Below are 57,671 nucleotides of genomic sequence, written 5' to 3' on the forward strand. Positions count from 1 at the left end.
GAATGAAAAAATTATATACCATCGCCGTGACCACTTGTGCATTAGCTCTGGGAAGCTTGCAGGTTCAGGCCGCTGAAACCATCCGTTTTGGCACCGAACCCACTTATCCTCCTTTTGAGTTTCTGGACGAAAATAATGAGCTGACCGGCTTTGACATTGATCTTGCAAAGGCCATCTGTACAGAAATAAAAGCAGAGTGTACATTTCATCACCAGCCTTTTGACAGCCTGATTCCAAGTCTGAGATACCGTCGTTTTGACGCGGTTATAGCCGGTATGGATATTACCCCGGCGCGTCAGAAGCAGGTAGATTTCAGCACGCCTTACTTTGAAAACTCAGCTTCTTTTGTGGCAGCTAAAGCCAAGCAGTTCAAGTCACCGGATGACCTGAAAGGCAAAGCCGTCGGTGTGCAGAATGGTTCAACCTTCCAGACTTACATGGTCGACAAATTCGAAAAGCAGGGTGTGACCATTCGCCCCTATGAAACCATTCATAACGCTTTCCTGGACATGACCAACGGTCGCGTGGATGCCGTGTTCTCTGATACAGCCGTTGCCAACGACTGGCTGCTGGAACGGGGTAAAGGTGACTACGGCCATCTTGGCAAAACCATCACTGACGCAGAATATTTCGGTGTTGGCTATGGTATTGCTGTACGTCATAATGACCCTCTGAAAGGCAGGATTGACAACGCCCTGACCACGCTGAAGAAAAATGGCACCTGGCAGGCCATTCATGACAAGTACTTTCCAGAAGCCAAGTAAACCGAATAGCGACAAGACTCATGGATGCATCTCCCCTCATCGACGCGTTTACGCGCTACTCCGGGCTGTTTCTTGATGCAACACTGATGACTCTGGGGCTAGCTCTGTCAGCCCTGGGGGCAGGCCTGATTCTGGCCATGGTGTTTGCCCTGGGAGAACTGTCCCGTTTTCGCCCCATAGCCTGGCTAACGACCTCTGTCGTTACCATTGTGCGAGGTCTGCCAGAGCTACTGATTATTTTCTTTGTCTATTTTGGTTTTACACACGCGCTCTTTCTACTGACTGATCAGTTCATTGAACTGAGTCCGTTCACTGCAGGTACCATTGCCCTGTCGTTAATCTACTCGGCTTATGCCAGCCAGATTCTAAGGGGGGCATTGCTGTCCGTCGCAAGGGGACAAAAAGAAGCAGCCAGGGCTCTGGGGATTCCCCCTCGCCGGGCTTTCTTTCGCATTGTACTCCCCCAGGCATGGCGCCATGCCCTGCCCGGACTGGGTAATCAGTGGCTGGTGCTGCTGAAGGATACGGCACTGGTCTCTTTGATTGGTATTAACGATATCCTGCGACAGGCAAAGTTTATATCGATTCAGACTTATGAGTCCTTTACCTGGTACTGCATTGCCGCACTGATTTATCTGGTTATCACACTGCTCAGCCAGAATCTGTTAAATCGCATGAAACAACATTCCAGCCGCTATGTCCGGGAGGTAAAAGCATGAGTATGGACGCCGCGCTCTCTTATCTGCCTGAGCTATTGAAAGGACTGGGAACCACTCTGGAGCTGACCTTTGCCAGCCTGCTGCTCGGCTGCACTCTGGCACTGCTGTTTACTTTGGTGCTGACATTGCGAATAAAAGTGCTGAACTCACTGGTCAGGCTGCAAATACTGTTATTTACCGGTACGCCCCTGCTGGTTCAGATTTTTTTAATCTACTACGGCCCGGCCCAGTTCGACCTGTTTAAAGAGAGTCGCCTCTGGCCGCTACTCAGTGAACCCTGGTTTTGCGCCATACTGGCCCTGGCGCTGAACAGTGCCGCCTATTCTACCCAGTTATTTAAAGGCGCAATTGATAACGTTGCTCCGGGTGAGTGGGAAGCCTGCTATGCCCTGGGCATGACCAAGGGGCAGGCGCTGCACAAAGTGATTCTGCCCCATGCAGTTCGTCGGGCGCTGCCGGCTTATGGCAACGAGATGATTCTGATTATGAAAGGGTCTTCACTGGCCAGTACCATCACCCTGATGGATCTTATGGGGTATGCCTCGCGCCTGAATGCACGAACTTACGACACACTCACGGTATTTACGATGGCAGGTATTATCTATCTGGTGCTGACCGGCATTATGACGTTATGTGTACGTTTACTGGAAAGAAAAGCGTTGGCGTTCTCTCGATGAAAACAGCGCTTTAATAAAACTCTGATGCAGGAGAACGGGTTGGAATCATACAACTTCGTACTCTTGCAGCAATCTTGCCACCTCAGTTTCATCTTCCTCAGTCAGATGACGTTCTTTGGGTTTTATATGATAAAAGTGAACTTCAGGCACATCAATTAGCGGAGTAAAAACAGGATTACCTAATTGTGTTCCGCGTTGATTGATTGCCAGAAAGCTGTTTTCCTTTGAGCGGTCTCGCTTAATCGGGTAGGCATGGTGGGTTGAGTATTGCATTGCTATAGCCAGATCGACCTCTAGTGTAATCAATTGTCCTATTAATGAACCTCCCTCAGGACTGACAAAAATACATTCAGCGCCAGCTTCCAGCATAGCACTAGAGATCATTGTGTTCGAAGTTCGGGAAAAGGAGAAAAAGCGCCGGTATTTTTTGATCATGTCATCGGTAATATTGTCATGTCCCCAATTTGTGCGCAGCTCAATCAGTATCGCAGTGATGGAATTGGGAACACAGTTTTTTATGACTTGACGTGGAATGCTTGGAAGCATTGGAAAACCTGCCGTTCTCGTACATGGAAGAAGCCAGTTCATCTATCAGAAAGTTTAAGGTTCACTTCCCATTGCATCAAGCCTGAATCGACGTTTTAACGGCAAATACAGGAAACCTGTTAACAGGCTTCCCAACTCTGGCTCAGAGTACCGGTAACTGCACAGGCTCAGGTATTTCTGAATCTTCTGGCAGCTGTACAGGTTTTGCCGGCTCATTTTTCTGGCAGGCCCAACCCCACTCTTCCTGCTGTTTCATAAAGTTTTCTGCTTTTTCTTCACAGAAACCAATAGTGTAGCTGGCATTCCAGAGAAGCTCTTCACTGTCGATACTGCCTTTTTTGGTGTAGTGTACCTCACAGGGAACCGGAGACTCTCTTTGCAGATAAATCACGTCAATGATACGGGTGTCGCGACCGTGAAGGCAGGTGTAGGAGTAGCTGTCTCCGGCAGTGGCCAGTGCAGAGTAACAGCTTAAGCCAATAGCAAGAGCAGTAGCAGCGTGTTTCATTCAGTCAACCTTATAAAAATGCAGATTCAATGTACCATAGTACGATATGCAAATTCATTGACTTACATGCGTAACAGCTCTTACAACCTTTTAGAAGGTGAGTACTGGTTGTTAATTACGATTCAAAGTATTTACTGAAATTGAGGATTTTCGTGCATTTCCTTAGTCAGGCTGTAAAAACAACCAGCACTTGTAGATAGATAGTGATTGGCGACCAAAGCTTGTTCGATATAGAAATGTAATTTCCGATACTCTTTTTCTAAAGGGCCGTTGGCACTCTCCGCTACCTTTTTCGACAAAAAGTTGTAAAAATTATCGCCGCTGCCATGAGATTCATAACTCCTGATGACTTCGTTCAAAATCGGGTAACGCTGGAGTACGTGTGGCTTCGATTTTAAATACAGAATAATATTCCGGCTTAATATCTCTTGCTTTGCAGGGGTGTGACTACAATAGAATTCCTTTCTCTCTTCGGTAAGCTGTTCAAAGTTTTTGTTAATATCAACTTCTATACCCCTTCCTCTCTCTTCAAACTTACTCTCAAGGTCGGCCAGCTAACAGACAATAAAGTTTCAACCTGCCCGGCTGCGTCTTAAAAATACACTACAGTATTCTGTGACTGCCCCCGGCCTATCGAGGCTTTACGGCAATTTTGCTTCAGGGTGCTGTACCATTCTGGATTATTTGCAGGCGCAGGCAGCCGTCAATCCGAAAACGATAACAACAACTATAAGAGCCAGTGTACGAGTTTCATAGTCTGGCTCAGATTGCCCTGAGCTGTATCTGGTTCCGCTTGTCAATATGACATTTGTTGAATGAGCGTCCGTAGGATGAATCGTTGAGGGCATGAGCTGATCATCAGTTAACAAATGAATAAACTCACTATCCTGGTCAGCACAGCCGCTCCGTCGTACACGCAGATAAATCCTATCCCGCGCTTTCACCTTACCTTCAAGCCGGAGTTTGAAAGCCAGACCGCCATTCATGTAGTACGCATCGGCATGAAAATAGCTTCCCGGCTCGCCATTTTTGTAATCAACAAGCTGTCCGTCCAACTCGAAAGCGGTGACCGGGTCGCTCATTACTGACTTTTCCTGCTGATAAAACAGGAAACCGGTCGCAGTGCAGTAGGGACTTTCCGGCAGCTCTGAGCTGTCCAGCTCATACTTTAGCCAGATATCTTTTACCCCATCTTCCAACCGGACGGGGTTCGTGGTGTCGGGAGGTAAATCGAGAGCCTTGTTATTCAGGTAACGCAGATGCACCGAATGAACATTCTCCGGAAACTTCAGGTAAGGTAAAGCCTTGTCATTTTCCAGCGGTATCATAGGGGTTTCATCAAACGTGTTATCCGCTTTTTCCACCAACGTTGTGTGAGCAAGAACCGTTCCGTCGCACTGACGAAAACGGAGCTGGTAAAAACCCTCCTTTTCATTGCTCATATCATGAAGCGTCATAGAAATGGTCTGGTTCCCCCAGCGGGAAAGCAGTTTATTCTGATCCTCCATAATCACCAGCCCCCCTCCCTTTTGTGAACTGGCTATCAACTGATTCCTTAACTTGTACAACTCAACTTCAGGAGGAGAATAAGAACTGGCAGAACAGTGAGGAAGCATCCCTTCAAGGCGATATTCCAATGTGACCGGGTCGCCATCCTCACCATAATGCACCTTTAAAGGTCCCTTGATTGTTGCGACCCGGGCCTCAGAAAAAGCAAAGGGAACATAACCCAAAAACAAAACCCACAAGATACGTCTTAGTATAAAAAAACTGTACCTGACGTAGACAGGCATCACTCTCTTAGCTGCATTCATACGACTATGACTACCCAATCACCAGTTCATTATTTTAATGACGTTGACGTATTGTTCAGGCTGGAATAACGAAGAAAACCTAAGCGTGCCAACGGGTATTCAAGATAGCATGCAAATAGTGACCCGTAGCAGTTAACGGGCAAACTGACCTTTACTCCTCAGGCAATATATTACGCATTCACTTTTTTTTATAATTTCTACGTCGTGAGCCGTTTTTACGCGGATATGATTTCTTCCGATAAGAAGCTTCAGTGCGGGGAAGCTGGCTGAAATCAGCTCCCCCTTCACTCAGCGCCAACGTCAGCAAACTGCGCAGTTTATCGTCCAGGCTGCCCATAAATCCGGCATAAGAGCCTTTCCGTTCAACAATGTCATTGAGTGCTGATTCCCACTGCGCCGTCATATCCGGTTGACCAACAGCATCGGGCAATGCCCTGATCAGTGCCTTGCCGGTTGCCGTCGCATGAATCTCTTTGCCCTGCCTTGTAAGAAACTGGCGATTAAAAAGCAGCTCAATAATACCTGCCCGCGTCGCCTCGGTTCCCAAACCATCGGTTTCCTTGAGAATCTTGCGAATCTCCGGGTCTTTTACAAAGCGCGCGATTCCCGTCATGGCGGACAATAAGGTGGCATCCGTAAACGCTTTGGGTGGCTGGGTCATTTTGTCTTTAATCTCAGCGTCAATGCACTGTACTGAATCGCCTTTACTCAGGTCCGGCAAAAACTCATTGGTTGCCTCGCGTTCATCGCCCGAAGGGTCAGAAGCCTGCTCTTTTCCCTTTCTGGCAAAAAGCACCTTCCAGCCTTCCTGAACCGTCTGCCGGCTTTTCGCCACAAACAGCCCTCCTTCAATCAGGATTTCAAGCCTTCGGGAAGTAAAACGATGGTCATCGTAAAACTGGGCAACGTACTGACGGGCAATCAGGCTGTAAAGCTGCCGCTGTCGTGCATCCAGTTTGAACAGATCCGTTCTTCGCGAGGTGGGAATAATGGCGTGATGAGCGCCCACTTTTTTGTCATTCCAGGCTTTGCTTTTCCGTTCAGGCAGCGCCTGATCCACGGCTTTGCTGAGTGACTCATCATTGCTGCGAATCGCTGCCAGTACTTCCGGTGATTCCTGCCAGTGTTCAACCGGCAGATAGCGACAATCGGACCGGGGATAGGTCACCAGTTTTTTTTCATAAAGCTTCTGACAGACATCAAGGGTTTCCTTCGCGTTCATCTTCAACTGTTTAGCCGCATCAATCTGCAAAGACGACAAGGAATAAGGCAAAGGGGGTGACTCTTTACCCTGTTTATTCATGGCTTTACTGATTTCACCAGGCTTGCCTTTTACACGTCCGGCAACATTTTCAGCCAGTCGCCGGTCCAGAACCCGGCCGTCTTCGTCCATCCACCGCTGACAGGCTTCGCTGGGCTGCCACTTGGCACGAAACTGAACATTGTCTTCTGAATTCAGTAGAGCAAACACATCGTAAAAGGGTTTTGCGACAAAGTTTTCACGTTCCTCGTCCCGCTGAACCACCAGCCCAAGTACTGGTGTCTGTACCCGTCCGATGGACAACAAACCGTTATGACCCGATTTTCTGCCCAATACCGTATAGGCACGGGTCAGATTAATCCCGTACAGCCAGTCAGCACGGGATCGAGCCAGCGCCGACACCGACAGAGGCACAAAGTTGTTGTTATCCTGCAAACGCTGCAGGGCTTTCTTAACCGCCGAACCATTCAGATCATTCACCAGCAGACGCCGCACCTGTTTTTTGCGGGTTGCAGACAGCTTCAGGTAATCCAGCACCTCATCCACCAGCAGTTGCCCTTCACGGTCGGGGTCGCCTGCGTGGACGATGGTATCAGCGGTTTTCAGCAGTTTACGAATCACCGACAGCTGTTTACTGACGCCTTTACGGGGCTTGAGTTGCCACTGTTGAGGCACAATCGGCAAGTGTTCCAGTTTCCACTGCTTAAAGGCAGGGTCGTACTGGTCAGGTTCCGCCTGTTCAAGCAGATGCCCGACGCACCAGGTGACATAATCGCCCTGTGAAGTCTCAATATACCCTTCATGTTTTTTGTGAGGCTTTGGCAACACATCGGCAATCGCCCGCCCAAGGCTGGGCTTTTCAGCAATAATCAGTCGCATAAAGTCCGTATCGTTGGTTCGAGCGGCTATGATCTCATATTGCTCAGCCCTGTGTTAACCCATTCATAAACTGCCAGATTAACCAGTTTTATCTGCTGTTCTGCTGGAAAAGCAGGTTAATAAAGGGATGAGTCAGCCTCTCCCACAAGCTGGGATTAAGCTCAGGCAAAGTGTCCGGCGTATTTCCAAAATTACTGGTCGTTGGCTCTACAGGGTTTTCATCCGTAACTTCGCCTAAAGTACCTTCAACCGGGGCTTCCTCTACAGCGGCTTCGTCCTGAGTTTCTGGTAACGCCCTTTCACCGTACACTGCATAGACAAACTGAAATAGGTCGTCTGGCAACGAGAATACTGCCTTATAGGCTGATTGAGTAACCATGAACCTGTATTCTAAAGATCTACCATTAGATATGTTCACCACACGATGATTCCATGTAGTGTTGCTGGGTAACGATTCTTCCGAGACGGTACCCGGGGCACCTAACATATCTTTAACAATGGGTCTAACTAGTGCCTGTCAGAAAACCTATGAAAATTGAGTCACTGACATTCATCAAACAGTAGAACTGCTCCGCAAGCATTATCAGAGTCTCGCTTATAGGGCACTTCTTGATCAAAGTGCTTGCAAAATAGCCAAAACTGCCATTTTACGAACGTGCAGAACCCTCATGCACCCATGATCAAATTTCGGACGGCAAAAGACTGCTGTCAGTAGGGCTAAAAATCCCGTTCTTGTAAAATCCTGCCCAAGCGCTTCAGGTTGCCACCCACAACCGCAAGGGCAACATAGCGCTTGAAGGCATCAATGCCCTTGTCCGGACATTTATCGAGGCCATTGGCTTCCAGAGCATTAATGTCAGACTCTACGGCGGAATGCTTTCTTTTTGCCCGGGTAAACTCAAGGTGGTGCTCTCGTTTTTTGTCTTCTGCGGAAAGCCTGCCTTTCTTCGGCAGAATGGTTCGTTCCAGAAAGCCATCAAGTTCCTCAAGGTTGGCGGGGCTCCAGAACCCTTTGTCATAACTGACCTGGCTCAGCATGGGAAAGCGTTGTTTTGCTCCTTTTGCGATAGGCACTGCAACCTGATCGTCTGTCTGCTTTTGCATCACATGGTGATTCAGCGTGAAGCCAAACTGGTCTTGCAGTACGCATACCCGCAACCCCAACTCTACAGGAACTCCGGCTTTACCCTTGCTGATCCATTCTGTGTGGGGTTCAAAAATCGAGAACACCTTGTCGCTGTGAGGAATCTGCTGATGCTCGATCACCCGACGATAAATCAGATTAATCTGGTGACGACTGTGGGCAATGTAGTATTTGAGATTCTCCAGCGCAGACTCATCGGGGGCGCTTTTTTCTACCAGGGCAGCTGTGCTTTCTGCCTTGCGGATAATGTCGAGACTGTACTTAATGTATTCAAGGTGTGCCGTTTCAATATCGTGCTGACGTGACCGCTGTTTAAACTCGCAGGCAGCAACGGAATGTTTCAGATTCCGCACCTTGTGATAGCGCTTTCGATGCTGTTTTTTCAGGTATTCCCGCTGACGCCACGCTGGTAACTGGTACTGGCCAGCCAGGGTGGACGCAAACTCAATAGCCTTACGACAGGCATCGTTTAACAGGCTGATGTCTGTGGGAAAATGAACATCGGTCTTGACTACAAACGAATCGGCACGGCCATATAGCGGCTCATCTTTTTTTTAACCAGTTGATGGCCTGCTGCCACGACAATCTGGTTTACCTGGTCCAGTATTTCGGGCGTGAACAGGCTGATATTATCCTGCAATGTCTGGATATGATAAGAGTGCGTGCAGTAAGGACCGTGCCCAAGCATTTTCCGTAGCGTGCCGTGTTCATTGGCCAGCTCCTGAAGACGGTCATAATCACAGTTAGTGACCAGCCGCAGGGTGCCAAACACCAGTATGTTCCAGAGATCCATACCGGGACGACCATTATTACTGCTGGCAGGAATCATACTTTCAAGAACTTGAAAGACCTGCTCTCTCAGATCAGGTGTAACCCATATGTGCTGCAAGCCCCGCAAAAGCCGGGGAATATCATCTCTGGACTTGGGGTTGAATGTGATGGCGGAGATATCAACCTCGCCCAACTGCATTTGTGGATTAATGGTTTGACGCATAAACTCGAAAACAGCCTGTCTGGGAAAATCTTCGAGTATTATATTTGGCCTCAGGCTGTGTTTTTCAAGGGCTTGAGGGTTTTCGGACAGGCACTAACTACCTCTTTAAGTTGTTTAATAACATCTTCATACGAACAACATTGACAAAAATCGTCGTACTCAAAACTGTCAGTATCAGAAGAGTACGTGAGAATATGATGATGACATTGGCATGTATTAAGGGGATCAATGTCAAGATCAATGTCAAAATCAATTGACAGCGCATTTTGAGAATGCATTACCAAAAACAACAATAAGAAAGAAAGTTTTATTTTCAACACTGTCACCTCAATGTATCAATTATTAAGTTTCTTTTTCAGTTTCAATGGCTGTGGTCTTTCATACTGAGCTACTCTGTGTTAACAGATCAGCTACCCTGCCGAATTAAGAGGTTCAGCAAACCCGGCGTTTTCTGACTCTGACCATTCTAGACCGCTGGAAACAAAGTGGAGTATTAAAAATACCAGGCCTTGAAGGTCAGGAGCTGGCTTTCACTAATCTGGTAGAAATGGCCTGCCTGCTGCACGATGTGGGGAGGCAGCAAACGATACTGCCTACTGTATCGAAGATCTTTAAGATGCCTTGGATAAGGATCCGCAGCCCATCTTGCCAGCTATGATCTCATATTGCTCAGCACTGTGTTAACCCATTCATAAACTGCCAGATTAACCAGTTTTATCTGCTGTTCTGCTGGAAAAGCAGGTTAATAAAGGGATTAGTCAGCCTCTCCCACCAGCTGGGATTAAGCTCAGGTAAAGTGTCCGGCGTATTTCCAAAATTACTGGTCGTTGGCTCTACAGGGTTTTCATCCGGAGTTTCCTCTACAGTATTTTCGTCCGGGGTTTCCTCTACAGCGCCTTCGTTCTGAGGTTCTGGTAACTCCTCTACACCTGTTATTGTATAGAAAAACGGTGATAAGCCTAGCATCAAGAATCTTGCCCTATAGCGTTGTACAAGGACAGAGACAGGAAAACGCCCGCCCACTGTAGCATTCCTCGATGATTGAGTAACCGTAAAGCTGTATTCTATAGACCTGCCATTAGTTGTGTTCACCATACGACGATACCATTCAGTGCTTCGGGGTAACAATTCTCCCGGGAAGGTAACCGGGGTAGCTAACATATCTTCAACAATCTTACTAAATACCTCATCACTAAGTTGTTCAACAGCATCATCAAAACAGTAGCAACAAAGACAATCATCCTCGTACTCAACACTGTCAGTATCAGAATGGTAAATGAGAAGATGAGAATTCTGACATGGACTTTCAGGATCAACATCAAGATCAAGATAAAAATCAATTGACAGCGCATTTTGAGAATGCATTACCAAAAACAACAAGAGGAAAGAAAGCTTTATTTTCAACACTGCCACCTCAATGTATCAATTACTAAGTTTCTTTTTCAGCTTCAACGCTGTGGTCTTTCATGCTGAGCTACTCTGTGTTAACAGATCAGCTACCCTGCCGAATTAAGAGGTTCAGCAGACCCGGCGCTTTCTGACTCTGACCATTCTAGACCGCTGGAAACAAAGTGGAGTATTAAAAATACCAGGCCTTGAAGGTCAGGAGCTGGCTTTCACTAATCTGGTAGAAATGGCCTGCCTGCTGCACGATGTGGAGAGGCAGCAAACGATACTGCCTACTGTATCGAAGATCTTTAAGATGCCTTGGATAAGGATCCGCAGCCCATCGTGCCAGCTATGATCTCATATTGCTCAGCACTGTGTTAACCCATTCATAAACAGCCAGATTAACCAGTTTTATCTGCTGTTCTGCTGGAAAAGCAGGTTAATAAAGGGATTAGTCAGCCTTTCCCACCAGCTGGGATTAAGCTCAGGTAAAGTGTCCGGCGTATTTCCAAAATTACTGGTCGTTGGCTCTACAGGGTTTTCATCCGTAACTTCGTCTAAAGTACCTTCATCCGGAGTTTCTTCTTCAGCGTCTTCATCCGGAGCTTCCTCTACAGCGTCTTCGTCCTGAGTTTCTGATAACGCCTCTTCACCTACTATTGTATAGACATCCGTTAAGCTTGGTATTGATAATGTTGCCTGATAGGTTTGTACACGGACAGAGCCTGGAAAATCTCCGTCCTCTATAACACTCCCCAATGATTGAGTAACCGTGAATCTGTATTCTAAAGAACTACCATTAGCTATGTTCACCATACGATTAAATTCAGTGCTTCGGGGTAATGATTCTCCCGAGAAGGTAACCTGAGCATCTAACATGTCTTTAACAATGGTACTAAATACCTCCTTAAGTTTTTCAATTTTATAATCAAACGAATCATTACAATAATAACAAATATGCGAGTCATAAACACTGTCAGTATCAGAATCGTACTTGAGCATATGACAACATTCTATTGTATAGTAAGTTTCAGCATAAGGATTAGGATCAGGAACAAGATTAATATTAAAATCAATTGAAAGCGCATTTTGAGAATGCATTACCAAAAACAACAATAAGAAAGAAAGTTTTATTTTCAACACTGTCACCTCAATGTATCAATTACTAAGTTTCTTTTTCAGCTTCAACGCTGTGGTCTTTCATACTGAGCTACTCTGTGTTAACAAACCCTGTTAACAGATCAGCCACCCTGCCGAATTAACCAGCATGAACTACCTTCGTAAACTCACCTGCGAGCGCCCACGTTTAAGCTCTGCCGATGTGCAGCGCGACCTGGTGACCGAAACCGAAAGCAACCGGGGCCGGATCATCCAGTCCGCTGCCATTCGTCGATTACAGCAGAAAACCCAGGTTTATCCACTGGAGTCCAATGCGGCGGTGCGCAGTCGCCTGACTCACTCCCTTGAGGTTCAGCAGACAGGCCGCTTTCTGGCCCTGAACATTCTCGACCGCTGGCAGCAGAGTGGGGAGTTAACAACGCTTGGGCTTGAGGGGCAGGAACTGGCTTTCACCAACCTGGTCGAAATGGCCTGCCTGCTGCACGATGTAGGCAATCCTCCCTTTGGTCACTTCGGCGAGGCTGCCATCAGCCGCTGGATGAAGGACCATGCTGAACAGTGTCACGATCAGTCCATGCAGCGAACATCAGGCAAGGACACCCTGTTTCAGACCACCCTGCTACCCGACCTTTGTGTGTTTGAAGGCAATGCCCAGGGGCTGCGTATTATCCATCATTTGCAGAACCTTAATCTGACTTACTCCCAGATGGCGGCTCTGATCAAATATACCCGCCCTCCTTACGAGCCGGCTCCAGCCACGGGGGAACCCTGTTTTTACCGAAAGAAAAAACCCGGTTTCTATTACTCGGAAGCTACCCTGTTCCGGCAGATGCAGCAGCATCTGCATATTAACGAAGGCTGTCGTTTTCCACTCGTTTACATTATGGAGGCGGCAGACGACATTGCTTACTGCATTGCTGATCTGGAAGATGCCCTGGATAAAGGCATACTGTCTCTGAAAGAGTTACAGTTCTGGCTGAACCAGGTATGGAACGAATTCACGACAGATAACGCTTATTTGCCGGACATCATGCAATCTGCCGCCCGTCGTGCCGGTACCAACGAACATGAGTTTATTGTGCGCCTGCGAACCCGGCTGGTCAGGGACCTGGTTGACTATGCTGCTAACCGCTATATCAACAAACACGACGAAGTCTTTGCCGGAAGCCTGGATGAGCCTCTGATTGAAGGGGGCTCGAACCAGCATCTTGCCCTGCAAACACTCAAGACGGTGGCGGTACGTCATGTGTTCACCAGCATGGAAAAGGAAACGCCTGAGCTACGGGGCTACGCGGCATTGATTGGCCTGCTGGACAAATTCAAGCCTCTGTTAACGCTTTCCCCTGATGATTTCCAGCGTATTGTTAAACAGGATGACCACCAGCATTTTATAGAGCAGCGACTTTACCACCGTCTGTCGAGAAAACATAAAGCCGCTTATTACCGGGCAGTAGAAACGCTCGCAACCCAAAACTTGAGTGAAATCGACCATCAGGATCTGGAGTGGTATTACCGTACACGTTTGTTGATCGACTACGTGAGTGGTATGACTGATCACTTTGTTGTCGATGAGTTTCAAAGCCTTTCTGCTATCTAAAGCACTCCTGCCAAGAGGATGTAGCATGCCTTTCAATCAAATTGGAGTTTACGAGGGGAGTGAATTTGATCACAACGAGTCAGGGGATACGTTCGTAGTAAGGAGATCTTACGATGACGACAAACTGTTTTTAAAGCTTCAGCATGAAGATGATGATGGTTCTGAGTCGCTGGCAGGCTATATAGAAGCTATAAGCAACTATGACTATTTTTTGGTTGGTAATCCAGTGAGTTCAGAATGTCACTATACAGTCAAATTTACAGAGGTATATGAAGCATACCGTAACAGATCTCTTGGAGCTTTGCTGATGTTCATCATCGTTCGTGAAGTTCAGGCAAATGGTGGGACTTATCTGTATTTGGCTTACCCGTTTACGGAAGTTTTGGGGTTTTATATTCAGTTTGGGTTTTATCCAGCGCCGGAACATGTGGCCTATAGACATCAAACGGCTCTCAATTACAGAGGAGGCGAAGTTCTTGAGTCAACCATTCCATTTCAGGAAAAAATTGACATGCACAGGAAGTACTCGCTGTGGAGGGGAAACATAAGCGTTGCGCTGGAGCTCATTATGAAAAAGCTGAACGGTGTTTTTAGTTTTCACCCCCCATTCTGAATGGAAAAATCATGGCATCGCCTTACCCTGAAAGAGTTGTAATTCCTATTGACGTGATAATGAAAAAACTCAGGAAACCACAATGAACGCAACACCCAAATGGATCTACGGTACAGCCTGGAAAGAGCAGGCTACTAAAGATCTGGTACTCAAGGCACTGAAATCGGGCTTCAGGGCTATTGATACCGCTAACCAGCGCAAACACTACTTCGAGGCAGCCGTTGGCGACGCCCTGACGGCATCAGGTATTGACCGTAGCAATCTGTTTTTGCAAAGCAAATTCACTTTCCGCCCCAGCCAGGATGACCGGCTGCCCTATAAGCCTGATGCCAGTGTCCGGGAGCAGGTTGAACAATCCTTTGCCAGCTCACTGCAACATCTGGGTACTGATTATCTGGATGCCCTGCTTCTGCATGGCCCGCTATTCGGAGAAGGGCTCTGCAACGATGATCTGGAAGCCTGGTCAGCCATGGAGGCGATCTATCATTCAGGCAGAGTTAAGGCGATTGGTGTCAGTAACTTTTCCGCCAGCCAGCTGGAAGACCTTAACCATCACTCAGCCACCCGGCCTGCCTGGGTTCAGAACCGCTGCTTTGCCATCACTGGCTGGGATCGTGATGTCAGGCAGGTCTGTCAACGTCATGGCATTGGCTATCAGGGGTTTTCGCTTCTGACCGCCAATCCAGCCGTTAGCCAGCAGCCTGCCTTTCAGGCGATTGTCGCAAAAACGGGACTGACACCCGCACAGGTTATTTTCCAGTCTGCAAAGAGGATGAAGATATTGCCTTTGACCGGCACTTCCAGCCCCGGACACATGCTTGAGGATCTTGCCTGTAACAGGGTGACATTGACTGAAGATGACGTGACAATCGTCGAGAACATCCTACTTTCCGAATAATGCCTCTCCGCCTTTTCCTCGTTAATAAAGGGGTGCTTTTCGAGGAACAGGCATAGCCGAATTTAGAGGAATACAGCCAGCAGCGGTGACTGGCTGCCTTCCATTAAACAAACGCTTCGATTAAACTGCTGATCAAACAATTACCAGATTATATGCCTCGCTGGATTAACTCGTTCGATCAATCTTTCAATAACTCGTTCTATAAAACTTGTTCTATAAAACTTGTTCTATAAAAAAGGAACTCCCCTTCTGATGCTACTTCTTGAACTTCTGCAAGCTTCACCCGGTTATCTTTTATTCGCCTTAACTATACTCGGCCTGATTGTTGGCAGTTTTCTGAATGTGGTGATCCTGCGTCTGCCCATTATGATGGAGCGACAGTGGAAACTTGAATGCCTCGAAGCCCTGCATCCGGACAAAGTACCGGAAAACCCGATGAAATATAATCTGGTCACACCGGGTTCGAACTGCATGGCGTGTGGACACAAGATTCGTCCCTGGGAGAACATCCCGGTACTGAGCTACCTGCTCCTGAAAGGTCAATGCTCCCACTGCAAAACCTCTATTTCCATTCGCTACCCATTGATTGAAATCATCAGTGCCACTCTTGCAGTGGTGGCTGGTATCACCTTTGGCGCATCAACAGCCACCTTGTTCGCCTGTCTTCTGGCATGGGCATTACTGACACTGACGGTTATTGACCTGGATACTCAGCTGCTGCCTGACAGCATCACCCTGCCCCTGCTCTGGCTGGGCCTGCTGGTGAATACTCAACATCTGTTTGTCCCTCTGACCGATGCGGTGTTGGGTGCCGTGGCAGGCTACCTGTCGTTATGGCTGGTTTACCAGGGCTTCAAGCTGGCTACCGGCAAGGAAGGCATGGGCTATGGCGACTTCAAACTGCTGGCGGCACTGGGAGCCTGGCTGGGCTGGCAGATGCTACCCCTGATCATTCTGCTGTCATCTCTGGTGGGAACACTGGTTGGCGTCGGACTGATGATCTTCAAACAGCATAACCGTGAACAGCCGATTCCTTTTGGACCCTATCTTGCCGCAGCGGGGTTTATTGCGTTGTTATGGGGTAACACCCTAGTTGAGTCTTATCTGCAAATAATGGGAATGTAATGAGTCTGGTTATAGGTGTTACCGGTGGAATAGGCAGTGGCAAAACGGCGGTGACTGACTACTTTGCCACACTGGGCATTGCGATTGTTGATGCGGATCAGGCCGCGCGGGTCGTGGTAGAGCCGGGTCAGCCGGCACTGGAAAAAATCGCTCATCGCTATAAAGGCATTCTTCAGGAAGAAGATGGCAGCCTGAACCGTCGTAAACTGCGGGACATTATCTTTGCCAGTGACAGTGAACGAGTCTGGCTGGAACAACTGCTACACCCGTTGATTCGTGAACAGATTATGACCGAACTCAAAGCGTCTGTGTCGCCTTATTCGATTCTGGTTTCACCATTGATGATAGAAACGGATCAGCACCTTCTGGCAGACCGGGTTCTGGTGGTGGATGTGCCGGTTGAACTACAGATTGCCCGAACCATAAGCCGGGACAACATGACGGAAGAACAGACCCGCAGCATCCTGGCCAGGCAGGCGACAAGGGAAGAGCGCAGGGAAAAAGCCGATGATATTGTTGATAACAGCCAGTCGCTGGAACAGCTCTATCCACAACTGGATAAGCTGCACCAGCACTATCTGAAACTGGCTAAACAACGCTGAACTGGCTAGACCCCGGGACGCCAGCCATTGGTAATCGGATAACGGCGGTCCCGGCCAAAACCCCGTGGCGTTATACGCACACCGACCACTGCCTGACGTCGTTTAAATTCATTAATATCGATCAGGCGCAACACCCGGTAAACGGTATCCTGGTCAAAACCCTCATCAATGATGGTTTCAGCACTGCAATCTTCCTCAACGTACATTTCAATAATGCGATCCAGCTCACTGTAAGGCGGCAGGCTGTCTTCATCCACCTGATCCGGAGCCAGCTCCGCTGAAGGCGGACGGTCAATCACCCGCTGGGGAATAACATAACCCAGTGAGTTACGGTATTCAGACAATTCAAACACCAGAGTTTTGGGTACGTCTTTCAAAGCGTTGTAGCCGCCACACATATCGCCGTACAGTGTCGCATAACCCACAGCCATCTCACTCTTGTTGCCGGTGGTCAGCACCATGTAGCCTTTTTTGTTGGAAATCGCCATCAGCAGTACACCCCGACAACGGGATTGCAGGTTTTCCTCGGTGGTATCACGACCACTGTCGGCAAACTCACTGCTCAGGGTATTCATAAAGGCATCAAACATCGGCTCAATGGGCATGATTTTATAGTCGACACCCAGAATATCTGCTTCTTCCTTTGCGTCCTGAAGGCTCATTTCCGAGGTGTAACGGTACGGCATCATCACCGCCTGAACCCGATCCGCCCCAAGGGCATCAACCGCAATAGCCAGAGTCAGGGCGGAATCGATTCCTCCGGAAAGGCCAAGCACAACGCCTTTAAAACCGTTCTTGTTCACATAGTCACGGACACCGGTGACCAGAGCGCTGTATACCCGGCTGTGAAGATCGGGCAGAGGCGCAATATCTTCTTCAGCAATCTGTTCTTCTACAAACTGCTTTGCGTCGCAATCAAAACGAACCGCCGTCAGTGTTTCGGAAAAGTAATCGCCACAGGCCACTACCCGACCATCGCCGTTCATAGCAAAGGAACCACCGTCAAATACCAGCTCATCCTGACCGCCGAACAGGTTGACATACAACACCGGCAGACCGGTTTCCTGACAACGCTGGCGAATGGTTTCACGGCGAACACTCTGCTTGTCCTTATGGAATGGCGAAGCATTCAGGCTCAGGATCAGGTCTGCCCCGGCATCCCTGGCCTGCATGGCAGGCTCCTGGAACCAGAGGTCCTCACAAATGGTCAGTGCCAGCCGGGTTCCTTTACAGTCAAAAGTGGTCATCTGATGACCCGGAACAAAATAACGCTTCTCATCAAACACCTGATAATTGGGCAGGTGCTGCTTGGCATAACGGGCGATCACCTGACCGTCGCGCAGAACAACCGCCTGGTTCTCCAGACCGTGCGCGCCCATACCCGGCACACCAATAACAATATCAATGCCTTTAACGGCGTTCAGTCGATGTAAAGCCTGTTCTGTGCGCAGAATCAGGCTGGGACGAAGAAGCAGGTCTTCAGGGGGGTAACCGCACAGGGTCAGTTCCGGAAATACCACCAGATGCGCCTGGTGGGTATCCCGTGCCTGTTCAGCGGCGTTAATCACCATAGAGGTATTGCCGTCGATGTCACCAACCTTCAGGTTGATCTGTGCCATCACGATCTTGAGCATAGCTGCGGACATTGAAATGCCTAACGTCTGTAGTCTTTAATTCAGGGGCGCTATTTTCAACGAATATGAGGGGGCTGTAAAACTGAAATTAAGAGTCAGGAAACCAAATCCATTTTGAGTTGTCATAACGTTTATGAATATAACACCACCACATCAGGCTTTTATCAATCCAGGGACAACCGAATCTCAGCAAGGCCGTGGACGAGGCCGTGGACGAGGCCGTGGACGAGGCCGTGGACGAGTCCCTGGTGGATCACCAATAACAAAGGTTCCGGGAGCCGTTAAAAACATCAATCCCTCTTCACCAGATACGCCATGTGCAAGTGCAAGTGCAAGTGCAAGTGCAAGTGCAAGTGCAAGTGCAAGTGCAAGTGCAAGTGCAAGTGCAAGAAAAGTTGCTCCCACTGGAACAGATAAATCAAACCCTTCGGGAGCTAGCCCTCAGCAGAATATTCGGAAAATAATAGACCATGCTCTTGCCCTTAATAAACTCAGGCAATTTGAATCCACTTTGAATTTACTTGATCAATTACCCGACTACGACGATAAAAACATCGAATATAAAAACACCGACGTTAAAGACATCATTGTGGCGAAAGCCACTGCTTTTGAGGGTCTAAAACGATATCAAGAGGCAAAAGTCCAGCTGTTGGATCTCTTCAGGCGGGAGGGAGGGATTTACGAAAAGAACATCACACCTTGTAAAAGCTGTAAGACGAACATGGGAGTGGCTCGTCTCTTGCACCTAATGGGTACGTACGATGAGGAAAAAGACCTGCTGCTGGCCACCTTCCGTCAACAGCACGGGGATTACGAAAAGGGCATACCTTGTAACAACCATTTTGCGAACCTGGCAGTGGCTCGTTTCTTGCAATTTGAGCACAGATACGATGATGCAGAAGCCCTGCTGCTGGCCACCTTCAGTAAAGAGTTGGGGAATTACAGTAAAGGCATACCTTGTAAAAACCATGATACGAACCTGGCACTGGCTCGTCTCTTGGAGCTAAAGGGCAAGTTCGATGATGCAGAAGCCCTGCTGCTGGCCATCTTCAGTAAAGAGTTGGGGAATTACAGAAAAGGCATACCTTGTAAAAACCATGATACGAACCTGGCACTGGCTCGTCTCTGGGACCTAATGGGCAAGTACGATGACGCAGAAGCCCTGCTGCTGGCCACCTTCAGACAGGAGTCCGGGGATTTGGAAAAAGGCAAACCTTGTGACAACAATCAGACAAACCTTGCACTGATTTATTTCTGGGAGCTAAGGAAAAAGTACGGTGATGCAGAAGCCCTGCTGCTGGCCACCTTCAAGCAGGAGTCCGGGGATTTGAAAAAAGGCAAACCTTGTAAAAACCATGATACGAATCTGTTAATGATTCGTTTCCTGGAGCTAATGGACAGGTACGGTGATGCAAAAGCCCTGCTGCTGGCCACCTTCAGGCAGGAGTCCGGGGATTTGGAAAAAGGCAAACCTTGTGACAAACATGATACGAATCTGATACTGGCTTACTACTGGGAAAGAGAGGGTAAACTCGCTCGCTTCAGAAACCTGATAACAAAAGTCCTTGACACTAAATTTTTGACAAAGGATCAAAAAAACACTTACAAGCAGGTACTAGCTATCTCATACACCGGTACTGAAGAATTTAATGCTCATATCGACAATGTTACTTCGCCTGTCGACAAGGAGCATGCTCAGTCAATTCATAACCTGAGATTATTCATAAAGCAGGGACTGGATGAAAGCCAGAAGGAAGACGGTTCCCTATATCTGGAGGACGCTTTAACTCATGTGGATAAAGCCCTTAGTTTTGAAATCTCTAGTAATGAGCAAAAAGCTAAATTATTGTCACAAAAGGCTCATGTGATGAGGTTTAAGGAACCAGGCGAGAGTGAGCAGTGGAATGGGCTGTTCGAAGAGGCAGCCCGGTTGGATCCCTCAAGAAAATTTAAAAATAAAATGGATTCATGGCGGAAAGATGAGTTTGAGCTGCTGAAAAAGTTGGGAATAAAATAATCACTCATCAAAATTATAATTCATGGTCTCCACCGGCCCCTGCAGAAAATCACCCTGAATGAAATCAACACCACTGTGCATCACGATATTGAGCATAGCTGCGGACATTGAAATGCCTAACGTCTGTAATCTTTAATTCAGAGACGCTATTTTCAACGAATATGGGTGGGATGTAAAACTGAAATTAAGAGTCAGGAAACCAAATCCATTTTGAGTTGTCATAACGTTTATGAATATAAATCCACCAACTCAGGCTTTTAAGGCCAATTCAGGGACAACCAAACCTCCGCAACCCCGTGGACGAGGCCGTGGTGGATCACCAATAACAAAGGTTCCGGGAGCCGTTAAAAACATCAATCCCTCTACATGTCACTCATCAGATACGCCATTTGCAAGTGCAAGTGCAAGTGCAAGTGCAAGTGCAAGTGCAAGTGCAAGTGCAAGTGCAAGAAAAGTTGCTCCCACTGGAACAGATAAATCAAACCCTTCTGCTGACAGTGTTCACCGGGAAGTAAAACGCCGTTTGGATAATGGTTACAGACTCTTCAAACTAGGGAAATGGAATGAGGCAATTGAAGAGTTTAAAGCAATCAAGGGAGCTGACGATAAGCAGGAGATTCAAAAAATAGCAGGCCATACTCGTGCCCTTAACAAACTCGGGCAATTTAAAGCCTCTTTGAATGTACATGATCAATTACCCGACTCCGGCGATAAAACCATCATAGTGTCGAGAGCCACTGCTTTTCAGGGTCTAAAACGATACGAAGAGGCCGAAGCCCAGCTGCTGACTCTCTTCGAGCTGGAGAAAGGGATTTACGAAACGGACGACACCAGGCCTTGTAACAGCCACGATACGAACCTGACACTGGTTCGTCCCTGTAACAACCACGATACGAACCTGGCACTGGTTCGTCTCTGGGAGCTAATGGGTAAGTACGATAATGCAGAAGCCCTCCTGCGGCTCACCTTCAGTCAAGAGTCCGGGGATTACAGAAAAGGCAAACCTTGTGACAACCATTTTACGAACCTGGCACTGGCTCGTTTCTTGCAATTTATGCGCAGATACAAAGAGGCACTAGCCCTGCTGCTGGCCACCTTCAGTCAAGAGTCCGGGGATTACAGAAAAGGCAAACCTTGTGACAACCATGATACGAATATGGCACTGGTTCGTCTCTGGGAGCTAATGGGCAAGTACGATGAGGCAGAAGCCCTGCTGCTGGCCACCTTCAGTCAAGAGTCCGGGGATTACGACAAGGGCATACCTTGTAAAAAACATGATACGAACCTGGCACTGGCTCGTCTCTGGGGACTTCTGGGCAAGTACGATGAGGCAGAAGCCCTGCTGCTGGCCACCTTCAGTCAAGAGTCCGGGGATTACAGAAAAGGCAAACCTTGTAAAAAGCATCAGACGAACCTGGCACTGGCTCGTTTCTTGCAAACGGTGCGCAGGTACGATGAGGCAGAAGCCCTCCTGCTGGCCACCTTCAGTCAAGAGTCCGGGGATTACAAAAAAGGCAAACCTTGTAACAACCATGATACGAATCTGGCACTGGTTCGTTTCTTGGAGCTAATGGGCAGGTACGATGAGGCAGAAGCCCTGCTGCTGGCCACCTTCAGTCAGGAGTCCGGGGATTTGAAAAAAGGCAAACCTTGTAACAACCATGATACGAATCTGGCACTGGCTTACATCTGGGAAAGAAAGGGTAAACTAGTTCGCGCCAGAAACCTGATAACAAAAGCCCTTGACACTAAATTTTTGACAAAGGATCAAAAAGACAGTTACAAGCTGAAACTAGCCATTTCATACATCGGTACTGAAGAATTCAATGCTCATATCGACAATGTTACTTCGCCTGTCGACAAGGAGCATATTCAGTCAATCCATAACCTGAAACTTTTTATAGGCCAGGGACTGGACGAAAGCCAGAAGAAAGACAATTCCCTATATCTGGACAAAGCTTTAACCCATGTGAAAAAAGCCCTTAGTTATGAAATCTCTAATAATGAGCAAAAAGCTAAATTATTGTCACAAAAGGCTCATGTGATGAGGTTTCTGAAACCAGGCGAGAGGGAGCAGTGGAGGGGGCTGTTCAAAGAGGCAGCCCGGTTGGATCCGTCAAGAGATTTGAAAGATAAAATGGAACCATGGCGGAAAGATGAGGATGAGCTGCTGAAAAAGATGAAAATAAGAGAGTAATCATTCATCAAAATTATAAAAGCACAAAGTTGGAAAAGAGAATACCCAGAAGATAGAACGTAAAAATCTGAATTTCAGAAATTGGATCAAGCGTCTGGCCAGAAAGACAATATGCTTTTCCAAATTAGAAAAAATGCATGATATTGTCATTGGTCAGGAGCTGTAAAACTGAAATTAAGAGTCAGGAAACCAAATCCATTTTGAGTTGTCATAACGTTTATGAATATAACACCACCACCACCTCAGGCTTTTTATGCCAACTCAGGGACAACCAAATCTCCGCAAGGCCCTGGACGAGACCCTGGACGAGGCCGTGGACGAGGCCATGGACGAGGCCGTGGTGGATCACCAATAACAAAGGTTCCGGGAGCCGTTAAAAACATCAATCCCCCTACATGTCACTCACCAGATACGCCATGTGCAAGAAAAGTTGCTCCCACTGGAACAGATAAATCAAACCCTTCTGCTGATAGTGTTTACCGGAAAGCAAAAGAGGGTTTGGATCATGCTTTCAGTCTCTTCAAACAAGGGAAATGGAAAGAGGCAATTGAAGTATTTAAAGCGATCAAGGCAGCTAACGATAAGCAGGAGATTCAAAAAATAGCAGGCCATGCTCGTGCACTTAACAAACTCGGGCAATTTAAAGCCACTTTGAATTTACTTGATCAATTACCCGACTCCGGCGATAAAAGCATCATAGTGTCGAAAGCCACTGCTTTTGAGGCTCTAAAACGATATCAGGAGGCCGAAGCCCAGCTGCTGACTCTCTTCGAGCGGGAGGAAGGGGTTTACAAAAAGAAAATCATACCTTGTAACAGCCACGATACTAACCTGGCACTGGTTCGTCTCTGGGAGCTAATGGGTAAGTACGATAAGGCAGAAGCCCTCCTGCGGCTCACCTTCAGGCAAGAGTCCGGGGATTACGAAAAGGGCATACCCTGTAACAACCATTATACGAACCTGGCACTGGCTCGTTTCTTGCAAACAGTGCGCAGGTACGATGAGGCAGAAGCCCTGCTGCTGGCCACCTTCAGTCAAGAGTCCGGGGATTACAGAAAAGGCATACTTTGTAGAGAACATGATACGAACCTGGCACTGGCTCGTTTCTTGCAAGTAACGCACAGGTACGATGAGGCAGAAGCCCTGCTGCTGGCCATCTTCAGACAGAAGTCCGGGGATTTGAAAAAAGGCAAACCTTGTAACAACCATGATACGAATCTGGCACTGGTTCGTCTCTGGGAGCTAATGGGCAGGTACGATAAGGCAGAAGCCCTGCTGCTGGCCACCTTCAGTCAAGATTCCGGTGATTTGAAAAAAGGCATACCTTGTAACAACCATCAGACGAACCTTGCACTGGCTCGTCTCTGGGGGCTAATGGGCAGGTACGATAAGGCAGAAGCCCTGCTGTTGGCCACCTTCAGTCAGGAGTCCGGTGATTTGAAAAAAGGCATACCTTGTAATAACCATCAGACGAACCTGGCACTGGTTCGTCTCTGGGAGCTAATGGGCAGGTACGATGATGCAAAAGCCCTGCTGCTGGCCACCTTCAGGCAGGAGTCCGGGGATTTGAAAGAAGGCATACCTTGTGACAACCATGAGACGAATCTGACACTGGCTTACACCTGGGAAAGAGAGGGTAAACTCGTTCACGCCAGAAACCTGATAACAAAAGCCCTTGACACTAAATTTTTGACAAAGGATCAAAAAGACAGTTACAAGCTGACACTAGCCATTTCATACACCGGTACTGAAGAATTCAATGCTCATATCGACAATGTCACTTTGTCTGTCGACAAGGAGCATATTCAGTCAATCCATAACCTGAAACTTTTTATAGGCCAGGGACTGGACGAAAGCCAGAAGGAAGACAATTCCCCATATCTGGACAAAGCTTTAACCCATGTGAAAAAAGCCCTTAGTGGTGAAATCTCTAATAATGAGCAAAAAGCTAAATTTTTGTCACAAAAGGCTCATGTGATGAGGTTTCTGAAACCAGGCGAGAGGGAGCAGTGGAGGGGGCTGTTCAAAGAGGCATCCCGGTTGGATCCGTCAAGAGATTTGAAAGATAAAATGGAACCATGGCGGAAAGATGAGGATGAGCTGCTGAAAAAGATGAAAATAAGAGAGTAATCATTCATCAAAATTATAATTCATGGTCTCCACCGGCCCCTGCAGAAAATCACCCTGAATGAAGTCAACACCGCTGTGCCATAAAGGAGCCATCTCCACAGCACTTTCTACATTGGGAACAATGATCTGCCTGCCACTATCAGACAACTGCTTAACCATCGCCTTCAGCTCTTCCCCTTTGCTTTCATTAGTCAGTTCCTTGGTAAAGGAAGCATCCACCTTAACAAAATCGAGATTCAGGGCGGCAATGGTTTCCACAGGATTAAGACTGCAACCAAATTCACTGACCGATGTACCACAGCCCATAGCCCTGACCGCCTTGAAGAAATCCGGCATCTGTTTACTGAATCGAACCACATTCTGTTCACTCAACTCCACAACCAGTGCCTGAGGTTTAATTCCAGCCGCTTTCAGCGCTACTCCCATCCAGGGCAGAAACTCCTTGTCGCCTATCACATTGCCACCAAGATGGACGAACATTCTGGTTTTCGTCTTGTCGATATCATTACTCATCAGGTCTTTGCCTGCCTGAATAACCTGCCACCGGTCGACCTTTCCCCACAGGCTGTTTTTATCGAGTTTGGAACGAAAATTAACAGCATCATGCTCCCGACCACGGGCATCCATCATGCGCAACATAACCTCATAATGCCCATACTCAGAACCTTTCAGGCTGATCACCGGCTGATAAAACAACTTCAGGTCGTCATGCTGCATAGCCTGACTCACCATACCCGCCAGATGTTTTTCCACCGAACTGACTACATCAATCTTGCGCTTCTGGTAAAAACACAGCTTGCCACCGCCCAGCCGACGCGCTTCAGCACAGGCATGGCGAGCCCTGACCAGCAGGGTTTTAGCGTCGCTGTTGGCGTCAGTCAGCTGAATCGAACCCAGGCTGAGTTTGACGGGCAGTTTATTCTTGCCAACCGTTACCGGGGTTTCAGCCACTTCTTCCAATAGCTGGTCAGCAATGGTCTGAACAGTATCCTTATCCGCTGCCTTGACCAGCACCATAAACTGACCTCCGCCCCAGCTCGATGCCTTATGCTCGATAAGACTCAGGCCAAGCCTTTTGGCAACCTCCATCAGCAATGGCCGACTAACCCTTTTCCCACCTTTGGCGTGCACGGCTTTCAAGGTGTCGAGGGAAACACAAACCAGGGCGAACTTTTCTTTGCCTGAAATGACTCGCTGAATGGCAACATCCAAATGCTCCTGGAATTGCTTTTTATCGTACAGCCTGGTGTCGCTGTCCGGTTTTGAGACCCTGGCCTCTTCAGTGTCCGCCATGGAGTTCTGCTGTACTTCCTGCAGACGAACCAGAAGGCTCAAAGTAAAGTGTCCTTCAAAAGAGGTCGGCGTTACCATAGCCCTTACCGGTACATCGCCTTCCTCAGACCTCAGTGAACACTGAATCGCTGCCAGTGCCTGCCCACTGTCTTCAATACTGGCCAGAAACTCATCAACATCGTTCTGATCTGACGAGGCCACCAGCTCTTTAAATGCAGTTCCCTTCAGAGGTTCATTCTCATCCCGCCCCAGCAATACATTAAATGCCGGGTTGGCATAGCGAATGGCGCCTTCGCCAACATAAACAATGGCATCAACCTGATCGTTCAGGAGGTTTCGGCGCTGTTTTTCTGATTCATTCAGCGCCACACTCATGCGGCGGTAATTTCGGCGGGTGTTAAGGTCGGCAATTTCACGTTTTGCGGTGATCAACAGTAACTCATCCCCCTGTTGGGGAATAACACAGCGAACACCCTGTTTGATCAGCGCCAGTATTTCATCATCTTCCAGACGGTCGCTGAGAACCACAACCGGAACATCATGTCCCTGCTGCTCAATTCGTTCAATTACGCTGTTGATCGTTATGCCCTCAGGCATATCCTGTTCGGAAATCAGCAACAGGTCCCACTTCTGTCGACCTGATAAGGCTTTATCCAGACTGTCCATGGAGACAATATGGTGGGCGCGGGTTGAGTGTCCTGCATCACGGAACACATTAAGAACCGCTTCAGCTTCTTCGGCAAGGGCATCGACAATCAAAAGCCGAATAGTTTCTTTGTTATGATTTGTCATTAATAAACCCGGAGTCAGGCTTTTGATTTAATCCATTTCATCAGGATTATTTATTAATCTAGCAATGACTTGCTTCTCCGATCCTTTGATTGTCAAAAAAACACCATAATACTTATTATTTGGATAACCGCTTCAAAAAATTACAGAATATTGGTTTGGCCTCCACCGGGTAAATTTTTTATCTAGAATCGAATTAGTAGTAATAAAATCAGCTCTGATTAGCAGTTCAGACAGAGAGTTTTAAATTCTAACTTATTGAGCCCTCTGCATTCATCATGAAGCACCTTGCTGCCAGTGGTCTGACATTAATAGAGCTAATGATAACCCTGCTCATAGGCAGCATCATTCTGTCCATTTCTATTTCTCAAATTGGTGTAATCGCCAACAGAATTCAGTTTGACTCTATCCAGCAAAGTCTGATTTCCGGTCTGCTGTTCGCCCGGGCTGAGGCAATAGAAAACGGCGGTCTGGTAGCGGCCTGCGCATCAACAACCATTACGAGCGCTTCTGTCAGCTGTTCTGCAACCCGTGATAACTGGTCTTCAGGGTGGATTATTTTTATTGACAGAAACAATAACGGCATTTTTGATCCGGCTTTTGACAGAAGCCCCGGCGCACCGGCACGCGCAGCAGCAGACGATGAAATGTTAATGATGAGGCACCTTGAATCCAATGCCCGTATTTCCTGGGAAAGAAATAATACGATTAGCTTTCTGGCCAATGGCGCAACGACCGCAGCCAATGTCGGGGCATTCAGCCTCTGCGATGCCAATGGCAATGCCGACCTTACCAGAGGTATCAATATAAACCTGTCCGGAAGAGTGCGCCCCACCGCCACGGTATCCTGCCCATGATAAATCGTTCATCCACTTCATTAAAAAACCGGTCACAAAATGGTATTACCCTGATTGAAGTCCTTATCGCCAATATCATCCTTGCTGCAGGGTTACTCGGCGCAGCCGCCCTGCAAAATCAAACCCTGCAGTTTAACAACCAGGCAAGACTTAACACGCTGGCGAATATGCTGGCCTACGATATGATGAGCCGAATCATTGCCAATAATGAATTTTCGACAACGGGAACAGGTTATTCTGCTCCGGCAGCCAGTATTCCGGCAACCTATCCGGACGCTTGCGAAACATCCTCCTGCAATCCAACCCAACTGGCCGACTATGACATTAACCAGTGGAAATTTCTGGTCAGGCAATACCTGCCAGATGGCGATGGAACCATTGCTTTTACCACCACAACCGGAAACCGGGAATACACCATTACCATTTCCTTTAACGACAGCCGGGGACGGGATACCGACCGGCAAGTTATTCTCAGAGGGACATTATGATGGCGAAGCCAGGTCAGCATGGACTTAGCCTGATTGAAGTAATGATATCAACGCTGATGAGCACGGTTATCATTACCGCCGTCACCAGTGTGTTTCTGTCCAATAATCAGAGTAACCTTCTGAACAGGCAACTCGGGCTAATGCAGGAGTCCGCAAGATTTGCCATCAATGAAATATCAAGGGATCTTTCACTGGCTGGCTACACAGGCTGCATCAATCAGGCAGCAATCGGGAACGCTCTGGAAGGCACCATGACAATCTTTGACTGGTTAACCAATGAGCATAAAGTTCAGGGACTGACAGCAGCTGACGCAACGACAACCATTGACGGTGCTTCTATAAGTGAAAGCCTGACTATTTTCAAGCTTAATCCTGAACTGACCTTTGAAGTGACCGACCATAACCTCAGTTCAAACTCTCTGACACTGGACACGGATGTCAGTGCCCTGCTGGCCACCGAACAACCGGTGGGCCTGATTCGGCAGGATTGCTCACAGGTTGCCCTTATCAGCTTATCGTCTGTTGGTACAACAACCGTCAGTTATGCAACAGGCAGTGGCACAGAACTCCAGAACTGCACAACACAATTAAAGGGGGACTTTCGCTGTTACGATGCGTCGACCCCAACAGGCAATACCTCCTTTAATCCGGGCTTCATCAGCCCTGTAGACTCTGTCGTTTATTATATTCGTCTGGAAAACGGCCTTCCGACCCTCGTACGCAAAGACATACAAGACCGGAACGGCATCCCGGTAGTCGACGGCATTGAAGATATGCGTATTTATTATGGCCTGGATACAAACGGCGATGGTGCAGCCAATCAGTACATCAATGCCGGAGACCGGGCTTACAGGCACCTGGACTGGCATGAGGTAACTTCGGCAAGGATTCACATACTGGCACGCAGTGAAAACCCTGTCGTTCCGGCAGACATAGCACCTGTTGATTATTTCTTTGACGGAGCAAACATTACTCCCCCCCCTGTAGCTTCAGGAGAACCTGACCGGTTCCTCCGGAGAGAATTTACCATGACCGTTGCACTGAGGAATTAGTGATGCACAGACGGACGGCAAGACAAAACGGAGCCGCTCTGCTTTACACCGTCGTTTTTATGGGACTTATGGCCTTTGCTGGTTTAATCACCATGCAATCTTCAATGCTGGCCCAAAAAATGTCTGCCAGTTACCGCAACAGCCAGATCGCAGAAGTTGCTGCAGAAGCGGCTTTACTGGAGGCTGAGCGCTGCATTCTGAACCAGGCCTTATGCAGCGACATTGCCCGGTTTAACAACAGCTGTACCAACGGACTCTGCTTTACCGGCACAAACGCCAATAACATCATTACCTGCCGGGCTGATAATGACCAGCCCTGGCAGGACAGCACCCTGTGGGGTGACACGACACGAACCATTGCATCAACCAGTGCGTCAGCAGGAACCAGCGCTCGCTACATCATCGAATTTATCTGCTACATGCCACGGGTACTTGCTGGCACTGAACCTAATCCTGCCAACCCCGTGGACTGGTCAAGAGTTTATCGCATAACGGCCCTGTCAACGCTGGATGATGCAAATACCCACGTTATGCTACAAAGTACTTTCAAAAGGTGAGGAACTGTGAATAGAAAAAAGGTCGCCGGTTTCACACTGATTGAAATTATGATAGTCGCCGCTATCATTGGCATTCTGTTAGCCGTAGCCACTCCTTCTTACCAGCAGTATGTTACTGAAACCCGCCGCTCTGATGCTCATGTGGCCCTTATATCAGCAGCTACTCAGCAGGAACGTTTTTACACGTATAACAGCGCCTATTCAATGGACACGGATGACCTCGGCGGCAGTACGTCTCCGGAAGGGTTCTACACAATCAGCGTGTCAACCCCGGAAGGGACACCTCCTCCAGCCTCTCCCCAGCAATTCACCCTGAGAGCAGAGCCCGCCTCAGGCAGCCCTTTGACAGAAGATTTCGACTGCCAGGCAATGACGGTGAACCACCTTGGCGTCAGGGAGAGTTTTGATGGCGATGGCAATACCTCATCCGACTGCTGGTAGCCTTGAGTTTTTGCGGATAAGATAACGAATAAAATAATACCAAAGTTTCAAGCCGCTAATCAGGCAGGGACGCTCCATGAACAGATTGTCTGGAATAGTACTATTCATTATCTGCTTTTGTTATTCAGGCCAGCATACTCTTTTAGCCTCCTCATCCCATTACACTTTTGGCCCTATTCAGGGCAGCTCCAGAGGCATTCCCCAACTCATGCTGGCTCTGTCGTTTGATCATGAGCTGTTCAAAAAAGTTTATGACGACTACACCGATATTGACGGCGACGGTATCATGGATGTGACGTACATGGACACTTTTGAGTACAGCGGTTACTTTGAACCTGACTGGTGCTATTCACACAGTCTCGGGCGCTTTCGTCCTGTTGCACAGGCAACCGGAACCAACGGCCATAGCTGCAACGGCACCACATGGAGCGGGAACTTCATGAACTGGGGCACCATGAGCCGCATTGACCTGTTGCGTAAACTGATATACGGCGGGATGCGTTCAACGGACACGGCAAGCCTGACCGTTCTGGAACGGGCTGAAATCCCTAATGACTGGCACGCTTTTAATAAAGTTTACGAGCCACAGGCAGGTGATCCTTCACTGAGTGACCTGACACCTTATACCGGTACAGCTATTGCCATGTGCAATGCTACAACCACATCTTTGGGTACACCTTTTGTCAGGATTCGCACGACTTCACTTACAAATCCCTACCAGACTGATCCCACCTGGATCGACACCGTGGATGAGTGGGCCGGCGGCGATAGTTTAACCTGCGGCAATAATGCCCTGGCACAACTGGAGGTGCGGATTGAGGCTTGTCACAGTACCTCCACGAGCAACGACTGCCTGAATTACGGGAGCAGCAGAAAACCGATAGGGCTTATACAAAGACGACAGGACGATGTACATTTTGGATTGATCACCGGTAGTTTCGACGCCAACATTAGCGGTGGTGTTGTCAGAAAAAATATTGGTTCAGCCGCAGATGAAATTGACCAGTCAACGGGTCAGTTCATTCTAAATAACGGGATAGTGGCCAATATTGACCGCCTCAGGATCGCAGAGTATCCCTATGGTCTTGGTTTTATGAGCTGTGGAGGAAGCGGTCCTTCGGGATGCACCCCGGTTTGGAGCGTTCAGGGTTTATCCTTCCGCTGTCGTACGGAGCCCTTGCCGTGCCGTGACTGGGGCAACCCTATTTCTGAGATTTACCTGGAAGCGCTTCGTTATTTTAGCGGACAGACAACGCCATCATCCGAATACTCAACCGGCACTGACCTCGGACTGTCCAAACCTGCCTGGCAAGATCCGCTTTCCGTCACTAACGCCTGCTCCAACTGCTCGATCTTACTATTATCGACAGGACAGAACTCCTACGACGACGATAACTATAACAACCTCTCTGATGTTATCAGTGGCGGATTAACGCAACTGCAAACCCTGACCGACCAGATAGGAACTCTGGAGCCTGATTTAAGTTTTCCGGGTAACTACGTCATTGGTGAAGTAGCAGGCGTCACTGGTGTAAGACAGTGTCTGCCCAGAACGCTCCCCCGTCTGAGCCTGGCTCGTGGCATCTGCCCGGAAGCACCACTGATGGAAGGCTCCTACTATTTGTCAGGGCTCAGCCACTTTGCTTTTAACAATGACCTTCGGTCTGGTCTTTCAGGAAGCCAAACCATCAACACCTATGTCGTCGAACTGGCTAAAAGCATACCAGCACTGAACTTTGCGGTACCCATTAGTGGCGGACAGACCCGTACCGTGAGCCTCACCCCAATCTGCCAGGCATCAAACGGTGCTACTACCACCTACGAAAGCGAGTTTTTTCCCTGTAGTTTTCTTAAGATGCAAGTCAGGAATTTCACTGTTGACACCAACGGCGCATTGACTTCCATCAGCTTCAGGATTCTCTGGCAGGATTTTCCCTGGGGAGGCGATGGGGACGCTGACGCCTCCGCAGTTTATACCGTTAACGTATCCAATAATAATTTTCAGGTCGAAATCAGTGACCCTGTCTCAAGGGCGGCCTATTCACTGCGTATTGGCTACTCCCTGACAGGTGTCAACGGTTACAACGGTCTGGTGACTGACGCAGATTACAATTCAGATTACAAAGGTTTTTTATCAGGCTATGATGATGCCGACGCCGAATCAGCGATGATTATTTGGCAGGGTGGGTTGCTTGAAGGCTTTCTTAATTTTCCTTGTTCTGGGACAGGGTGTCAGAGCTGGGCCACGCCTTTAACCGTAACAAAAAACTTCACCCCTTCTGCCAACTTTTCAGAATCACTGCCTTCACCATTAATTCTGGCAGCCAAATACAGCAGTTTTAACGATCTGGACAATGACGGGACGCCCAACTTTGATGGCGATGGTGACGGCGTGCCAGATGATGACAGTCGTGAATGGGACAATGTTAACAATGTCTCGGGGGTACAGGTGCCTGACGGCATTCCAGATAACTATTTCTTTTCAGATAACCCGAACCGGTTGAACGAACAGTTAAATGAGCTGCTGGAAAATCTGGCTGGCACCGTCTCCTCATCATCAGCCCCTGTTGTCACAACTGATCCGGAAGGTAGCAGGTCGGTAGTACAAGCCCTGTTCAGTGCGAATGAAACCGTTAATAACCTGACTGTTTCCTGGGTTGGATGGCTTTACAGTTTATTCATTGACGAAAGAGGTCATCTGCGAGAAGACGCAAACAGCAACCGTACCCTTGATGACTACAGCGTCGACCCGGTGGTCACCCTGAACTTCAATGCCGCCTCAGGAAATACTACTGTGCAACGCTGGAACAGCACAGACAACGGCATTACCCTGACCCCCAATGGCAACACCGTATCAATAGACGACCTTGACACACTATGGGATGCCAGAAACGAACTCTCTGACCTGAGCAACCTTCTTACCCAGCGGAGTTATACCTCTGCCACAAGTAACGGGCGACACATCCTTACCTGGCTGGACGACAACAACAATTCAACCGTTGATACCGGGGAACTACACGCTTTTACCAGCAGTCTGTTTTCCGGAGCGAGAGAAGGCTACCTGGGGAACCCGACAGCAGGGGTCACGAGCCTAATCAACTACATCCGGGGGCAAGAACAGACAGGTCTTCGTTCCCGCTCCGTTGACTTTGATAATGATGGAACCACTGAAGTCTGGCGATTAGGTGACATCGTTAATTCAAGTCCGGTCAAAGTGGGGACTCCCAGGGGGAGCTATACCGGGGGAGACACTTTTAATCCTCTGGACGAGACATTTGAGCGTTTCAGGCAGCATTACGCAAACAGGCGTGAAGTGATCTATGTAGGGGCCAATGACGGGATGCTCCACGCCTTCAACGGAGGCTTCTGGAATGAAACCTCCAGCCGGTTTGAACTTACCTTCAGCGGCAGCGGTACCACATCGCACCCCCTTGGCGGGGAGCTTTGGGCTTATATTCCAATGAACCTTCTGCCTCACTTGCAATGGTTAACCGAAAACAACTACCCCCATGTGCCTTATATGGACGGGAAACTGCAGGTTTTCGATGCTAATGTTTTTCCAAATGACACAGACCACCCTAATGGGTGGGGAACCATTCTCGTTGCTGCCATGGGCATGGGGGGTGGTCCCATTGATGTGACGGTCAGTGGTTCCAGCCGTACAATGCGTTCATCCTATGTGGTTATGGATATTACCAATCCAGAAAAACCGCCTGTGCTTATGGCAGAAATTTCTGCTCCGAATCTCGGCTTTACCCTCACTCCCCCGGTACTGGTCAGGCAACGCAGGCCAGACAATAATGGCGACTTTGATACCCCCGCACAAAACGACTGGTATCTTGTGTTTGGCTCAGGCCCTATAGGTACAGGCGTCACCGGTACAGAACAGGCACTGGCTAATGGCACCAGTAACCAGAGTATGCGTGTGTACGTTTACGACCTTGAAAGTAAAGACTTTGTAACCCCGTTCAATCCCATGGTAACCAGCATTCCCAATGCTTATTCCGGCGAAATGGTTGTCGCAGACTGGGAGCGGGATGGTTACGATGACACTATTTACTTTGGCTCGGTACGAACCACTGGCAATCTGTCCGGAGAATTACTCAGGCTGAACCTGTCCGGAACAACACCAGCAGGGTGGGGTCTGAGTACCTTAACCAATCCACAGCGCCCTGTTACCGCAGCCCCCCTGGTGCTTCGCAGTACCGACAACCATCGCTGGGTCTATACCGGAACAGGAAGAGATCTGGTTATCAACGACCGGAACAGTGCACAACAAGAGTACTACTTCGGAGTCAAGGAACCCCGGTCTGGAAACACGTTTACCGGTACTGAGATCACTTTCAGTGACCTGACCGATACAACGGACGTTGATGTTCAGGCCAACGGCACTCTGGGCAGTACTTTTTCTGTGAGTCCGGGTGTAACGGCTGGCAACTTCGATGCACTGGCCACTGCAATCAACAATGGCTCTGGCTGGGTCAACCGGCTTGCAACCAATGGCACAATGCCTGACAACAAAAGCGTCAGCCCGGGTACCAGCACACAGGGTCTGATATTTTTTGTTGAATACTCGCCACCAACAAACCAGTGCAGCATTGTGGATAGCAGCTTTTTGAATGGTGTGTTTTTTCAGACAGGTACGGCCTTTCCTGCAGCGGAACGGCAGGTCTTCACGCAGGCAGGCTTCTCGGATACCGATATTTCGGTGAAAAGAATTTCTCTGGGTGCGGGTAAGTTTACCAAGCCACAACTGGCTATCACCCCGGAAGGTGACGTCAGAATTATTACACAGGGCGGGGCGGGTAATATCAGCACGGTTGACCTGACTTTGCCTGTAGCGGATTCAGGCCGCCAGTCCTGGCGCAGAATACTGGACATCCCACTGGCTCCCTGAAAACACTCCGGAAGCCACCGGGAGCCTGTCGGACTTAAGCGTCCGTAGCGAGGATTGCAAGAAATTGAGGATAAAAATTTCTGATTTTGAGGCGAATAGCGAGCTATTCAACGAAAAAGCAGGAATTTTTAGACCAATTTGTTGCAACCGCAGTAGGACAGTCTTAAGTCCGACAGGCTCCTAGCTGGCTATCAGGTTCTGTATTACTGACCCAGCCATGGAATTTCAAATATCTGTCGCCAGGAGGTACGGCCAGACGATGAGAAGCCATAATTCAGGGTCTGCCGGTCGATACTGCCACCCGCCCCCTGGGTTACTGCTGACCGACGCCCTTCCTGCCCCTGATGAATCACCGGTGCTGAAGCATAACCAACGCCTAACAACACTTTGCTCAGCGAAAGGTAGACATCCTCATCTTCACTGTAATCAACGTAGTCAATCACATTATTGGGCGTAGCCGTGCCTGTCTGGTAATGAACAGCGTGTAGATAACTCCGACCATCGGCTCGACAACGGTTCAGGGATGGTTGGTACTCGGTAAAGAGCAGCATTGAGAATAAACGACTGGAAGTGGAAACATTTCTTCCTGCAGGGTTTTGCCCATCGTGATTCAGTCGTATACGCCAGCCAGATTTAGACTGCATAACAGACCGGAGGGTGTCGAAGTTTTTGATATCAACACCATCTACCTTAAACGAATCTCCAGCAAGGTTTCCATTCGACAGCACGCCAACATCGGTAGTGTCAATGACATTAGTTAAACTGACCGTGTTGTAGTTTAAAACCCGACTGCTGCTCAGCGGCTCTTTGAATCCATAATACCATTGCTGTCCTGAACTGCTGTTATCACTGTAAGTGAGCAGCCGCCCGGTACCTGCATAAACCCAGTAACTATCCGCGTCTTTTATAGTGAAGGGAGCGGCGGTTACGGGCTGCCCGTTATCAACCAGAACAGACAACTGCGACCGGGCAATCTCTTCACCTATCTGAAGCCTCAACAGCTTGCCGCCCAACTCTCCACCCAACTCTCCACCTAGCGTAGCTGCACTGGTTTCCACACTGCCAAAGTAAACGACATCATCTTTATAATCACCATTCCAGTCCACAACCGTCAGGTCTCCGGCATAGCTTGCGGGAAAACCTGAAACCAGTGGGTCCAGACCGGAAACAAACGACCGGGTTTTCAGGTCATAGGCAAAAACCCTCAGATTCTGATCACTCTTACCGGCATTGATGGCTTCCCTGATTCCGGTTTCCCCTTCGCCATTGGGACCTGAAGCAAAGACCAGGTACCACTCATTGGTCAGCACGTCTTTGCTCCAGTCAGCCTCACCACTACTGTTTGTATCCGGAATACGACGCTTAACCACTACTGGCTTAGAAGTGGTCAGACCCAGCTCAGGATGACTGATTTCAGCAATGAGTTTTGGCGGCTGTTCAGGGTTAGTGACATCCAGCACAACAAAAGCCGAACGCATGGTACGAGTGGTTCCACCCACATCCGTGTCAATGGCTCCACCGCCCAGACGCATTCCCACCACCAGCAGTGTTCCCCAACCTCCGGGATAGTTGCTGTCCGCCGCATTGAAAATATTGGCATCAAACGTCAGTGGTTCACCATCCATGTAATAGACATGGGGATAACTCTGTTCCTGCAACCATTTCAGGTGTGGCAACAGGTTCATAGGGGTATAGGCCCAGAGTTCGGAGCCTAATGGATGATGAGTTTCACTGTGAATGCCGGTCGTGTTGTAGGCATACTGGTTCTCATCCCAGAAGCCGCCATTAAAGGCGTGAAGCATGCCATCGTTGGCACCGGCATACAGTACATGGCGACGATTCAGATAGTGTGAACGGAAAGCCTGATAGGTGGTATCGCTGTATAAAGCGTCATAGCGCGAGCCGGGAGCAGCCACCAGCTGTGGCGTAGAATGAACAATATCGCCCAGACGCCACACTTCGTCTATCCCGTCACCGTTGTAATCAATGGTTCGTGAACGGGTGCCATTGATCTCTTCCCCTCTGACATAATTAACCACTGTCGTCACTTCAGCGGCAGAAACGCCCAGATAGCCGTGTCTGCCGGAAAAACTGGATGCTGTAAAGGGTAAAGACTCTCCATAATCCACAACGCTATCATTATCATCATCCAGCCAGGTGAAAATATAGCGTCCGCTATCCGCACTTGAATCATAATGGCGCTGAGTAATAACGTCCTGAACCTGAGCAAGTTGATCCCTTGCGTCCCAGATGGTTTTCAAAGAGGACAACGACTGCAAAGCCCCGGAAACGGTTTGGGTCTTTCCCTCATCATCCGTGGAATACCTTTGCAGCATGGTCTGGTTGGCGTTAGGGTCAAACTTGAGTTCAACGATATAATCCGTTGCATAATCATCGAGCTTGTCATTACCGTTACTGTCTTCACGCAGTAATCCTTTACTATCAACGAACAGGCTATGCAGCAGCCCTCCCCAGGTAATGGTACGACCATTGTATTCCTGCGTTGGCTGAAACAGTGCCTGGTACAGTACTCCGGTTCCCGTATGACTGTTGGATAACAGTGCCGTGTTGGTAGCAGACGACACTCGACTGGCAATATCCTGTAATACCTGCCCCAACTGGGCTTCCAGCAAAGCAGGATTGCGGGCAAAGAAATAGTTGTCTGGCAACCCGTCAGCCCCTGCCGAACCTGTCGTATTATTGCGAGTATCCCATTCACGGCTGTCTCCGGAGCTGTTAGCAGGGCTGCCATCACCGTCCATATCCAGAAAACCGCCATATTTAGCCGCAAGGAACAGGGGTTTGGGCAAAACGCCCGCAGCGCCATTATTGGCTACATAGTTATTCGCTTTAAAACCGGATGACCCCTTGTAAACAAAATCACTCTGTAACCCGTCATTGTAGGTGCCGGTCACGGTATAACTGAAGCGCAGGTTCAATCCGGCATAAACCCCATCCACCTGAACCGCTATACGCAGTTCATTGTCAAGAAAGCCTGTGGTTTTCAAAGTGGAGTCGGTGGTTATGTTGCACTGGTTACCAACGCAATACTTGATCCGGGAAGAAGCGTCATAGTCAAAGTCATTGCCCCAGAGCGAATCTTCCCAGGTAAACAGCAGGCTGCCTTCTACCGGGTTGCCCTGACCATCAAGCACTGAGTCTTCTACCACCACATCCGTCAGCGTACAGTCGCTGCCACTGCCATAAAAATTGGTGCCAGAGCCAAAATTGGAGCTGGTGTGACAGACCGGTTGAAAGGTAACCGGGTTGCCCCCTGCATTCAGGGTAAAACCGGGCATACTGTCGGCCAGCTGAATCGCATAGGTTTTAACGCTTTGCACGCCTTCAAGCTCGCTGCGCAGATCCGTCTGATTGCCGTAAAATGCCAGACCTGATACATGATAACTGCCTTCCAGTTGTGGCAGTTCCGGGCAAAGCCCCCGCGCTTCTGACAGCCCGTTCAGATATTTCGCCGTACATTGTCGTGTACTTCCGGTACCGCCCACCAGATACTCACCAGCAAAGCTGCCACCATACTCATAATTCCCGACCTCATCGGTTTTACTGTCGACGGAAGCGACACCGGATAACCCTGGCAGCTCTGCACTACTGCCCAGCTCATCGGCATCAAAGGAGTTCAGCCCGGTGGACAGCAGGATGATGGAACAGTTGGCGCAGGCATTGGCAGCAGATAGCGGATTCAACCAGGTTTCAGTGGCAAGGTTGCTGACAAAGGCGGTATCTGAGCTGGTGTTGAATGCCGGAGTGGGCGCTGATCGCCCCGCAAAATACCTTAACGCCTCAAGGTACATTTCTGCTATCGGGTTGCCCCAGTTGCTGCAATGACGGTTAGAGCTGGTTGAACGCCCAGACTTGAACGTACTGACAGATATTCCGTAGGTGCTGCAATCCGTGTATTTATTCTGGCTGTAGCTGTATTTAGCGATCCGGAAGGTGTTGATATGGTGGATAATGCCTTTGACAGAGTGATTAAACGTCCCGTCCGTTAAATTGATCTCGTTATCACTGGCGATGGAGTTCCCGCCGATTTTAGAAATATTTCGCCGCAGAAGACCGCCGGAAATATTCCTGTCATAACTGCCGCTGATGAGTCCAAAACGAATACTGCCGTCTTCTCCATAGCGTTGTAGTAAGCCCGTCGGCTTATACTGGTTCGAACCATACTCCCTGCAACGGCTTGAAACGCTGTCTTTACCACTGACACAGGCATTCACCCTGACGGTCATTTCATCCATTTTGTAATAGGTTGACGGACTGTTTGACGCTCCCCACTGACATTGTTTCACTTCTGTGGATGCCCAGCGATTCCAGGCACCACTGGCAATCCGCACCCTGGGTTCTCCATTTTCAGAGGTGGCCAGATTACACAGACTGACTGTGTTGGAATAGGGCGTCAGTTTGCCGATATCTGATCCGCTGTAAACCTTAACAAACGAATGAATATCACGGGGCAGGTAGGCTCGTTCCAGAACCGTTGCGGAACTGGTATCTGTTGATCGCTTGCCACCAAAGAGTACACGACGAAGAATATCTATCCTCGACATGGTAGCCCAGTTAAGAAAATTGCCACTCCAGTAGGAAGCCGCCCCTTCGCAGTAATGCTCATTGTCTCCTGTTGCCTGAAGCTCAGGCTCAAAACGACCTGATGATGTGTTGTAGCTATAACACCAGTCACTTAAAAAATACCCAAGATAATCAAACTGGTCGTTATAGGTAGTATCCAGCTGACCATCACCATCCAGATCGGAGTAATCCGGATAAGCTTTCTTAAAAAGTTCATGATCCACAGACATCACCAGCATCACCAGTGGTTCAGAGTTTTTACTCAATAGCGGTGGAACAGCAGAATACAGCTGCGATGTCGGTTCAGCTTGTGTGGATGAAAGCGTTGTGCATCCAAACATTCCCAACACACACCTTGCCGTATATCGTTTCAGAAACTGAATCATCGCAGCACTCCTTTTCTGCGTTGACAATAACTTTTATTCTTAACGGTTCTTTTTATAGGTGGTCTGCAACATCACTCTCGCGTCACCGGAACCTCCGGTCGCCAATACCGTAATGCGGTAAAACTCAGCCCAGTCATCATAAACCGTCGGATCAGCTTCAGGCCCACCAGTCTCTCTGGGAAGGTAGCAGCGGAACTCAACAATATATTTTGCCTGTGCCGCTACCCCGTCCAGCACTATTGTGGTTGTTCGATAGCGTCCGGCATCATTCCAGAGCGCCTGCTCTTGCCAGGGGGAGGATGTCATGGCTGAACAGGTTCCGGGATCAGACTGATCAACACCATCAAAGCACAGTCCGTTGTCACAATCCGGTGAAAAATCTGAAGGGTTCAGCAACGTATTGACTACGTAGGACTCGGCCTCCAGTACCCCGACCTCAGCCGAATGGAAGGCTAACTGTTCGTTACGGTAATTACCGGTCATTTTTTCTTCAAGGCTGGTAATGCGAATGGATGCCATTCCGGCTATGGTCAGAATCAGAAGCAACACCAGGCTGACCAGCAATACACTGCCCTGCTCTTTTCCTGACCGAATCATGGCTGCACCCTGTTTCTTAACTCAACGGTCATAACAAAGTTACGTCGTATGTAATGATCCGCTGGCGTTACCTGCACCCCTGCAAAAAAATACGGCTGTGGCTTTTCGGCCACTTCTGACAAACTGCGAACTAACAACTCCAGACGTACACTGACCACATTTGTCCAGTCATTACTGAACAGGCCAATGGAATCCGCCGTTCGATACTGATCCGGAGTGCGGTTCCCGTCCGAGTCATAACCATATAAAAACGAAAGCCCTTCGATCCCCTCCAGCAAAGATTCTGCATAACGTGCATTACCTGACGTATATTCACCAGTGAATTTACGATAGAGATTTGGCTGACTGTTACTGGTTCGCAGGTAATACGCTACCGAAGTGACAGGAAACAGTAATGAGTTTTTATGGCTGTACGGTTCAGCTCCTGCGGCACTGTCCATACAGTTAAAGTTGCCCTTCAGCTGTGAAGTACAGTTATACAAGGTACCTGACGAGCCTGCGGCGTGGGATATTGACGACCCGTCAGTTCCATCAGTCGCTTTGAACACCGATACCTGATCACAGCCAGGTGGGACCAGTGCCAGAATATCACCCTGGTCAACACCATGACTGGTAACGTTCAACAAGGCAGATGACGAAGCATGACTGTTCACCGGTTGCCCCGCCTCAGCATCCAGCTTGTGAATAACAATCGCTTCTGAGATAGCTGAACTGTCGATACGGCTCTTGTTTGCCGGGGAGATGCCCATAATCCCTTTATCAAAGTGGGTCATCCATTCCCGTGTGTCCGTGGTGGTATAAAGCGTATTGGCCAGTGGCGTTTCTGCCGGGCAACCGGTATAGCCTGCCATGCGAATATCCCGTGCCAGCAAATCCATGGCAAAGCGCGCGTTTTCCTGAATCCGTGACAGCTCATCCTGCAACAGATAAGTACGGTTCGCACTGAGAAACAGATGACCAATGCCTGCTATCAGAAACAGCCCAAGCAGTATTGCCACTAACAGTTCAACTAAAGAGACTCCGGCTTGCCTCACAGCGCACTCCTTACTACCACTTCTCTGGCAGGTTGTTGTCCCCTGCTTTCATCAAACTGCATGGAAATCACATATATGCGACCTGATGCAGAGTCCTCGATGGTTATGCTGCCATCGCTGTCCGGCAGTACGCAGGCCATGTGAAACTTCCACTGCCTTATGTCGTATTCAGCCAGTTCAGCTGATGTGCAGGCTCCTGTCTCACAGTCGTCCGGATAGGCTTCTGCGCTGCACTCTTCCGCCGTTAACCGTCCGTGTTCAACCACATAGTCGTCATTGACTGACGACAGGCTGCGATTGACCCGGATCCGGTCCATCATGTCATTACCGATAATCACCGCCTGAGAACGCAGGTAAGCCACATGGTTGTGCTGCAGGCTTCTGGTTTGCAACCCCACCATTCCCAGAACCCCAATAGAAATAACAAGCAGTGCGGCCAGTACTTCAATAAGGCCAACACCGGCTGAACGTTTACTTGCCTGCATAAACACTCCCTTACACCTTATTCCGGACAACGGTCAGGTTCCGTTACCCGAACCCGCCCAGTCAGACTGACAACCACCTGCCTGACCTCTTCCCCTGTCAGTCCCTGTTCACATAAAGAGAAGCTCCCGGCCTTGCGCGCATAACCTTTGCTGCTATAACCAGCATTAACCCCCTGATTCCATTCCAGAGAAAGACTTTCAGGCAGTGCGGAAAAAACCCTGAGGCGTTCGTCGCCAGCCTCCAGCACACCATCGGCATCGGCGTCTGTAAAAATCACCCAGCCTGAACTCCAGTCATCGCCACTGTTATTGCAAATAACACCATCGGCAGACGCACAGAGTGAGACCGCACTGCGACGCTTAACCGCTTCGCTGCGAGCCAGTGCAAAACTGGTGTAGATTTCCTGGGCAACAGAAGAGACTCGCTGGCTGGCGACGAAGGTTCTCAGAGCGGGGGCAGCCATTGAAACCAGGATGGCTGAAATCAAGAGCGTAATGACCACTTCGGGAAGGGTAAGACCTGACTGCTCAGACATGTACTGCATAATCCTGTCCATGGAAGAATCTGTGTTCTTAATTCCAATCTAGCCATGCTCTGTTGCAGATGAAACTGCAACTGGTATAAGAGGGCAGATAGCGGGACAAGAGGAAAAAGTACATAGCCGACCTTCAGCGTCAGGCAACTGACACTGGTGTGGCAATGACAACTATGCTGACACAGGGGGTGCTTTGTTTGTTAAACAGGTGTCCGGGGCTGGCAAAAAAATGGCGATAAGCCCGGTGGATGAAAATAATGGAAAGGGCAGCTCCCTGCCCTTACTGATCAGCGCACAACAGAGATGCAGGTAGAAAGGGTATGCGTTTCCTGAGGCTCCAGTTGCACGGCCAGTGCAGGCAGGGTCGCGGTTTCGACACAAACCATATTACGGTAGCCTTCGTCAGGCACATCAACCATCTGCTGAGCCAGCTCTGCCCCCGGGTTCCAGACAATGGTACCGTTGCTGCCGGATTTGCGAATCATAATCCGGCGCTTCAGACCCGGATCGATAATGGTGCAGGTATCGCTGGTATTCAGATAGGCATGATCCACTTCACCTTTGAGGGTCACATCGCCCTGCTGGACATAGGCTTTCTGATTATCCGCTTCATCCAGATAACGTTTGCCAGCCAGACCTTCCACGCTGACCGCCTCAACATCTGAAACATTAAAGTAGGTATGCAACGCCTGACTGATAGCCACCGTTTTTTCACCAATGTTCTGCATAGTCAGACTGACTTTCAGCTCTTTACCAATGATGATTTCAGTTTCCAGACTGGCAGAACCGTCCCAGGCGGCATGTGTCGTTTCCGGTAAAGACAACAGAAGACGTGTTTCCCCCTCTTTCAGAGTTCCCTGCTCTTTTAAACGCCAGAGACTGGTACGGGCAAAACCGTGATTAGGGCCACCTTCGGCACGCTTGCTGAACCATGGCCAGCATACAGGAATACCACCACGAATGGCTTTGCCCTCACCATAAACAGCGTCCGGACTCAGCCACAACACTTTCTCTTCGCCATGCGGCTGAAAGCTCAATACCTGGCCACCATGGAGGGAAACCACCGCACGAGCAAAAGCATTCTCAATATCCAGTACTGCTATTTTATTGATAAGTCTCTGAGTGACCTGCGTTCCTTTCATTGCCAGACCTCCTCTTTTTCATGTTTTCAGCGTTGACCGGCATCAATTTACTTGGTCAGCCTGATGATGGAACTAAGGATTAACACCTACTTTGGTAATTAAGTGTGAAGAAGTTCAACGCATTTATGGAAGCCTGCCAAATATAAACAATACTTCCATGGTTACCAGTCGAGAGTTAAGAACGAGGTAATAAATGAACGTTATCCCCGGAGCGATGGTCGGTCTTCTGGCTGGACTGTCCGTTAGTATTGAAGCCCAGTCATTATTAGATAAAGCAATGCTTTTAAACACACCAGATGTCTTTGCGGGCATAAAAAAAACTGCCGGTCTCACAGTCCCGGTTGTCTCAGATAAAGAGACTGCTCGAAAAGCACCCAGAATAGTGATTGGTGATATTTCACTACATGATGGTATTAGAGCGCGGAGCATCACGCTCTATGGTTCTTCTGACCCATATGATTTCTCTGACCCACTCCCTGGACTGGATCAGGCCCTGGCAGGCTGCGACGGCAATCAGGCAAAAGGATGGGTCAGTTATAGCGCAGTTACCATCACCTGCTTACAGGGAGGCGTGGAAATCAGCCAGACTATAGACCTGCCTCCTTCCACATATAAAGTTTCATCTCTGGCGAAGCAATCCAAAAGCATCGAAAGCAAAATGCTAATTGCGAAGAACCGGGAGACAGCAAGGCTGGTGGTTGACGGCCCTATGCTGACTGCAACCACTAAAATATTATCAAACATTCAGTACGGTAGTCCGTTTGCCAATAACTCTTACGCCATTGATGGCGTTCGCCATGCAAAAAACGACTATGGCAAGGACGAATTAATTGTTGACCTCCGTCTGGTAGACGAAGGCGATCTGAGCCAGCCTCCGACCGATGGAATCGGTTCTTCGAAGAAATGTATATTTCCAGGCAAGTGCGGTTCAGGCAGAAAGAGTTCAGACTCAGGGGGTGATGAAAATCAGGAAGAAGGAGAGGGCTCCCAGTCATTAGGAGGTAATGGTGGCGATGGCAGAGATCCTGGCAAAAATAACGGTACAAACAAGCCGAAAATGGTAAACATTCTATCTATTGCGGTGAATCTGGAACAACTTATCGAAGCTCTACAGGAGCTGGTCAAATACGCTACAAACGAACAATCGATAATGCTTTCAGATCTGACCCTGGACCTAATCATGTTGGTTTACAAGTCTGATGACATTAAAAAGACAGCCGATCCCGATCAAGGTGAACAAGAAGGGCTTCCTGACCTTATGGCAGATATGTTCCAAAGGTCTGGAACCGTGTTACAAAATGAACAAGGCGATTCTGCCATCACGGCTCGCAATGTGTTGACTGAAATACTGAGCCGGTTGGGTTCCGGCGAGCCGATAAATAATGTCATGCAGGCATTACGTGATCAGGGCTACTTAGATAAACTGCGAACTGCTTCTTCCGAATCTGCCAGTCATCAGGTAATTGAAGGTAATGAAGCACCTGCCAGTCATCAGGAAGATGAAGGCAATGAAGCACCTGCCGGAGCAGTGGCAAACAGCGCAGAAAACTCAGCAGAGACTTCAAACTCCGTTGCCCGTTTAATCAACCGGATGATGCTTACATTTATGGAAATAAACTTTCCAGAAAACAGTGAGACTGCTCCTGACGATCAGGCGACCCCGGAGTATCAGGCCAATTCAGAAGAACCGCCAGTCGAAGCACCTGACGGGAGTCAAGCAAACACTGGAGCCGAAGCACCTGCCGCTGGGAGTGAAGCGAAGAAGGAATCCGAAACACACGCCGCCGGGGGTGAAGCGAAGAAGGAATCCGAAACACCCGCCACCGGGGGTGAAGCAAGCAATAAAGCCGAAGCACCTGAAGGGAGTCAGGCAAACAATGGAATTCAAACAAGTAACATTGATGCTTTAGAACAAGCTGAGCTTCTAATGTTCAAATTACAGCATCCAAAATTTTGTAACGCACTTCGCCTGATTGTAGAAGCGTATGAGGAGTCGCAGGCCAGGAGAAAAACCGAAAAGACGACAGATGAGACCACTGGTGATAATACAGCACCTGAAGGAAAGAAAGGTGATCTTGCCAAAAGAGGGCAAAACCAAAAAATCATATGGGGTGCAATCACATAAGCAGCTAACCAGAAACTATCAACACACCTGATATTTTCTGGTTCAAACCGGGTCGAGCGAAATAGGACATCCTGAGCGTTCGACCCGGCCTGCGCGTCACACTGAATCAATTAAGGTATACAACAGCGCTCAGAAATATCAGCCCACCTCTACCATACGAAGCTCTTTCGGCATGGTGAAAACAATATTCTCTTCCTGGCCTTCCAGCTCTTCCGGCATTTCGGCACCGAGTTCCTGAAGCCGCCTGATCACGCCCTGAACCAAGACCTCCGGTGCCGAAGCCCCTGCCGTTATACCTATTGCCTGTTTGCCCTGCAACCACTGCGGCTCAATATCATCAGCCCCATCGACCAGATAAGCACTGGCTCCGGTTCGTTCTGCCAGCTCCCGCAGGCGGTTTGAGTTGGAACTGTTCACCGAGCCAACCACCAGCACAATATCGCATTCATCGGCGAGCGCCCGCACCGCATCCTGACGGTTCTGGGTGGCATAGCAGATATCATCCTTACGGGGTCCCTGAATATTCGGGAACTTCCGCCGCAGTGCTTCAATGACAACTGCCGTATCGTTCATGGACAGTGTCGTCTGGGTTACATAGGAAAGATGTTCCGGGTCCTGAACTTCAAGTCCGGCAACATCATCAGCGGTTTCCACCAGATACATTCTGCCGCCTTTGGAATCATCGTACTGCCCCATGGTACCCTGCACTTCCGGATGTCCGTCATGGCCAATCAGCACACATTCTTTACCGGAACGGGAATAACGTACCACTTCCATGTGTACTTTTTTGACCAGGGGACAGGACGCATCAAACACCTTCAGTCCGCGACGCTCCGCTTCAGCCTCAACAGACTGAGGCACACCGTGGGCGCTGAAAATAACGATCACGTCATCTGGCACCTGATCCAGCTCTTCAACAAAAATAGCGCCGCGCTGCTTCAGGTTATCCACGACATATTTGTTATGCACGACTTCATGGCGTACATAGATAGGTGGCCCGAAAACATCCAGCGCGCGGTTAACAATATCAATAGCCCTGTCGACACCAGCACAAAAGCCACGGGGATTAGCCAGCCTGATTTTCATTACGAATTCTCTACCTGAACCACCCTTACCCGGAACAACAGTTCCCTGCCTGCCAGGGGGTGATTAAAATCTACAAAAACACGTTCATCATCAAAAGCGGTCACCACTCCAGCCAGCTCGCTGTTTCTCGCGTCAGCAAAAGACATAACCAGCCCTTCCTGCAGCTGAATATCGCTTGCGAAGCGGGACCTGGGAAAGGACTGTTGATTATCCGGATGGGGCATGCCAAAGGCTTTTTCCGGAGGGATTCTGAAAACCCCCTCATCCCCAGCACTCATACCCAGAATGGCCTGTTCAAAGCCAGCGGGCAGACTGCCATCACCAACAATAAAAGAGGCTGGATTCCCGCCAAAATTACTGTCGACCACCTGACCGTCATCCAGTTGGAGAGAGAAATGCAGTGCCACCCGGCGACCTGCTCCTATGGCTAGTGCAGAGACTTCTGACATTGTTATTATGATACCTGCTCGATACTAAACGCTTAGTTTGACCACGAACGTTTTCCGTTCGTTCATGGCTGTTCATTCGCCCATGGCTGCTTATTGGCGACTTTCAGACTTTTTCCGTTCCAGACGGGATTGACTCCGGAACATATCCAGAATCAACATAGCCGCACCAATGGTGATAGCAACATCAGCCACATTGAACGATGGAAAATACCAGTCCTTATAGTACACCAGAAGGAAGTCGACGACGTAACCATGAGCAATACGATCGTATAAATTTCCAAGAGCGCCTCCCAGAATCAGCGCCATGGAACAAGCCTGCCAGCCTTCTCCTTTTTCCATCCTCCGCAGCCAGCTGACCAGAAAAAGACTGACAATCATTGCGACACAGGACAGAAACCAGCGCTGCCATCCTTCCTGGTTACTGAGAAAGCTGAAAGCAGCACCCGTATTATAAGCCAGGGTCAGAGAGAAGAAGGAAGGAATAACGGTCACCTGCTCATACAGGTGAAAATTGTCCACCACACTGTGCTTTGATACCTGATCCAGCACCACCACAATCAGACTCAACCATAGCCAGTGTACCATCCCCGTCGATTTTTCTTTCATAAAGTGTCCGTCCCGCCAGTGCATGAGTGTGCGACATATATGATTTTTTATAGTATTGTCAGTTTTCCCTGCCTGATATGGTTATTAACCGAAAATAACATCGTCTTTTAGTTGTTGCTACCCCTGAACCGTTAAGCTATATATCAGCCCATTCAGAGAATGTAAGGATCAAAAACAATAGTATCACTGTTGCCTCATATACCATTATTCCGGAATTCGACCCCTCGTCAGGATCAGGTAATGTTGCAGACTCAATCGGTACTTCAGGCGCATCAGCTTTCGGAAGGAGTCGAAATTGGCGGCGCTCCTCCTCTGTCATACTCTCTCCCCGACGCATAATATGAGAATGATATCCCCCAAATCTTGGGCCTTCTGGCGGATCCATTGACGGAATGAACATCGAATCCATACGCCTGCGGGGAGGCCCCCCCAAAGGGCGTCTTTCGAATCTCGGTCTTTCGAATGGTTCAGGAAAAATATTGCCTGTCACTTCAAAATCGCTGGCATTTTCCCTTGGTATTGTAAGCCTGAACTGGCCATCGAAAAGATTGATGCGGTAATTTCCCACGATACCATCTTCGACTTCCCGACTAGACTGAGCGTCATCCATTCTTAAAAAAAGTAATTCAAATGAAATTTCCTCCGGGTATCCTTGACCATCAGAAGTACTATCAGGGTTTAAAATATATGCGAGGGGCGATATATCTGGAGTTTCGCTGTCAGGAGAGTTAATCAATACAGCAGGAGGTATAAAAACAGCCATTCTCTTCGAAAAGTAAGCTGCCGTTGGTAAAAAATGAGATTGACAAGATTGACACACCGTTTTTCTACAATTGGGAAAACAGGTACTCGTACTCACCCTCAGTCGCTCCAGTGTTCTTTGCCTACTATCTTCAAAAAAGTATTCTGTGATTTTTCTGCTTCCCCTGTGGCTTTTGAAGTATTCTATCAGGGGGCGCAGAATGTCATTCAGATTCATAGCCATAGTCTTGCCACCCTCTGCATTATTCCTTTCGGGGTCAGCGTTAGCCTCGGTGTTGCCGGTGCGATCAACAGAGAACCTATAGCTAAAAATGCTATGAGCAGGACAGCTTGTCCGATGCCCCTGGGATTGAGATGAAGAACTGGCTTCGTGAGAACAATCATCACAGTTGCAGTTGTTATAACTAACGCCCTCCTGTGACTCCATACGCAAATAATAGTGGGTCAAAGAGGAGAACCTGTATGTGCGACCGTCGCTATCTCCTTCTTCTCCCTCTTCGGTCAAAAGTACGGGCTCATCGTTCCCTTTGATTTTATATTCGTAGGTTTTTTTCTCGGCAACAACAGGAAAACTATTGAGTAAAACTCCAAATAGCGTAAACAGGAGTAATAAAAAATATTTGTGATTATGGAGCATTTGTTCAAACGCCTACGCTAGTAATGAATACATACAGAAGCGCATAAAAAAATAGACCATAATGTTTTTAAAAGCACCATAAAAACTTCGTTGTTAACTGTCGTTACATTCTAACCTTCAGCCCCCCTACACAAAACGCTCGTCACCGAACCTTATTCTGAAAAGCCTCAAACTGCTTCATAGCCGCTCCCAAGGTAAATACCGTCCAGCCAGCGGATTGCAGAAATGACTGATCTTCAGGGTTAATCAGCACAGCTACTTTTCTTCTTGGCCAGGCCAGGTCAATAGACACCAGCTTTCAATGTCCTCAAGCTGAATATCTTCAGGGGCTTTTACAGGTTTCCTGATGAATCTCGGCACCCCATTCAGGCAGGTCATCCCGGAATTCATCCATCAGGGCATCATAGATCGCCACCTGATTTTCCTGATAGGCGACGGCGACGCTTTTAATTTTTTCATTTTCTTTCTGGGTGTGAAGCATAAAGACAATGGCGATAAACAGGAACACCATCATCAGGCCCGCCATCAGGTCAGAGATGGTCAGCCAGTGTTCACCGTTCTCACTGGCTTCTTTCTTTTGTCCGAAAATCTGTTCCATTATGCCACCTGCTGCCTCACAACTTCCTGCATGGCTTTGGTCAGCCTGGTGTAATCTTTAGTGAATCGGCCAGTTACTTGGGCCAGCGCCTGACCCATCTCGGTCATAACCCGGTTTACTTCCTGCTGCATAGACTGGTCAATCATCTTCAGCTGCTTATCAACGGTTTCCCCAGTCATTCCGACCTGCTGTCGAATCTGTTCTTCCATGGCCTCGAAGGTCTTGCGGGACTGATTCACCTGCTGGGTGGCCGCCTGCTCCATCATCTACGCCCCCCCAATAATAGTACATCGTTGTATAGCAGAAACAGGCATAGTCCCTTATCTGGCTATCGATCAAATACAGCGAGCTAAACCGTAACGCCCAGAGTGCGAGTCAGGCATCAACATCAATCATCTCCCATTCACTTCCTCCATTAAAACTCTCCGCAACAGCCCTGGCACCCTCCATTCCCCCGGCATACTCCGGGTTAACATAAAGTTTAAATCGTTGTGGATGTAGCGACCTGTTCGACTGAGGAAAGCCTTTAATGACTCCTACGATTCTTGATTTAGAAACAGGGTACGTAATGGCCACATCAAAAATATCTTTGTCAATGGTGAATCTGGCGAACGCTTGATGGTCCATATCGAGATCCGAGAAAGCGCGTATATTATGTAGAATAGTATCGCTGACCCATGGTTCGTCACGAACAGTGCCTCCTAACTCCCTGATATCCAGTAAACACATTGATACTGATTTGGAAATGAGATGGCAGCTGCAGCAAGCTTGAAAAAGGCATACATAAGTGACAAGACATGGTGCACTTCTCAGATTTTCTACAGTAGATAAGTCCGTTAACGGGTAGCCATACGTTTTACCGGGCACTTTTTCCACGCGAGAGTGATATCCCCCTTCTCCGGGTGAGTAATATAGCCCGCTCTCAACAGCGTGCATAACTGGAGAAATACCATTTTCGAACAGATAAGGAACATCTTCGTCAAGCACACTTTTGTAGACATAACCGAAAAATCGACGTCCAACTCTCCGGATACTGGACTCTAAAATCGAGTCCTTTATCTTGGTTGTATCTTGAAAAAACTGGCTTTTGGTCAAAAGAAGCATGTTGCTTTCTTTAAAAATATCTTTTGCATTTAGTCGGGAATCAGGCATCGTCAACACTCCGGTTCAAGCTATTTGTCAGGTTATGCGACGGCATGGAATCAATCATGTCCACCAAGGTTAGTGCATCGTTGCATAGCTGAAAAAGGCGTAGTCTCTTATCTGGCTATTGATCAAATACAGCGAGCTAAACCGTATCCCCCAACTGTTTTTGCAGCTGCTCGGTGAAGTTCATCATAGCGTTACGCACATCAGTGGTATCGGCCACCAGATTCTGATTAGCTTCCGTCATGGTTGTATTTATAGAACGGGCACCCACCACCAGTTCTTCAACCATATCCCGGACGTTGTTGTTCAGGTCACTGACGGCATCTTCAAGGAGCTGTTTGATGGTTTCTGTCTGGGTTTGCAGATAGTCCGAGCTGGCCTGCAGGCTTTCGTTGGTATGTGCGGCATTGGGGGAGAACCCTGTGGCGGCGAGTTCTTCCAAGGTCGTGAAAGTCTTGCGGGACTGATTCACCCGCTGGGTGGCCGCCTGTTCCATCATCTCCCCCAACTGTTTTTGCAGCTGCTCGGTGGAGTTCATCATGGCATTGAGGTCACCCCACAGGGTTTCATTTGTCCGACAAGGGATTAGGCGTTTTATGGTGTCGACTAAACGTTAGGCTACAAAGGAAGTTCAAAATTATATAAAATCAGTGCAGCATGCATATTTGTCATTTGGTGCAGAAAGGTTTATGAAAATAGTTGTGGCACAGCATAAGGGAGGAGTCGGTAAAACTACTCTGAAGACACTTAGAAATTGATACAGGTATGAACGATGTAGATGTCTTATGGAATCCAGAAAGGGTTAGCTTATCTACAAATGGCGCATATGCTGAATATGATAATATTGTTGTTGATATTGACACTCAAATTCAGAATGCCCTACAAGTCATAACTGAATTATCACCTGATGTTATTTTGATCCCTATTGATGATCAATACCTATCTATCAGCCATGTAAAAGATACTCTTACTCTAATTCAGTCAATGGAAGGAATTGTGTGTTACCCTGCAATAGTAAAAATCGTTCAAATGGGTGCAGATCATGATTTAGAATCAATTATAGGCTCTATGACTAACTTACCAGTTAACCTTTACATAGGATATGGTCTACCCTATCTAAGAAAAGAATTCAATGAGTCGTTAAGAAAGTGTGAATTAATTTGGGATTTGAATGAGGAATACTATTCAATCAGGAAACTAATAGATGAGGTCATCAGCCATGAGCAATGAAAATTATAACAACTATATTAAAGCTATTTCTAAAGGCTCCAAAACTCAAAGCGATTTTGACAAAGGTATTCTTTCTATTTCTCTGGATGAGCAGTCCATAAAGTTAATAAAAGATATCAAAAGTTTTATGGAGTGGGATCTGGATACTGCAATAAATAGTGCTATCACATATTTTTACAAAACAAATGAATCTGAAAATGTAAGTCAAAGTGATGTTAGTGAAGCTAGCGGTAGGAGAATAAAGTTCACTCCCACCTTCAAAAACAAACAACGTATCACAAAAGCGATAGAAAAAAATCAGCTAGATGAAAAGTATTATATAATTCTTATTCATTTCGCACTCAAATCTTTCTGTAAAGTTATACACAGCAAACACTGATGAGTAGAAATACATACTTTCTTGTTTCTTCAATTCTTCAGAATAGTAATAACAGCAAGCAAAAAATAGGCCAAAGAATAGCGTATCATCTTGGCCTGACTCCCGGTCCAAGAGGAGCTGATGATGGTGTAGATGGATTCTTCGAAATGGAAGATGGTTCAAAAATACATTTTCAATCCAAACTAAGAAGTTCAAGGCTCGATAGATCAGATGCAAGAGAGTATTTTTCTGACATTGAATATCATCAAGCTGATATAAGTATTATGCTGTCTGGTGTTGGCTTTAAGAAAACATTTGAAGAACGATTGTTTGGTCACAGATCAATTAAGAATGTTGAAATTCACTTGCTAGAACTAAAAGATATTTTTGAGAAAACTGATGCCTTTATAGAAGCCACAAAAGTTGTTCCACAACTTCGCTATCTGGAAGAAGGAATGAAAAACGAGATTGACTAATGTGCAAAGTTCTGGATCGGGAAAGAGTTGCTGCTTTGTACTGGACAAAAATCCGAGTGGAATTATGTGTCAGGTCTTTCATTGTACAGTTATGCAAATTGCAAGACCTGACACCGTTTGACATGTTACTCTTTCATTAATTCAGATTTTTTACTTTAAACTCCTCATTAGATATTACACCTTTTTCTTTTAACTCATGCCATTTAAGAAGCTCATCTGCGACATTGCCATTGTTGGAGTAAAACTTTGTGCCATACTTTCCTAGCTTTTGGCTCGTTAGGTAAAGATAAGCACCTAACAATAAACCCGGTATTGAACAAACCTGAATTCAAGTCATAAGTGCATAACCCATGACTTTTCTTGCATCTATTCCAGTTGACTCTTTAAATGCCTCATAAGGAGTCTTGTAGCCCAGGCACTTTCTTGGCCTGTTGTTCAGCTTATCCACTGCAATGATGACATCTTTTTCTGTCACGCCATTAAGCTCCATCGACTTGGGGAAATACTGCCTTAGCAAACCATTAGCATTCTCATTCTGGCCTCTTTCCCAAGAATGGTAGGGGGCAGCAAAGTAGCTGTCACATTTTAAAGCTTTGGCAATTGATTCATGCTGAACAAACTCCTTTCCATTGTCGTATGTTATTGTCTTTACAAACCTTTTCAGAGGCTTGAGTACGTCAATTATTCCCTGTTTAACCGCTTTTGCCTTCTTGCCTGGTAGAGGGACAGCAAGGCGAAGCTTGGTTTTTCGTTCATCTAATGTAGCGATGGCTCCTTTATGATTTTTACCTATTACAGTATCAGCTTCCCAGTCACCAACTCGCTCTCTGTTGTTGACCACTTCGGGGCGTTCTTCAATGCCAACCCGATTTGGTATACCGGTTCGGTTATGAGCTGAACCGTATCGCTTTCGATAAGTTTTTTTCTGGTGCCTCAAGTGCTTATAGAGCGAGCCTCCGCGCCGTTTATCATCCGCTACAAATTGATAAATCGTCTCATGATGCAGCTTGATTACACCGTCCTTTTCAAGCCTTCCAGCCACTTGTTCAGGACTCCAATCTGAACGGATATCGTTTGAAATACGTTGTTTAATGTCGTCTGTCAGCTTAATAGCTTTTGGCTTATCTTTGTGCCGCTGCCGAGCTGTGCGATTAGCCTGTTGGTGCCTGTACCCTCTTTGCCCTTTATTGCGGTTTACTTCTCGCGACACGGTAGGCTGTGAACGGCCAAGCTTTTTAGCAATTTTGTTTTGTGAAGTCCCATTTTTGAGTTCAGTTTCGATATAATATCTCTCTTCAGAGCTCAGGTGTGTATAGGCCATCCTTGGCTTCCTCTGTATGGTTTGGTTGCTTTACAGAATACCCCTGAGTTCTGATTCACTTCAAAGGTTCTGAAACAATCCTCTGGTTACAGAGGTTATGCACTTATGATACGAATTCAGGAAATTATAAGACCCGTAAGTTTTCCATTTAGGACTCCTATGAATCCTAAAAGGACCAAAGCTATTGAAAGTAAGATACAAAATATTCTATATTTTTGGATAAACTTTGTCATTAAACAACCATTATTAATTAAATTTCACCAGATTTATCGGTATCTACTATTTTGCATGACTTTCTGGGTATTTATCTGTTTATTAAAATTGGGATCAGGCCTTTCATTGTGTAATTATACAAATGCAAAACCTGACCTAGTTTTATTTTCAATAGTTTAGTTCTATGGTTACTCTCGGATACTCCCGTCCTTCAGGAGCATAGAAGCTTTTTACTCTGGCAGAAACAGCAACACCAGAATCTATTTTCTTTGATAAGGGCTTGGCTCTGCTTCGTTTTATATAGCCAATCTTCTTTTTTGAAATACCTAACAAACCAAACAATCTTGGAATAACAATAAATACAGCAATTGCATTTTCGTCATATTTATTATTTGGTTCTCTTCCCAAAATCACTTTGAGACCATTTTTACAGTGTTTTTTGATCACTTCGTCTCTTCCCTCAAAACCAGTTCCTGCAATGACTGCGCTGGTACTCATAAAATCTCCTTCATAACTAGATGTCAGGTCTTGCAATAATATATTTAAAGGCTCAAGACCTGATATTATTCACAGGTTTAAAAAATTAATTTGTGTTTGGTTTGTATTACTAATAAGTTATACTGAACTTTTGTCGCTTATCTTTAATTGCTTTAAATCAAAAAAAACTCAATCAACCTTCAAAGAATAAGCATTCCCAAGGCTAATCTGATTTCTGCCCTTGTACTGAGTAATCGTTCCCTGCGCACATACCTCTTTTCCGGTTATATTCGATAATTCCCCAAACTGATTCTGGAAATTGTTAATATCATTTTCCCATACAATCAGGGTCAGGGACTGGTGTGGATAAGGTTTATCCATATTCAGATAAACGCCTCTCCTGAACCGGGTGGTTTGTTGAATGGTTCCACAGGCTATTACGCTTTCTCCTATATGAAAGGCAGCGTCTTCTGATGAAATTTCAACAGAAGAAAATGAGACCGTTGGGAACAGAAAAAGAGCCAGGCAAGAATATTTGAAAAAGTTCATACAACAAAATAAAGTTGGTGTTTTATTGAAACAGGCTAATAGCGGCAAAGGTAAAAACCACAACGGCAAATGAATGATCGCAGTGTGGCATATCAATGGATTTTATCGGAAACCTTTAAAAACTCATTGTTTTTAAACGGTGTACCGGCTGGAATGGCACCGGTTTTAAGGTTACACATCAGCTGGTAATAAAGAGGCGCATCGGCATTGACACGGGCAACCGATAAGTCCAGCTCTGCCCCCGCATCCATAGCATCGGATAACCGGTCAGCCAGAAAACGGGGACAATAGCCAATAATCTCTGGTGTATCTGACGTACGAACAGCCATGGTCAGGCCGCCATGTTCATTGTGGACACCTTTCATCAAAAACAGCTTGTAACCAACCTTTAAGCTTTTAATCAGGCTACGGGCGGAGTCGGTAACGTAGCGCAGGCCGTGTGCGAAGAAATCAATATCAAAACCTTTTTCTGGTGATGATACTCCTTCAGGAAAGACCTGAAGGTTGTCAGTACTTTTAATGCCACCGGTTTTTGACAGGATAACAATCGGGCTCTGCTTTTCATCGGCAAGCCCCAGCCAGGAAAGCAGTTTTTTGTATTCTGGCCTGCGCTCAGACAATACCCGGTTAGCAAACAGGGGAAACAGGCTGTCTGACTGATAAGTGGCCTGAAGGTCATTCATGCCGGAGAACGGAATAAAGGCTTCAGAGGTTAAAGCGCCACGGGTGTAATGGAACTCGAAAAGCTGGTTATTCTGAGTGAGCTTACCCACCGTGTGCCAGCTTCGCTCCTTCGGGTCTTGCCAGGCTAGAAACACACTGTTTAATTGAGAGCGCATAACAGGCTCCTTCTATTTTCCAAAATGATTTTTTCAGCAAACTGCATGGCTGCGGGTGTTGTGACTTCTTCGGGTACTTTGGCCAGTATGTTGCATATTCTGTCTTTGTCGAGCATTTTCAGTTGCTCCAGCCAGTACCGGGCGGTCTTCGGCCTTTGTCTTTTGTTGTCAGCCGGGCCAGATGTTTTTATCCGGCTCAGTACATCCAAGGCTTGAGGCGTGGTCATAGCTTGGGCATAGAAACTGTTCTCCGGTTTCACCATTAAGCAATATCGCCCAGTTTTCATGGTGTCTGTCCTGATTGCTGATAAGTGCATCCAGCAACAGTTAGCCTACAAATACCCCTGCTGCATCCAGACTGCCTGGAAGGCCGGGCCAGACCGGTGGCTGGTTGTGGGTTTTGGCAGAATCCAGAATCCCCAGCACTTTATAAACCGTATGTGCCCAGCGTCATTCGCCATTTTCCGCGGTCTTCGATGATGCTTAAACTGGTGATGCCAATATCGCCCTGATATCTTGCCAGTTCGTACTTGGCGTGGGGGATGCCGAGTTGTTGGCAGAGTTGCTCCGCCACTTTTTCTGACCAGTGCTCACCGGTCAGAGGCCGAGATTTTTTAAACAGCCACTTTTGGTTGTTGTAGCGATACCAAAACTTCTCTTTGGTACCGAGATCTTCCGGGTTGTCCATATCCTCCTGAATATCGACGATTTTATAAGTCTCTGTCACGGATACACTCCGTCTTGTTAATGAGTGGCGGTGCGTAGTTTAGTCATTGTGCAGTTATGCAAATTGCAAGACCTGACACCGTTTTACCCAAGAGCTCTCCAGGGATTATTACTTCGGAGGAGTTACCGATTTTACGAATAGTGGCACTCATTGATTCCCTCTTATGCACTGTTATAACCCGAAGTTTACCCGCTGCCGAAAGCAGTCGGGCAGAACGGCTTGGTAGGTGGCGTGTTAGTTTTTTGGAAAGGATTGACGGATGAGAAGTTCAAGCTGGTCAAAGCGTTCACGGGCTTCTTCATGT

The 57,671-nt window shown here is 47.8% G+C and carries 54 protein-coding genes and 1 pseudogene (1 of these 55 running past the window's edge); 22 read left to right on the top strand and 33 right to left on the bottom strand.

The genetic code is table 11. From position 1 onward, the window contains the following. Positions 1 to 2 precede the first annotated feature (2 nt). Genes NX722_RS14455 through artM form a run of 3 tightly spaced genes read left to right on the top strand, consistent with a single transcriptional unit; the run spans position 3 to position 2,160 of the window. Positions 3 to 764, top strand: coding sequence for a lysine/arginine/ornithine ABC transporter substrate-binding protein (locus tag NX722_RS14455; RefSeq protein WP_262568580.1), 762 nt, complete (start codon positions 3 to 5; stop codon positions 762 to 764). A gap of 20 nt (positions 765 to 784) precedes the next feature. Continuing rightward, a complete protein-coding gene (gene artQ, locus NX722_RS14460) occupies positions 785 to 1,483 on the top strand; it encodes an arginine ABC transporter permease ArtQ (protein WP_262568581.1) in 699 nt (232 codons plus the stop codon). After that, positions 1,480 to 2,160, top strand: a complete 681-nt coding sequence (artM, locus tag NX722_RS14465) for an arginine ABC transporter permease ArtM (protein WP_262568582.1) — start codon at positions 1,480 to 1,482, stop codon at positions 2,158 to 2,160. The genes artQ and artM overlap by 4 nt, the downstream gene beginning before the upstream one ends. Positions 2,161 to 2,205: 45 nt before the next feature. Here the strand turns inward: artM and NX722_RS14470 are convergent, their stop codons facing one another. From NX722_RS14470 to NX722_RS14510, 9 genes are all read right to left on the bottom strand, one after another. Continuing rightward, complete coding sequence (locus NX722_RS14470; RefSeq protein WP_262568583.1) at positions 2,206 to 2,706, bottom strand: hypothetical protein; 501 nt, start codon at positions 2,704 to 2,706, stop codon at positions 2,206 to 2,208. Positions 2,707 to 2,848: 142 nt separating this feature from the next. Then, positions 2,849 to 3,214: a hypothetical protein gene (locus tag NX722_RS14475; protein WP_262568584.1), complete on the bottom strand. Its 366-nt coding sequence runs from the start codon at positions 3,212 to 3,214 to the stop codon at positions 2,849 to 2,851. Positions 3,215 to 3,345: 131 nt separating this feature from the next. Beyond that, complete coding sequence (locus tag NX722_RS14480) at positions 3,346 to 3,573, bottom strand: hypothetical protein (RefSeq protein ID WP_262568585.1); 228 nt, start codon at positions 3,571 to 3,573, stop codon at positions 3,346 to 3,348. Positions 3,574 to 3,894: 321 nt separating this feature from the next. Beyond that, positions 3,895 to 4,884: an immunoglobulin domain-containing family protein gene (locus NX722_RS14485; protein WP_262568586.1), complete on the bottom strand. Its 990-nt coding sequence runs from the start codon at positions 4,882 to 4,884 to the stop codon at positions 3,895 to 3,897. Positions 4,885 to 5,206: 322 nt separating this feature from the next. After that, positions 5,207 to 7,168, bottom strand: coding sequence for a DNA topoisomerase III (locus NX722_RS14490; RefSeq protein ID WP_262568587.1), 1,962 nt, complete (start codon positions 7,166 to 7,168; stop codon positions 5,207 to 5,209). Between the two features lie 88 nt (positions 7,169 to 7,256). Beyond that, the gene (locus tag NX722_RS14495; RefSeq protein WP_262568588.1) at positions 7,257 to 7,547 is read right to left on the bottom strand and encodes a hypothetical protein; all 291 of its coding nucleotides are present in this window, start codon (positions 7,545 to 7,547) and stop codon (positions 7,257 to 7,259) included. 338 nt (positions 7,548 to 7,885) lie between these two features. Further along, a protein-coding gene (locus NX722_RS14500; protein WP_262563791.1) for an ISNCY family transposase occupies positions 7,886 to 9,306 on the bottom strand; the annotation gives its coding sequence in 2 pieces (ribosomal slippage) (positions 7,886 to 8,862 and positions 8,862 to 9,306; 1,422 coding nt in all). A 714-nt stretch (positions 9,307 to 10,020) separates the two neighbouring features. After that, positions 10,021 to 10,710: a hypothetical protein gene (locus NX722_RS14505; protein ID WP_262568589.1), complete on the bottom strand. Its 690-nt coding sequence runs from the start codon at positions 10,708 to 10,710 to the stop codon at positions 10,021 to 10,023. 396 nt (positions 10,711 to 11,106) lie between these two features. Then, positions 11,107 to 11,835: a hypothetical protein gene (locus NX722_RS14510; RefSeq protein ID WP_262568590.1), complete on the bottom strand. Its 729-nt coding sequence runs from the start codon at positions 11,833 to 11,835 to the stop codon at positions 11,107 to 11,109. Positions 11,836 to 11,962: 127 nt separating this feature from the next. Here NX722_RS14510 and dgt point away from each other — a divergent pair, with 127 nt between their 5' ends. The 5 genes from dgt (at position 11,963) to coaE (ending at position 16,649) form a co-directional block, all read left to right on the top strand. After that, on the top strand, positions 11,963 to 13,411 hold the full coding sequence (gene dgt / locus NX722_RS14515) for a dGTPase (RefSeq protein WP_262568591.1): 1,449 nt from the start codon (positions 11,963 to 11,965) through the stop codon (positions 13,409 to 13,411). Positions 13,412 to 13,436: 25 nt separating this feature from the next. Further along, positions 13,437 to 14,024 (top strand): GNAT family N-acetyltransferase, encoded by a 588-nt coding sequence (locus NX722_RS14520; protein ID WP_262568592.1) that lies wholly within the window; start codon positions 13,437 to 13,439, stop codon positions 14,022 to 14,024. 82 nt (positions 14,025 to 14,106) lie between these two features. After that, entirely contained in the window at positions 14,107 to 14,922 is an 816-nt protein-coding gene (locus NX722_RS14525; protein ID WP_262568593.1) for an aldo/keto reductase family protein, read from the top strand. 252 nt (positions 14,923 to 15,174) lie between these two features. Then, positions 15,175 to 16,047: a prepilin peptidase gene (locus NX722_RS14530; RefSeq protein WP_262563559.1), complete on the top strand. Its 873-nt coding sequence runs from the start codon at positions 15,175 to 15,177 to the stop codon at positions 16,045 to 16,047. Continuing rightward, positions 16,047 to 16,649, top strand: coding sequence for a dephospho-CoA kinase (gene coaE / locus NX722_RS14535; RefSeq protein WP_262563560.1), 603 nt, complete (start codon positions 16,047 to 16,049; stop codon positions 16,647 to 16,649). The genes NX722_RS14530 and coaE overlap by 1 nt, the downstream gene beginning before the upstream one ends. A 5-nt stretch (positions 16,650 to 16,654) precedes the next feature. Here the strand turns inward: coaE and NX722_RS14540 are convergent, their stop codons facing one another. Then, the gene (locus tag NX722_RS14540; RefSeq protein ID WP_262563561.1) at positions 16,655 to 18,295 is read right to left on the bottom strand and encodes an NAD+ synthase; all 1,641 of its coding nucleotides are present in this window, start codon (positions 18,293 to 18,295) and stop codon (positions 16,655 to 16,657) included. A 499-nt stretch (positions 18,296 to 18,794) separates the two neighbouring features. On the opposite strand from NX722_RS14540, the gene NX722_RS14545 reads away from it, so the two are divergent. From NX722_RS14545 to NX722_RS14560, 4 genes and pseudogenes are all read left to right on the top strand, one after another. Next, a complete protein-coding gene (locus tag NX722_RS14545; protein WP_262563562.1) occupies positions 18,795 to 20,300 on the top strand; it encodes a hypothetical protein in 1,506 nt (501 codons plus the stop codon). A gap of 523 nt (positions 20,301 to 20,823) precedes the next feature. Then, the gene (locus NX722_RS14550) at positions 20,824 to 22,497 is read left to right on the top strand and encodes a tetratricopeptide repeat protein (RefSeq protein WP_262563564.1); all 1,674 of its coding nucleotides are present in this window, start codon (positions 20,824 to 20,826) and stop codon (positions 22,495 to 22,497) included. Between the two features lie 22 nt (positions 22,498 to 22,519). Continuing rightward, positions 22,520 to 22,663 (top strand): annotated as a pseudogene (locus tag NX722_RS14555) (IS1 family transposase); the annotation flags it as partial. A gap of 53 nt (positions 22,664 to 22,716) precedes the next feature. Beyond that, complete coding sequence (locus tag NX722_RS14560) at positions 22,717 to 24,627, top strand: tetratricopeptide repeat protein (RefSeq protein ID WP_262563565.1); 1,911 nt, start codon at positions 22,717 to 22,719, stop codon at positions 24,625 to 24,627. Here the strand turns inward: NX722_RS14560 and NX722_RS14565 are convergent, their stop codons facing one another. Continuing rightward, positions 24,628 to 26,712 carry an EAL domain-containing response regulator gene (locus NX722_RS14565; protein ID WP_262563566.1) on the bottom strand — a complete coding sequence of 695 codons (2,085 nt, stop codon included), beginning with the start codon at positions 26,710 to 26,712 and terminating at the stop codon, positions 24,628 to 24,630. Positions 26,713 to 26,987: 275 nt separating this feature from the next. On the opposite strand from NX722_RS14565, the gene NX722_RS14570 reads away from it, so the two are divergent. The 6 genes from NX722_RS14570 (at position 26,988) to NX722_RS14600 (ending at position 35,001) form a co-directional block, all read left to right on the top strand. After that, on the top strand, positions 26,988 to 27,566 hold the full coding sequence (locus NX722_RS14570; RefSeq protein WP_262563567.1) for a GspH/FimT family protein: 579 nt from the start codon (positions 26,988 to 26,990) through the stop codon (positions 27,564 to 27,566). Next, the gene (gene pilV / locus NX722_RS14575) at positions 27,563 to 28,054 is read left to right on the top strand and encodes a type IV pilus modification protein PilV (RefSeq protein WP_262563568.1); all 492 of its coding nucleotides are present in this window, start codon (positions 27,563 to 27,565) and stop codon (positions 28,052 to 28,054) included. The genes NX722_RS14570 and pilV (NX722_RS14575) overlap by 4 nt, the downstream gene beginning before the upstream one ends. Beyond that, on the top strand, positions 28,051 to 29,106 hold the full coding sequence (locus NX722_RS14580; protein WP_262563569.1) for a PilW family protein: 1,056 nt from the start codon (positions 28,051 to 28,053) through the stop codon (positions 29,104 to 29,106). Before pilV (NX722_RS14575) ends, NX722_RS14580 begins: the two co-directional genes overlap by 4 nt. A gap of 2 nt (positions 29,107 to 29,108) precedes the next feature. Beyond that, the gene (locus tag NX722_RS14585) at positions 29,109 to 29,663 is read left to right on the top strand and encodes a pilus assembly PilX family protein (protein ID WP_262563570.1); all 555 of its coding nucleotides are present in this window, start codon (positions 29,109 to 29,111) and stop codon (positions 29,661 to 29,663) included. 6 nt (positions 29,664 to 29,669) lie between these two features. Then, complete coding sequence (locus NX722_RS14595; protein ID WP_322740932.1) at positions 29,670 to 30,104, top strand: type IV pilin protein; 435 nt, start codon at positions 29,670 to 29,672, stop codon at positions 30,102 to 30,104. Positions 30,105 to 30,180: 76 nt separating this feature from the next. Then, a complete protein-coding gene (locus NX722_RS14600; RefSeq protein ID WP_262563571.1) occupies positions 30,181 to 35,001 on the top strand; it encodes a pilus assembly protein in 4,821 nt (1,606 codons plus the stop codon). Positions 35,002 to 35,204: 203 nt separating this feature from the next. On the opposite strand, the gene NX722_RS14605 is transcribed toward NX722_RS14600, so the two are convergent. The 6 genes from NX722_RS14605 to NX722_RS14630 all read right to left on the bottom strand — a co-directional run bounded on the left by NX722_RS14605 (position 35,205) and on the right by NX722_RS14630 (position 43,765). After that, the gene (locus NX722_RS14605; RefSeq protein WP_262563572.1) at positions 35,205 to 39,971 is read right to left on the bottom strand and encodes a pilus assembly protein; all 4,767 of its coding nucleotides are present in this window, start codon (positions 39,969 to 39,971) and stop codon (positions 35,205 to 35,207) included. A 39-nt stretch (positions 39,972 to 40,010) separates the two neighbouring features. Beyond that, positions 40,011 to 40,568 carry a pilus assembly PilX family protein gene (locus NX722_RS14610; protein WP_262563573.1) on the bottom strand — a complete coding sequence of 186 codons (558 nt, stop codon included), beginning with the start codon at positions 40,566 to 40,568 and terminating at the stop codon, positions 40,011 to 40,013. Then, a complete protein-coding gene (locus NX722_RS14615) occupies positions 40,565 to 41,602 on the bottom strand; it encodes a PilW family protein (protein ID WP_262563574.1) in 1,038 nt (345 codons plus the stop codon). Before NX722_RS14615 ends, NX722_RS14610 begins: the two co-directional genes overlap by 4 nt. Beyond that, positions 41,599 to 42,087, bottom strand: a complete 489-nt coding sequence (gene pilV, locus NX722_RS14620) for a type IV pilus modification protein PilV (protein WP_262563576.1) — start codon at positions 42,085 to 42,087, stop codon at positions 41,599 to 41,601. Before pilV (NX722_RS14620) ends, NX722_RS14615 begins: the two co-directional genes overlap by 4 nt. Positions 42,088 to 42,104: 17 nt before the next feature. Continuing rightward, entirely contained in the window at positions 42,105 to 42,623 is a 519-nt protein-coding gene (locus NX722_RS14625; protein WP_262563577.1) for a GspH/FimT family pseudopilin, read from the bottom strand. Positions 42,624 to 42,910: 287 nt separating this feature from the next. After that, the gene (locus tag NX722_RS14630; protein ID WP_262563578.1) at positions 42,911 to 43,765 is read right to left on the bottom strand and encodes a D-hexose-6-phosphate mutarotase; all 855 of its coding nucleotides are present in this window, start codon (positions 43,763 to 43,765) and stop codon (positions 42,911 to 42,913) included. A 214-nt stretch (positions 43,766 to 43,979) separates the two neighbouring features. On the opposite strand from NX722_RS14630, the gene NX722_RS14635 reads away from it, so the two are divergent. Beyond that, complete coding sequence (locus tag NX722_RS14635) at positions 43,980 to 45,890, top strand: ICP22 family protein (RefSeq protein ID WP_262563579.1); 1,911 nt, start codon at positions 43,980 to 43,982, stop codon at positions 45,888 to 45,890. A 138-nt stretch (positions 45,891 to 46,028) separates the two neighbouring features. Here NX722_RS14635 and ispH read toward each other — a convergent pair whose 3' ends face one another. The 9 genes from ispH to NX722_RS14680 form a co-directional block, all read right to left on the bottom strand. Further along, entirely contained in the window at positions 46,029 to 46,976 is a 948-nt protein-coding gene (gene ispH, locus NX722_RS14640) for a 4-hydroxy-3-methylbut-2-enyl diphosphate reductase (protein ID WP_262563580.1), read from the bottom strand. Then, the gene (locus NX722_RS14645) at positions 46,976 to 47,425 is read right to left on the bottom strand and encodes an FKBP-type peptidyl-prolyl cis-trans isomerase (protein ID WP_262563581.1); all 450 of its coding nucleotides are present in this window, start codon (positions 47,423 to 47,425) and stop codon (positions 46,976 to 46,978) included. The genes ispH and NX722_RS14645 overlap by 1 nt, the downstream gene beginning before the upstream one ends. 90 nt (positions 47,426 to 47,515) lie before the next feature. Continuing rightward, on the bottom strand, positions 47,516 to 48,031 hold the full coding sequence (lspA, locus tag NX722_RS14650) for a signal peptidase II (RefSeq protein WP_262563582.1): 516 nt from the start codon (positions 48,029 to 48,031) through the stop codon (positions 47,516 to 47,518). Between the two features lie 136 nt (positions 48,032 to 48,167). After that, positions 48,168 to 49,430, bottom strand: coding sequence for a hypothetical protein (locus tag NX722_RS14655; RefSeq protein WP_262563583.1), 1,263 nt, complete (start codon positions 49,428 to 49,430; stop codon positions 48,168 to 48,170). A 142-nt stretch (positions 49,431 to 49,572) separates the two neighbouring features. Next, positions 49,573 to 49,722, bottom strand: coding sequence for a hypothetical protein (locus NX722_RS14660; RefSeq protein WP_262563584.1), 150 nt, complete (start codon positions 49,720 to 49,722; stop codon positions 49,573 to 49,575). Between the two features lie 30 nt (positions 49,723 to 49,752). After that, entirely contained in the window at positions 49,753 to 50,028 is a 276-nt protein-coding gene (locus tag NX722_RS14665; RefSeq protein ID WP_262563585.1) for a hypothetical protein, read from the bottom strand. After that, positions 50,028 to 50,294, bottom strand: a complete 267-nt coding sequence (locus NX722_RS14670; RefSeq protein WP_262563586.1) for a hypothetical protein — start codon at positions 50,292 to 50,294, stop codon at positions 50,028 to 50,030. The genes NX722_RS14665 and NX722_RS14670 overlap by 1 nt, the downstream gene beginning before the upstream one ends. Before the next feature lie 109 nt (positions 50,295 to 50,403). After that, positions 50,404 to 51,180 carry a hypothetical protein gene (locus NX722_RS14675; protein WP_262563587.1) on the bottom strand — a complete coding sequence of 259 codons (777 nt, stop codon included), beginning with the start codon at positions 51,178 to 51,180 and terminating at the stop codon, positions 50,404 to 50,406. Between the two features lie 136 nt (positions 51,181 to 51,316). Next, positions 51,317 to 51,718 (bottom strand): hypothetical protein, encoded by a 402-nt coding sequence (locus tag NX722_RS14680; RefSeq protein ID WP_262563588.1) that lies wholly within the window; start codon positions 51,716 to 51,718, stop codon positions 51,317 to 51,319. A gap of 224 nt (positions 51,719 to 51,942) precedes the next feature. Between NX722_RS14680 and NX722_RS14685 the strand changes: the two genes are divergently transcribed. From NX722_RS14685 to NX722_RS14695, 3 genes are read left to right on the top strand one after another with little or no spacing between them, the layout of a single operon-like run. After that, positions 51,943 to 52,407, top strand: coding sequence for a hypothetical protein (locus NX722_RS14685; RefSeq protein WP_262563589.1), 465 nt, complete (start codon positions 51,943 to 51,945; stop codon positions 52,405 to 52,407). Beyond that, positions 52,397 to 52,786, top strand: coding sequence for a hypothetical protein (locus NX722_RS14690; RefSeq protein ID WP_262563590.1), 390 nt, complete (start codon positions 52,397 to 52,399; stop codon positions 52,784 to 52,786). The genes NX722_RS14685 and NX722_RS14690 overlap by 11 nt, the downstream gene beginning before the upstream one ends. Continuing rightward, a complete protein-coding gene (locus NX722_RS14695) occupies positions 52,786 to 53,241 on the top strand; it encodes a hypothetical protein (protein ID WP_262563591.1) in 456 nt (151 codons plus the stop codon). Before NX722_RS14690 ends, NX722_RS14695 begins: the two co-directional genes overlap by 1 nt. A gap of 328 nt (positions 53,242 to 53,569) precedes the next feature. Here NX722_RS14695 and NX722_RS14700 read toward each other — a convergent pair whose 3' ends face one another. From NX722_RS14700 to NX722_RS14730, 7 genes are all read right to left on the bottom strand, one after another. Continuing rightward, on the bottom strand, positions 53,570 to 54,562 hold the full coding sequence (locus NX722_RS14700; RefSeq protein ID WP_262563592.1) for an IS30 family transposase: 993 nt from the start codon (positions 54,560 to 54,562) through the stop codon (positions 53,570 to 53,572). Positions 54,563 to 54,943: 381 nt separating this feature from the next. After that, positions 54,944 to 55,273, bottom strand: coding sequence for an HIRAN domain-containing protein (locus NX722_RS14705; protein ID WP_262563593.1), 330 nt, complete (start codon positions 55,271 to 55,273; stop codon positions 54,944 to 54,946). A 168-nt stretch (positions 55,274 to 55,441) separates the two neighbouring features. Beyond that, positions 55,442 to 55,633, bottom strand: a complete 192-nt coding sequence (locus NX722_RS14710; RefSeq protein ID WP_262563594.1) for a hypothetical protein — start codon at positions 55,631 to 55,633, stop codon at positions 55,442 to 55,444. A 260-nt stretch (positions 55,634 to 55,893) separates the two neighbouring features. Beyond that, entirely contained in the window at positions 55,894 to 56,640 is a 747-nt protein-coding gene (locus tag NX722_RS14715) for an HIRAN domain-containing protein (protein WP_262563595.1), read from the bottom strand. Next, positions 56,625 to 56,927 carry a hypothetical protein gene (locus tag NX722_RS14720; RefSeq protein WP_262563596.1) on the bottom strand — a complete coding sequence of 101 codons (303 nt, stop codon included), beginning with the start codon at positions 56,925 to 56,927 and terminating at the stop codon, positions 56,625 to 56,627. The genes NX722_RS14715 and NX722_RS14720 overlap by 16 nt, the downstream gene beginning before the upstream one ends. A gap of 140 nt (positions 56,928 to 57,067) precedes the next feature. After that, positions 57,068 to 57,367: a hypothetical protein gene (locus NX722_RS14725; protein WP_262563597.1), complete on the bottom strand. Its 300-nt coding sequence runs from the start codon at positions 57,365 to 57,367 to the stop codon at positions 57,068 to 57,070. A 234-nt stretch (positions 57,368 to 57,601) separates the two neighbouring features. Further along, a protein-coding gene (locus tag NX722_RS14730; protein ID WP_262563598.1) for a hypothetical protein crosses the window boundary here: on the bottom strand, positions 57,602 to 57,671 show its final stretch. Its footprint extends 272 nt past the window's final position; the window shows 70 of its 342 coding nt (coding positions 273-342); its start codon lies beyond the right edge, outside the window — the gene reads right to left on this strand; the stop codon is at positions 57,602 to 57,604.

This window comes from Endozoicomonas gorgoniicola, from assembly GCF_025562715.2.
In the GTDB taxonomy this organism is placed as follows: Bacteria; Pseudomonadota; Gammaproteobacteria; order Pseudomonadales; family Endozoicomonadaceae; genus Endozoicomonas_A; species Endozoicomonas_A gorgoniicola.

Coding starts and splice junctions, on each gene's coding strand:
- NX722_RS14455 (WP_262568580.1), top strand. CDS start 3: ATGAAAAAATTATATACCATCGCCGTGACCACTTGTGCATTAGCTCTG.
- artQ (WP_262568581.1), top strand. CDS start 785: ATGGATGCATCTCCCCTCATCGACGCGTTTACGCGCTACTCCGGGCTG.
- artM (WP_262568582.1), top strand. CDS start 1,480: ATGAGTATGGACGCCGCGCTCTCTTATCTGCCTGAGCTATTGAAAGGA.
- NX722_RS14470 (WP_262568583.1), bottom strand. CDS start 2,706: ATGCTTCCAAGCATTCCACGTCAAGTCATAAAAAACTGTGTTCCCAAT.
- NX722_RS14475 (WP_262568584.1), bottom strand. CDS start 3,214: ATGAAACACGCTGCTACTGCTCTTGCTATTGGCTTAAGCTGTTACTCT.
- NX722_RS14490 (WP_262568587.1), bottom strand. CDS start 7,168: ATGCGACTGATTATTGCTGAAAAGCCCAGCCTTGGGCGGGCGATTGCC.
- NX722_RS14495 (WP_262568588.1), bottom strand. CDS start 7,547: ATGGTTACTCAATCAGCCTATAAGGCAGTATTCTCGTTGCCAGACGAC.
- dgt (WP_262568591.1), top strand. CDS start 11,963: ATGAACTACCTTCGTAAACTCACCTGCGAGCGCCCACGTTTAAGCTCT.
- NX722_RS14520 (WP_262568592.1), top strand. CDS start 13,437: ATGCCTTTCAATCAAATTGGAGTTTACGAGGGGAGTGAATTTGATCAC.
- NX722_RS14525 (WP_262568593.1), top strand. CDS start 14,107: ATGAACGCAACACCCAAATGGATCTACGGTACAGCCTGGAAAGAGCAG.
- NX722_RS14530 (WP_262563559.1), top strand. CDS start 15,175: ATGCTACTTCTTGAACTTCTGCAAGCTTCACCCGGTTATCTTTTATTC.
- coaE (WP_262563560.1), top strand. CDS start 16,047: ATGAGTCTGGTTATAGGTGTTACCGGTGGAATAGGCAGTGGCAAAACG.
- NX722_RS14540 (WP_262563561.1), bottom strand. CDS start 18,295: ATGTCCGCAGCTATGCTCAAGATCGTGATGGCACAGATCAACCTGAAG.
- NX722_RS14560 (WP_262563565.1), top strand. CDS start 22,717: ATGAATATAACACCACCACCACCTCAGGCTTTTTATGCCAACTCAGGG.
- NX722_RS14565 (WP_262563566.1), bottom strand. CDS start 26,712: ATGACAAATCATAACAAAGAAACTATTCGGCTTTTGATTGTCGATGCC.
- NX722_RS14570 (WP_262563567.1), top strand. CDS start 26,988: ATGAAGCACCTTGCTGCCAGTGGTCTGACATTAATAGAGCTAATGATA.
- pilV (WP_262563568.1), top strand. CDS start 27,563: ATGATAAATCGTTCATCCACTTCATTAAAAAACCGGTCACAAAATGGT.
- NX722_RS14580 (WP_262563569.1), top strand. CDS start 28,051: ATGATGGCGAAGCCAGGTCAGCATGGACTTAGCCTGATTGAAGTAATG.
- NX722_RS14585 (WP_262563570.1), top strand. CDS start 29,109: ATGCACAGACGGACGGCAAGACAAAACGGAGCCGCTCTGCTTTACACC.
- NX722_RS14600 (WP_262563571.1), top strand. CDS start 30,181: ATGAACAGATTGTCTGGAATAGTACTATTCATTATCTGCTTTTGTTAT.
- NX722_RS14605 (WP_262563572.1), bottom strand. CDS start 39,971: ATGATTCAGTTTCTGAAACGATATACGGCAAGGTGTGTGTTGGGAATG.
- NX722_RS14610 (WP_262563573.1), bottom strand. CDS start 40,568: ATGATTCGGTCAGGAAAAGAGCAGGGCAGTGTATTGCTGGTCAGCCTG.
- pilV (WP_262563576.1), bottom strand. CDS start 42,087: ATGCAGGCAAGTAAACGTTCAGCCGGTGTTGGCCTTATTGAAGTACTG.
- NX722_RS14625 (WP_262563577.1), bottom strand. CDS start 42,623: ATGTCTGAGCAGTCAGGTCTTACCCTTCCCGAAGTGGTCATTACGCTC.
- NX722_RS14630 (WP_262563578.1), bottom strand. CDS start 43,765: ATGAAAGGAACGCAGGTCACTCAGAGACTTATCAATAAAATAGCAGTA.
- NX722_RS14635 (WP_262563579.1), top strand. CDS start 43,980: ATGGTCGGTCTTCTGGCTGGACTGTCCGTTAGTATTGAAGCCCAGTCA.
- ispH (WP_262563580.1), bottom strand. CDS start 46,976: ATGAAAATCAGGCTGGCTAATCCCCGTGGCTTTTGTGCTGGTGTCGAC.
- NX722_RS14645 (WP_262563581.1), bottom strand. CDS start 47,425: ATGTCAGAAGTCTCTGCACTAGCCATAGGAGCAGGTCGCCGGGTGGCA.
- lspA (WP_262563582.1), bottom strand. CDS start 48,031: ATGAAAGAAAAATCGACGGGGATGGTACACTGGCTATGGTTGAGTCTG.
- NX722_RS14655 (WP_262563583.1), bottom strand. CDS start 49,430: ATGCTCCATAATCACAAATATTTTTTATTACTCCTGTTTACGCTATTT.
- NX722_RS14665 (WP_262563585.1), bottom strand. CDS start 50,028: ATGGAACAGATTTTCGGACAAAAGAAAGAAGCCAGTGAGAACGGTGAA.
- NX722_RS14670 (WP_262563586.1), bottom strand. CDS start 50,294: ATGATGGAGCAGGCGGCCACCCAGCAGGTGAATCAGTCCCGCAAGACC.
- NX722_RS14675 (WP_262563587.1), bottom strand. CDS start 51,180: ATGCCTGATTCCCGACTAAATGCAAAAGATATTTTTAAAGAAAGCAAC.
- NX722_RS14680 (WP_262563588.1), bottom strand. CDS start 51,718: ATGATGAACTCCACCGAGCAGCTGCAAAAACAGTTGGGGGAGATGATG.
- NX722_RS14685 (WP_262563589.1), top strand. CDS start 51,943: ATGAACGATGTAGATGTCTTATGGAATCCAGAAAGGGTTAGCTTATCT.
- NX722_RS14690 (WP_262563590.1), top strand. CDS start 52,397: ATGAGCAATGAAAATTATAACAACTATATTAAAGCTATTTCTAAAGGC.
- NX722_RS14695 (WP_262563591.1), top strand. CDS start 52,786: ATGAGTAGAAATACATACTTTCTTGTTTCTTCAATTCTTCAGAATAGT.
- NX722_RS14700 (WP_262563592.1), bottom strand. CDS start 54,562: ATGGCCTATACACACCTGAGCTCTGAAGAGAGATATTATATCGAAACT.
- NX722_RS14705 (WP_262563593.1), bottom strand. CDS start 55,273: ATGAGTACCAGCGCAGTCATTGCAGGAACTGGTTTTGAGGGAAGAGAC.
- NX722_RS14710 (WP_262563594.1), bottom strand. CDS start 55,633: ATGGATAAACCTTATCCACACCAGTCCCTGACCCTGATTGTATGGGAA.
- NX722_RS14715 (WP_262563595.1), bottom strand. CDS start 56,640: ATGCGCTCTCAATTAAACAGTGTGTTTCTAGCCTGGCAAGACCCGAAG.
- NX722_RS14720 (WP_262563596.1), bottom strand. CDS start 56,927: ATGAAAACTGGGCGATATTGCTTAATGGTGAAACCGGAGAACAGTTTC.